We start from the raw sequence: 57,671 nt of genomic DNA, 5'->3' as shown, positions 1-57,671 counted from the left end.
CGTGCGCCGGTCCCGATGTCCGTCGCGTTGATCCGTACGGTGAAGGTGCCGTCCGCCTCCGCCGTCACCGCGGCCGTGGAGGGTGCCGCCCCCGCGGGGAAGGAGGCGGCCGCCGTGCCGGTGCCGAGCAGCCATCGTCCCTCCCGGCGAAGGCCCGGACGCGGGTCCCGGTCCGCCCAGCCGAACCTGTCGGCCCCTTCCCGGAAGCAGGCGAGCAGGTTGCGTCCGCTGAACGGCAGCCCTGAGATGGGGCCCCGCTCGGGCTCGTTGCGGGCGCGCAGCTCGATCGGGTCGATGCCGCACTTCTCGGCGAGTTCGTCGAGGGCGGCCTCCAGGGCGAAGGAGCCCGGCGCCTCGCCCGGCGCGCGCATCCAGGTCGGCGTCGGTACGTCCAGCCGTACGACCTGGTTGCTGGTGTGGTGGGCGTCGGCGTCGTACATCGTCCGTGCCACACCGGCGCTCGGCTCGATGAACTCGTGCACGGTCGAGGTGAGGCTCAGGGAGCGGTGTTCCAGCGCACGCAGCCTGCCGTCCGCGTCGGCGCCGAGCCGGACGCGTTGGGCCGTGGGGCTGCGGTAGCCGGCCAGCGAGAACATCTGACGGCGCGTCATGACGACGCGTACGGGGCGCTGCAGAACGGTCGCGGCCATCACGGCCGCCACCTGGTGGGCGCGCACGCCCTTGCTGCCGAAGCCGCCGCCGACGTGTTCGGAGCGCACCCGGACCGAGGCCGGGTCGAGCGAGAAGAGACTGGCGAGTTCGGCGGCGACCCACAGGGTGCCCTGGTTGGAGTCGACGACTTCGAGCCGTCCGCCCTCCCACCGGGCCGTCGCCGCGTGCGGCTCCATCGGGTTGTGGTGTTCTTCCGGGGTGGTGTACTCCACGTCCACGACGACGGCGGACGCGGTGAGTTGGGCCTCCAGGTCACCCTTCTCCACCACCGCCGGCATATGGGCGTCCACGGGATACGCGTCCGGGTGCTCGCTCCGGAACGTGACGTCGTGCGGCTCCTCCTCGTACCTCACCACGAGCGCCTCGGCCGCCTCCCTGGCCTGCTCGGAGGTCTCGGCGACGACCAGCGCCACCGGCCAGCCCAGATAGGGCACTTGGTCGCGCTGGAAGACGGCCGTGGTCGGGTCCGGCGGGGTGCCCAGGAGGCCGATGTAGTCGGCGTCGACACGCGGGGCGTTGCCGTGGTGCAGGACGGTGATGACGCCGGGCATGGCGAGGACCGGGTCGGTCTCCACCGCGCGGATACGGCCGCGGGCGACGGTGGACAACGCCAGCCAGCCGTGGGCCAGTTCGGCGAAGGGGATCTCGCCCGCGTAGCGGGCTGCTCCGGTGACCTTGTCGCGGCCCTCGACCCGGGTGTGCGCGGTGCCGACGGCGCCCTTCGCGGTCGTACGTCCGGTGGTGGCGGCGGTGGTCATCGGGCGGCCTCCTCGGCGAGTTCGGTCAGGACGGCCACCACGAGGTTGCGCATCAGGGTCACCTTGTATCCGTTGTCGGCCAGCGGCTCGGCGGCGGCCAGTTCGGCGTCCGCGGCGGCGGCGAAGGTCTCGGCGTCGGCCGGCGCCCCGGTCAGGGCGCGTTCGGCGGTTCGGGCCCGCCACGGCCGGGAGGCGACCGCCCCGAAGGCCAGGCGCACCTCGCGTACGACGCCGTCGTGGACGTCGAGGGCGGCGGCGATCGAGCCGATCGCGAAGGCGTAGGAGGCGCGCTCGCGCACCTTGCGGTAGCGGGAGTGGGCGGCGACCGGGGCGGGCGGCAGCGTGACACCGGTGATCAGCGCGCCCGGCGGCAGGACCGTCTCCCGGTGCGGGGTGTCGCCCACGGGCAGATAGAACTCGGCGAGCGGCAACTCGCCGGGCCCGTCGGGCGTTTCGTACGATACGACCGCGTCGAAGGCCGTCAGTGCCACGCCCATGTCCGAGGGGTGCGTGGCCACGCAGTGCGCGGAGGCGCCGAGGATCGCGTGGTTGTGGTGCTCGCCCAGGACCGCGGGGCAACCGCTGCCGGGCGCACGCTTGTTGCACGGCTTGGTGACGTCGGCGAAGTAGCCGCAGCGGGTGCGCTGGAGCAGGTTGCCGCCGACCGTGGCCATGTTGCGCAGCTGCCCGGAGGCACCGGCCAGCACCGCCTGGCTCAACGCCGGGTAGTGGCGGCGGACTTCGGGGTGCGCGGCGAGGTCGCTGTTGGTGACGGTCGCGCCGATGCGCAGGCCGCCGTCCTGCGTCAACCGGATCCGGTCCAGGGGCAGTTCGCGTACGTCGACGAGCCGGGAGGGCCGCTCGACGCCGGTCTTCATCAGGTCGACGAGGTTGGTGCCGCCGCCGAGGAATCGGGCGTCGGGGTCGGCACCGAGCAGGGCGACGGCGCCGGTGACGTCGGACGCCCTTTCATAGCCGAACTCCCTCATGCCGCTGCCTCCTTGGCCTCGTCCGCCTGCCTTTGCCCCAGTCCCTGCGTCTGCGTCTGCGTCGCTTGAGCGGCCTCGGCGACCGCCTGGACGATGGAGACGTAGGCTCCGCAGCGGCACAGGTTGCCGCTCATGCGCTCCCGGATCTCGTCGGGGGTGAGGGGTGGAGGCCCTGTTTCCGGCCGTACGTCGGTGGTGGCCGCGCTCGGCCAGCCCGCCGCGTGTTCCTCGATCACCGCGATGGCCGAACAGATCTGCCCCGGTGTGCAGTAGCCGCACTGGTAGCCGTCGAGGTCGAGGAACGCCTGCTGCACCGGGTGCAGTTGGTCGCCGTCGGCCACGCCTTCGATGGTGGTGACCGAGCGCCCCTCGGCGGCGACCGCGAGCTGCAGACAGGACACGGCGCGTCGCCCGTCGAGCAGCACCGTGCAGGCTCCGCACTGTCCCTGGTCGCAGCCCTTCTTGGTGCCGGTCAGATCGAGGTGCTCGCGCAGTGCGTCGAGCAGTGTGGTGCGGTGGTCGACGGGCAGGGAGTACTGCTCGCCGTTGACGGTCAGGGTGATGGCGCTGTACGTCGAAGGGGCGGAAACTGCGGCCATGATCAGCCTTCTTTCGCGGGTGGGCGCGTCGAAGTCGGACGGGCGAAACCGGCAGGGAGTTCGCACGGAGATGGCGCTGTACGGAGAGGACAGGGGGGTGGGCGGGGAGTGCGTGGGCCCGCGGCTGCGCGGTGCGCGACAATGCGGGTGGGCGATCGGTTCCGGCCATCCCCAGGGGCCGCGGCTGCCGCTACGATGGGCCCAAGCGGACAGCTGTCCGCTTACCCACGAACCTAGCGGACAGCTGTCCGCTTAGCAAGGGCGGCCTGCCGCGATCCCGGAAGGAGGACGAGTGCAGCACAAGCGGGACGACAACGACGCGCCGCGCTCGGACACCCCCCTGCGCTCCGACGCGCAACGGAATCGCGAACGCATCCTGGAGGTCGCCCTGGCCGAGCTGACCCGTTCGGCCGACGCCCCGCTCAGCACCATCGCGAAGAAGGCGGGCGTGGGGCAGGGCACGTTCTACCGCAACTTCCCGAACCGCGAGGCCCTCGTCCTCGAGGTCTACCGCCACGAGATGCAGCAGGTCGCCGACGCCGCCGCTCCGCTCCTCCGGGCCCATGCCCCGGACGTGGCCCTGCGCATGTGGATGGACCGCCTCGCGCGCTACGCCATGACCAAGGCGGGCCTGGCCGAGGCGATGCGCAAGGCCGTCAGCGGACCCAACGGCCCAGCCCGGCCGGCCCACAATCCCGTGACCGAGGCCGCCACACTCCTGCTGAGGACCAACGAGGAGGCCGGCACCATCCGCCCGGGTGTGACAGCGGGCGATTTCATGCTCGCCATCTCCGGCCTGTGGCAACTCGACCCCCACACCGACTGGCAACCACGCGCCACCCGCCTCCTGGACCTCGTCATGGACGGACTGCGCGCCGGGGCAGCGGGGAACTGAGCGGCGCCGAAGCGGACAGAGATCGTGCACGGCGGCCCGGGCAGTGGCGGGCGGGTGGGTCTCGTCCCGGTGTGAAGCGACGTTTGAGTGGCGCTTGAGCAGTCCTGCGGCTGTCCGTGGCACCGTCATCGACATGTCTCAGAGGCGGGTCAGTCAGTCGTTGGTCGACCGCATCACGCATCTCCGTCGCAGTCTCGCGGGGACTCCGCTGGTGCCTCTAGTGGGCGGTGACCTGGACATCGTCGCCAAGCTTGAGTTCTGCAATCCGACCGGCAGCGCCAAGGACCGCTCAGCGCTGTGGATCCTGGAACAGGCGATCACCCGTGGGGAGATCACCCAGGGCACCACGGTGATCGAGTCGTCGTCCGGCAACTTCGCCATTTCGCTGGCGTTCTACTGCCGCATGGTGGGTGTGCCCTTCGTTCCGGTCATCGACCCCAATTGCAACGAGGCCACCGAGGCTCAGCTGCACCGGCTGTGCGCCCGGGTGGAGAAAGTCACCGCTCGGGACGCCACCGGCGGATTCCTCAAGACCCGCCTGGCCAGAGTGCGAGAGCTGACGGCGGAAGTGGACCACGCGTACTGGACCAACCAGTACGCCAACGAGGACGCCCTCAACGCGCACTACCGGTTCACCGGGGGTGAACTGGTCGGTGCCACGGGCGCGATCGACTACCTCTTCGTCGGCGTCGGGACCGGCGGCACCATCGCGGGCCTCTCGCGCCGGGTGAAGGAGGCCTTTCCGCGGTGCGTCGTGGTCGCCGTGGACACCGAGGGCTCGGTGATCTTCGGCGGCCCGCCCGGGAAGCGGAGGATCCCGGGCATCGGCTCCAGCATCGTGCCCCCGCTCGTCGAACAGGCCCTGATCGACGACATCGAGATCGTTCCCGAGACCCGCGCCGTCGAGGGCTGCCACGCGCTCGTCGCCCGGCACGGCCTGTTCGCCGGCGGCTCGACGGGAAGCGTCTACTCCGCCGTCCAGAGCTACTTCGCCAGAAACCCGGTCACCGGCGCCCGCCCTGCCGTCGCCCTGCTGGCCGCGGACCGCGGCAATGCCTACGCCAAGACCATCTACAACCCCGCCTGGGTCCGGCAGTTGCGCGCCGAGGAGCCGCTGACGTCCGCGCAGTCGCGCGGCAGGGCCAGGCAAGCCGAAGGAGGAATACTGGCGTGCGTGCACTAACCCTGCCGTCCCTGACGGTCATCGGCGCGAGCGAGGTCGCCGCCGAGGTGGACAGCAACCGCCCGGAGTGCCTGGAGATCGTCCGGGCCGCCTACCTGGCGCACGACGCCGGTGACAGCTCCAACCCCCACAGCTCCTTTCTCCGGTTCCCGCACCAGAGCCGCTCGCGGATCATCTCGCTGCCCGCCTATCTCGGCGGTGACTTCGACGTCGCCGGAAACAAGTGGATCGCCAGCTTCCCCGACAACACCGGGCACGGCATCCCCCGCGCGTCGGCCACGCTGATCCTCAACGACTGCGACACCGGGTATCCGTTCGCCTGCCTGGAGTCCTCGATCATCTCCGCCACCCGGACCGCCGCCTCCGCGGTGCTGGGCGCCGAGCTCCTGCTCGGCGCACGGCGGGCACGGAAGGTCGGCATCGTCGGCACGGGGCTGATCGCCCAGCACGTGGCGAAGTTCCTGCGGGATCTGGGCTGGGAGATCGACGGATTCCGGCTGTTCGACCTCAACCCGGCGGCGGCCGAGCGGTTCGGCGCCACCCTCAAGGAGCAGTCCGAGGCCGAGGTGGTGACGGCGCAGCGCGTCGAGGAGGCCTTCGCCGACTGCGACCTGGTGGTGCTGACCACGGTGGCCGGCGAACCCCACCTGCACGACCCGGGGCTGCTCGCGCACGGACCGGTCGTCCTGCACCTCTCGCTGCGCGACTTCGCCCCCGAGGTCGTCCTCGCCGCGCAGAACTTCACCGACGACGTCGACCACGCCGTACGCGAGCGCACCTCGCTGCACCTGGCGGAGCAGAAGACGGGCAACCGCGACTTCCTCAACGGCACGATCGGCGATCTGCTGCACGGCCGTGTCGCCCGGGCACCGGGCCGCGCCGCGGTCTTCTCCCCGTTCGGTCTCGGCGTGCTGGACCTCGCCGTCGGCAAGTGGGTGTACGACCGGGTCGCCGCCGCCGGCAAGGGCGTACGGGTCGACGACTTCTTCGCCGGGGTGGAGGGCTGATCATGAGCAGCGCGGAGGAACGCTACGTCGTCGTGGTCAACGACGAGGAGCAGTACTCGATCTGGTTCGCCGAACGGCGACTCCCGGCGGGCTGGGCCACGGCGGGCAGGACCGGGACCAAGCAGGAGTGCCTCGCCCACATCGAGGAGGTCTGGACCGACCTCACCCCCCGTTCGGCACGGGTATCCGCCGAGTCGGCCGTCGCGGAAGGCGCGCTGCGGTGACCGGCACGGTAGCGGCCCCGGAAGGTGCCGCCGCACGGCTGTGGCTGCCCGGCCTCGGCAGCCGCGAACACACCGCGAACCGACGCCTGTTCGTCTTCCCGCACGCCGGGGCGGGCGCCTCCTCCTACCGGCTGGCCCGGCACTTCCCCGACGAGATCGAGGTCTGCGCCGTCCAACTCCCCGGCAGGGAGAACCGGATGGGCGAGTCACCGCTGCTCTCGGCGGACGCGGTGGTGGACGCGCTGGCGCCGCTGATCGCGTCCCGGACCGAGCTGCCGTACGCGTTCCTCGGCCACAGCATGGGAGCGCTCCTCTCGTTCGCGGTCGCGCGGCGGCTGCGGGCGCTCGGCGCGCCGCTCCCCCTCCGGATGTTCCTGTCGGCGCACCGCGCCCCGCATCTGCCGGACCAGGACCCGTTGCACGCGCTGCCCGACGAGGCGCTTCTCGCACGGCTGGAGCAGTCCGAGTTCGCGGGGCTGGACCGCGAACTGCAGGAGTTCCTGCTGCCGTTGGTGCGCGCGGACCTGACCGTGTGCGAGACGTACGCACACCGGGACGAGGAGCCGCTGCGCTGCCCGTTCACCGTGCTGGGCGGCGCCGACGACGAGGGCGTCACGCAGGCCGAGCTCGCCGCCTGGATCGGGCACACGTCGGCCGACTTCGAGCTGCGCCTCTTCCCCGGCGGACATCTCTACCTGCGCGGTGCGGAGCAGCAGTTGGCGGAATCGATCACGCACGCCCTCACCGAATGGCGTTGAGAAAGGATCAGTTCATGGCGCCGACCACCCTGGTCGAACTGTGGGAACAGCGGGTCGCGACCAACCCGGACTCGATCGCGGTCGTCGCGGGCGCGCAGCGTGCCACGTACGCGGACGTCGACCGGCGCGCCTCGGTGCTGGCCGCCGAACTGCGTGCGCGCGGCCTCGGCCCGGAGTCGCTGGTCGGTGTCTGTCTCGGCAGGTCGGTCGACATGGTCGTCGCGCTGCTCGGCATCCTCAAATCCGGCGCCGCCTATCTGCCGCTGGACCCCAGTTATCCGGCCGACAGGCTGCGGCGCATGCGGGCCGACTCCGGCGTAGGGCTGGTGCTCTGCGACGCCGCGCACCGGGAGCGGGCCCGGCAGACCGGGGCGGCCGAAGCGCTGGTGGTGGCGGACCTTCCCGAGGCTCCGCGCCGCACGGCCGGGATGGGGACACCGGGGGCCGCTTCCCCGCGCCCGGAGAATCTCGCGTACGTCATCTACACCTCCGGCTCGACCGGGCAGCCGAAGGGCGTGGCGGTCGAGCACGCGGCGATCAGCTCCTTCCTCGCGAGTGTGGCGGAGCGGCCCGGGCTCGGCCCCGACGACCGGGTCCTCGCGCTCACTCCGCTCTCCTTCGACATCTCGACCCTGGAGCTCTTCCTGCCGCTGACGGTCGGGGCGCGGGTCGTCATGGCTCCGGGGGCCGCCAACACCGATCCCGAGCTGCTCGCCGCCACCGTCGAGGAGGAAGGCGTCACGGTCGTGCAGGCCACGCCGACGACCTGGCGCATGCTCCTCGCGTCCGGCTGGAGCTCCGGCCGCGGACTGACCCTGCTCTCGGGCGGGGAGGCGCTGGATCCGCAGCTCGCCGCGGACCTTCTCGCCACGGGTGGCACGCTGTGGAACCTGTACGGGCCGACGGAGGCCACCGTGTGGGCGACCGCCGCCCGCATCGACCGCGCCGAGGGCCGCATCACGGTCGGCACGCCGCTCGCCAACGCCCGCGCCCATGTCGTGGACGAGCAGGGCCGTGAGGCCGGGCCGGGCGAGAGCGGCGAGCTGTGGATCGGCGGCGCGTGTCTGGCCCGCGGCTACCTGAATCGCCCGGCGCTGACCGCGGAGCGGTTCGTGCCCGACCCCTTCGGCGGCGACGGCGAACGCCTGTACCGGACCGGCGACCTCGCCCGGTGGACGTCGGACGGCCGCCTGGAGGTCCTCGGCCGCAACGACCACCAGGTCAAGGTGCGCGGCTTCCGCATCGAACTCGGCGAGATCGAGGCGTGCCTGCGCGGCCATCCGCTCGTCGCCGACGCCCTGGTCGTCGTGGACCGTGAGGCCGCGGGCGGCGATCAGCTCGTGGCCTATCTGACAGCGAGCGGACCTCTTCCCGAGCGCGCGATGGCCCAGGTGCGCGACCACCTCGGCGAGCGCCTGCCGGCGTACATGGTCCCGCAGGGCTACGCGCTGCTCGACGCGCTGCCCCGGACGCCCGCGGGCAAGGCCGACCGCAATGCCCTGCGCGGCATCGGCTACGAGCGGATCCGTGAGGCCGGCCGTGCGCACGCGAACACGCCGGTGCTGCCGGAGGCCGAGGTCATCGGCCGGGTGTGGGGCGAGGTTCTCGGGGTCGAGGACGTGTCGCCGCACGACGACTTCTTCACCCTCGGCGGTCAGTCGCTGTCGGCGGTCCCGGCGGTGGCCCGGCTGCGGGAACTGCTCGGGGTGCCCGTCGACGTGCAGGCGGTCTTCGCCCATCCGACACCGGCGGGGCTCGCCGAGGCACTGGCCAAGGCGGGGCCCGGCGAGGACGACCCGATCCGGCCGGCCGCCGCGCCGGTGCTGTCCTTCGGGCAGGAGCGCATCTGGATCTTCGAGCAGGTGCACAGCGGCGCACCCGCCTACCACCTGCCCGTCGCCCTGTCCCTCCCCGGCGAGCGCGTCGATGCGCGGGTGCTGGAGGCCTGCCTCTCCGAGATCGTCCGCCGGCACGAGACGCTGCGCACGACGCTGGTCACCGCCGACGGCCGCGCCCGGCCCGTGGTCCGCGAGGCCGCGCCGGTCACCGTGCCCTGCACCGAGCTGCCCGAGGAGGCTCTCGACGAGGCGCTCACGGAGCGCATCCGGGCGCCGTTCGACCTGGCGGAGGCTCCGCTGCTGCGCGCGGACCTGCTGCGCACCCCGGACCGGGACATCGTTCTGCTGACCATCCATCACATCGCGGTGGACGGCCGGTCGGTGGATCTGTTCATCCAGGAACTGGGCACGCTGTACACAGACTTGAGTGCCGGAGAGACGCCGGCATCGCCACCGGTCGCGGTGCGTTACGCGGACTACGCCCAGTGGCAGCGGGACCGGCTGCGGGGAGAGGAACTCGACCGGCTGCTGGGCTACTGGCGCAACCAGCTCGCCGGGGTGCCCGCGCTGGAGCTGCCGACCGCCCGGCCCCGGCCCGTGGTGGCCAGTCACCGCGGGGAACGGGAGCTGCTGCGGATTCCGGCCGAACTGGCGGGCCGCGTACGTGAGTTGTGCCGCGCGGAGGGCGTCACGCTGTTCATGGGACTGCTCGCCCCGCTGCAGGTGCTGCTCGGCCGGTACGCCGACGAGCGCGACGTCGCGGTCGGCACCCTGGTCGGCGGCAGGCCCAGGCCGGAGACCGCCGATGTCATCGGCTACTTCGTGAACACCGTCGTACTGCGCACCGATCTTTCCCGGGACCCGTCCTGGGTGGAACTGCTGGCCCGGGTGCGCGAAGTGGCGCTCGGCAGCTACACGCACCAGGAGCTGCCCTTCGAGAAGCTGGTAGAGGAGCTGTGTCCGGAGCGGGACCTGAGCCGCAACCCGCTCTTCCAGGTGCTGTTCGCCCTGCACGACGCGCCCGAACCCGGTTCGCTCACCGAGGCGTTCGACCGCAGGGAGCTGGAGGGAAGGCTCGGTACCGCCCGGTTCGACCTCGCCTTCGACATCACCGACCACGCGGCCGGGCAGGGCGATCTCTCGGTGTCGATCGAGTACGCCACCGACCTCTTCGACCAGCCCTTCGTCCAGCGCCTCGGCCGTCACCTGCTGCGGGTGCTGGAGCAGATGGCGGCCGGCCCCGCGAAGCGGCTGTCCGAGCTGGAGATCCTGGCCCCGGAGGAACTGCGGGAGCTGTCCGGCGGGGAGTCCGCCGACCCGTTGCCGGAGCCGAGCACGCTGGTGCGGATGTGGGAGCGCCGGGTGCGGACCTCACCCGAGGCCGTCTGCGTGGTGGCCGACGGCCGCTCGCTGACCTTCGCCGAGGTGGACCGCCGGGCCGCCGGGCTGGCGGGAGTGCTGCGCGCCAGGGGCGTGGGCCCCGAGCGCCTGGTCGGCGTGTGCCTGGACCGCTCGGCCGAGCTGGTGACAGCCCTGCTCGGCGTGCTCAAGGCGGGCGGCGCGTATGTGCCGCTCGACCCGGGCTATCCGGCCGACCGGTTGCAGTACCTGGTCGCCGATTCGGGTGTACGGCTGGTGGTGACGGACTCCGCCCACGCCGCCTCGCCGCTGTTCGGCGACGGGGTGGAAGCGGTGCGGGTCGACTCCGCCCCGGCCGCCGCACCCGGCCTGTCCACGCCCGAGGGCGCGCAGCCGCATCACCTGGCCTACGTGATCTACACCTCCGGCTCGACCGGAAAGCCGAAGGGTGTGGCGATCACCCACGCCAACATCACCTCGTTCCTGGAGTGGAACCAGCGGGTCTGCCGCCTGACCGAGCTGGACCGGGCGCTGCTGAACCACTCCGTGGCCTTCGACAACTCGGTCTGGGAGATCTTCCAGTGCCTGGTCTCCGGCGCCCAGCTGCATCTGGCGAGCGCCACCGCCGCGTACGACCCGACCGCGTTCCTGCGGCAGTTGGCGGAGCGCGGCATCACCACCCTGAACGCGACCCCGTCTCAGATGCGGATCCTGCTGGAGGCCGCGGAGGACACCGGGGCCGCCGAGAACCCGGGCGTGGTCGCCGCGGGTCTGGCCTCCGTGCGGCTGATCTTCACCGGCGCGGAAGCTGTACCGCACGACGTGGCGCGCCGTGTGCTGGCCGCCGCCGCGGACGGCTGCCAAGTGTTCAACGAGTACGGGCCGACGGAGGCCACCGTGACCTCCGCGGTCTGCCCGATCACCGAGGAACTGCTCGACCGGCACGCCCACCGGCCCAGCGTCCCGTTCGGCCGGGCCACCGACAACGCCCGGCTCTACGTGCTGGATCCGCAGCTGCGGCCGGTGGTGCCGGGCTGCCGGGGACTGCTGTACGTGGGCGGGACGGCCGTCGGCCGCGGCTACCTGGGCAAACCGGCCCGGACGGCGGAGGCGTATCTGCCCGATCCGTTCGCCGAGGAGGCGGGCGCCCGGATGTACGCGACCGGCGACGTGGTGCAGCTGCTGCCGGACGGCAACCTGATCTTCCTCGGCCGCGACGACCACCAGGTCAAACTGCGGGGCTTCCGCATCGAGTTGGGCGAGATCGAGGCAGCCCTGCGCACCCATCCGGCGGTGTCGGACTGCGTTGTCGCGGTGCACCGGACGGCCACCGGTGTGGAGCAGCTGGCGGCCTACCTGATCCCGGAGCAGGCGGCCGGCGAACCCGAACCGCCTCTTGTACCCGCACAGTTGCGTGAGCATCTGGCCGAGCAGCTGCCGCCGTACATGCTGCCGCAGAACTTCACCGCCATCGACCAGATCCCACTGACCCCCAACGGCAAGGTGAACCGCGAGGCACTGCCGGCGCCGCAGCCGATCGGTGCCCAGGAGGTGAGCGCCGCCCCGGCGACCGAGGGTCAGGCACTGGTGGTCGAGGTGCTGCGCGAATGCCTCGGTATCGAAAGCGAGCTCGGACCGGAGGACAACTTCTTCTCGGTGGGCGGGAACTCGCTGGCCGTCACCGCGGTCGCGACGCGGCTCGGTGAACACCTCGGCAGGCGTATCTCCCCGGTGCTGATCTTCCGGCACCCGACCATCGCGGGCCTTGCCGAGGCCCTGGAGGAATCGGCGTGACCAACAGGGCAGGCACGAACGGAGGAACAGGAAGCATGGGCAACACCGCAGGCAGCGTCGTCCTGGTCGACGCCTACCCCTCAAGCCACGCGCTGGCGAAAGCGTTCATGGAGCACGGCTGCGAGGTCGTCAGGGTGCAGAGCACGGTGGACGTGCCGAAGTGCTATCAAGGCGCTTTCGACACCACGGAGTTCAGCGACAACATCGTGCACCAGGGCGTGCTGGACGACACGGCCGAGGCGGTGGCCAAGCACGAGCCCGTCGCGGTGATCGCCGCCGGTGAGTACGGGGTCGAGCTGGCCGACCGGCTCAGCGAGGCGCTCGCTCTGCCCACCAACGGCACACGGCTCTCCCCGGCTCGCCGGAACAAGTTCATCCAGATCGACACGATCAAGGCCGCCGGGGTACGCGGAGCCCGCCAGAAGCTGATCGAGGACGAGGACTCGCTGATCGCCTGGCACCGCGAGATCGGCGGCCGGGTCGTGGTCAAGCCGCTGCGCAGCGCGGCCAACGACGGCGTGACCGTGTGCGACACCCCCCAGGAGTCGGCGGCCGCCTTCCGGCGCATCCTGGGGGCCACCACCGTCTTCTCGGAGGTCAACTCCTCCGCCGTCGTACAGGAATACCTGGTCGGCGGCGAGTACGTGGTGGACACGGTCAGCCGCGACGGCCACCACCGGGCCACCGACGTCTGGAAGTACAGCAAGATGTCGGTCCCCGGCGTCCGCGACCGCATCACGGCCGGGCACCTGATCGCCCCCGACTCCCCGGTTCGGCAGACGCTCGTCGACTACGCCTTCACCGTGCTCGACGCCCTGGGCATCCGGCACGGCCCGGCACATCTTGAGGTGATCCTCACCGACGAAGGGCCGTGCCTGGTCGAGGTGGGGGCGCGCATCGCCGGGGCGAACACCCCCTACTACGCCGAACTGGCCGCGGGCGAGTCGCAGAACACCTGGACGGTGGAGGCCTATCTCCACCCGGAGCGCTTTCTCGCCACCTACGCGCGCCCCTACCGGCTCGACCGGCATGTGACGGTGTGCTGGCCGACCGCACCGCAGGCGGGCAGGCTGCGCGCCTATCCGCTCCTCGACACCGTCCGGGAGCTGGAGAGCTTCAACAACGTGGAGGTCTTCGTACCGCCCGGCGGGCAGGTCGCCAAAACGGTGGACGACTCCACGAAGACGATCGCCGTCGGCCTGGCGCACCCGGTCGCCGAGACGGTCGAGCGCGACTACAACACGCTGTGCTACCTGGACGGGCCGGCGTTCTACGACGTGGACCCTGCCGCGTGAGACGGGCTCACGCGGCCGTCCCGTTCGTATCAGGAAGCGCATCACGGAGGCTTGGATGAACAGCAACGCACTGATGGAGATCCCCGGTTTCCCGCCCTTCGACCCCACCCATCCGGTGGAGAACGCGGTCATCACGCGCCTGGCGGGGAACTGGCACCGACGCGCGACGGTGAAGCGCAAGGAACCCGAACTGGAGGACCTGTTCGACGCCGAACGCCCGGACTACCCGGTGGGGATCGTGCCGTTCGTCGGCCACCCCGGCTGGGACGGACTGCCGGCCGAGGTCCGTGACTCCATGCTGAGCTGGGCGTGGCTGGCGTACAACCGGCACACCATCCTCGCCGAGCAGCGCATCGCCAATCCGGCCTTCGCCTTCGTCATCGAGGGCGAGTTCCCCTCGCTGGGCGGTCCCGCGCTGGAGACGTCGCTCGCCCAGGCCATGGTGGACGAGCAGTACCACACGCTGATGCATCTCAACGCCAGCACGATCACCCGGCAGCAGCGGAAGATCGAGCTGCCCGACTCGATCCTGCCGGCCCCGCACATCGTTGCCCGGCACCAGGAACTCCGGGACTCCTGCGCCGAGTCGTGGGAGCGCAAGCTCACCACCCTCGCCTTCGCCACCGTGTCCGAGACATCGATCAGCGCCTATCTGAATCTGCTGTCCGACGATCCCGACATCCAGGTCATCAACTCGACGACCGTGCAACTGCACAACCGTGACGAGATCTGCCACTCCTCCATCTCCGGTGAACTCGCCAAGACCGTCTACGACTTCCTGTCCGAGAAACAGAAGAAATTCTTCGTCGACACCATGATCACGGGACTGGAGGCATTTGTCGCCAACGATTACCGGACATGGCAGAGCATTCTTGACCTGCATGGTGTCGCCGATGCCGAACGCATGATTTCCGAGGTGCAGAACGACGCCGGACGGACAAACCTGGTACGCGACTTCAGCGGGCTGCACTCACTGCTTTCGGAGATGGACCTCCTCGACCGGGTCGAGTGGCCCTGGACAAACGGGAGTTGACCTGTTCGGGACCACGACGCCTGGGCGCATTCCGGTAAAGTACGGCCCATTGAACAAGTAATTGCCCGCCCAGTACCAGTCCGGGAGCCGTATCCATGTTCGCTGCCTATCGACAGGTTTTCGCCGAGCCGAAGCTCCGGCCCTTGATGACCATAGGGCTGCTGGCGAAGATGCCCGGCCTCGGCATTTCCGCGGTCATCCTCCTGCATGTCGTGAGCAATCTGGACCGCGGCTTCGGCGCGGCGAGCCTCGTGTCCGCGCTGTGGACTGCGGGGGCCGGGATCGGCGCGCCGTTCCAGGGCCGCGGTCTCGACCGGTACGGCCTGCGCAAGGTGCTCGCGCTGGTGGTGACGGCACAGTCGCTGTTCTGGGGACTGGCCCACCTCCTGCCGTATCCCGCGCTGCTGGCGGCGGCGTTCGTCGGTGGCCTGACGACGCTGCCGGCGTTCACGGTGATCCGGCTGGCGCTGGCGACCATGGTGACCGAGGAGAACCGGCACACGGCGTACGTGGTGGACTCGATGACCACCGACCTCGCCTACATGGTCGGCCCGTCGGTCGGCATCCTGCTCGCCTCGCAGGCCTCCCCCACGGTGGCGTTCCTCGTCATGGGTGCCCTGCTGCTCCTCTCCGGTCTCTCGTATCTGGTGCTCAACCCGCCACTGCAGAAGGCCCGCCCCAAGGACGGCCGCAAGCCCCGCCTCACCGACTGGCTGTCCCCCCGGATGGCGTGCGCGCTCGGGATGACCGTCGCCGCGTCGATCGCCGTGATCGGCTTCGAGGTCGCCGCCATCGGCACGCTGCAGCGATGGGGTCAGCTCCAGTGGAGCTGGCTGCTGCTGGTCGTCGCGGGTGTCGCGTCGGTGGCCGGTGGGCTCGTGTACGGCGGGATGCGCCGCCCGCCCTCCGTGTTCGTGGTCACCGCGGTCCTCGGACTGCTGTGCATGCCGATGGGCCTGGCCACCCAGTGGTACTGGCTGTGCCTGCTGGCCGTTCCCGCGAACTTCTTCGTGGCACCCGCCCTGTCCGCGACCGCGACCTCGGTGAGCCTGCTGGCCCCCGAGGGCAGCAAGGGCGTGGCCATGGGTGCGTACGCCAGCGCCCTCCTGATCGGCAATGTGGCCGGATCCCCGCTGGCCGGTGTGGTCATGGACCACGGCGGACCGGTCGCCTCCTTCGCGGCCTTCGGCGCCACGGCCGCGGTGATCGCCGGTGCGGCGTACCTGTGCGATGTGCGCTTGCGCGACAGCCCGGCCCCGACGGCCGAGCAGAACGAGCAGACGGAGGTGGTGGCGTCCTGATGATCTACGAACGGGAGTTCACTGGTGAAGATCGCTATAGTTGACGGCTACTCGACCGCCGCGTTCCTGGTGGAGAAGCTTCTTGAGCAGGGCGTCGAGTGCATCCACGTGCACAGCCAGGAGGTCCCTCCGGCGAGACTGCGCCACTCCTTCGTGCCGGCCCACTACTCCCTCGACCTCGGCTACTTCCCCCACCTCGACGACGCCGTGCGTGCGCTGAAGGACGCGGGAGTCGACCGGGTGGTGGCGGGCGCCGAGTGCGGGGTCATGGTGGCCGACACCCTCAACTACGAACTCGGGCTGCCCGGCAACGACTTCGACACGGTGCTGGCCAGGCGCGACAAGTACGCGATGGCCGGCCGGCTCGCCGCCGTCGGACTGGCCGCGCCGGTGGGAGTCGGCGCGACGGACGTGGACACCGCCGTCGGCTTCTTCGCCGCGGCCGGCTCTCCGGTCGTCGTCAAACCGGCCGCCAGCGCCGGCACGGACAACGTGCACATCTGCACCACCGCCGAACAGGTCCGGACGGCCTGCTCGGCCGTGCTGGGCAGCGACGACTACTTCGGCAATCCCAATCCCGCCGCGCTGGTGCAGAAGTACCTGGTCGGCACGGAGTACATCGTCAACACGGTGGCCGTGGGCGGCGTACAGAAGGTCTCCGACGTATGGCTGTCGATGAAGGCCTCAGGACCGACCGGCGCGCCGCTGTACGACTACCAGCAGCCGCTGTCGATGACCGCGGCTCATGTCGCCCCGCTGGTGGACTACGTACGGCGCGCGGTCACCGCGCTCGGCATCACCGACGGCGCCGCGCACAGCGAGGTGATGCTCACCGAGGACGGACCGGTGCTGATCGAGACCGGGGCGCGGCTGATGGGCGCCCTGCTGCCCGACGTCATCGAGAAGTACTCCGGCACCTCTCATGTGGAGCTGCTGGCCACGGCGCTGACCGACCCGCGCGGGTTCGCCGACTTCGACGACCGGGCCGTGCGGTGGAGCCGGACGGTCCGCAACGTGTGGTTGATCAACCGGCGCTCCGGGGTGTCCACGTCCTGGCAGGACCGCTTCCGCGAACTGCCCTCCTACGACCGGCTCGTCACCGGCGTGCGGGCGGGCGCTCCCCTCAGGCAGACCGTGGACATGGCCACGTCGCCCGGCTTCGTGTCCCTCGTCGCGGACACCGTCGAGGAGTTGGACCGGGACCTGGCGGCCATCCGGGACCTGGAGCGGGACGAGGGGTTCTACGTAGAGGCCGCCTGAGCGGTCTGCGGGAAGACGGGAGCGGCATCCCCGGTGCCCTGAGCACCGGGGACGCCGCCGTGTCCGCCCGCTTACGCGCCCAGCCGGGCGCGCAGCGCCTCCACGCCGAGGTCCGGCTCGTGCGCGGTGGCGGCGACCACCTCCGCCACGGCGTCCATCAGCTTCTGCGGCTCGGGCATGACCTCGGTGTCGTAGGTGAGACTGACCTCGACCGTGCCGGGCTGGTCCATGTAGTAATTGATCCACATCGCCGCCGTCGACGGGACCACCGGCCGGTCCCCCTCCCACAGCGGGGCGAGGAAGTCCCGCGACGCCGAAGTCGCCCTGGTCTCACCGTCGAAGGCCAGTGGGCGGGCGGGGGGAATGATGTTGAGGGCCACATTGCGGGGGGCCAGCGGCGCGACGTCGCGGATCGAGCGGCCGTACGTCGGCGGGAGCGCCTCGTTTGTCCGGGCGTGCGCGATCAGCCAGTCCGCCACCGCGGCGGGCTCCGGGCTCGGCGGCAGCATGACGTACGGCTCCACGAGCGGTCCGACGACCAGGACGTCCTCCGGCCGCGCGTGCCCGTGCCGCAGACTGAGCACCGGCTGCGGTCCCTCGGCGAACAGACCCGTCGCGAGGGCGGTGGCGGCGGAGAGCAGCTGCGCCCGGGTGAGACCGGTGTGCGCGACCGCGGCGGTCAGGTCGGCGGGCACCCGCGGCGGCAGCGACCGGTCGAAGTAGCCGTTGATCTCGAAGGGTTCGGGCCACTTGGACCGGCCTCCGGGCAGATGCAGCGGGGGGCCGGGGAGGGGGTGCTTTTCGAGCAGTCCGCTCCACTCGGACAGGCTCCGCTCCCTCTCCGCCTGAGCGGGCAGTGCGCGCACGAAGTCGGCGAAGCCGCGCCCTCGGGGCGTGTAGTCGCCCGTCCGGTAGGCACCGGCGAGGGCGCGGGTGAGCAGGCCGAGCGACCAGCCGTCGAGCAGGGAATGGTCGAAGGACAGTGCCAGCAGCTGTTCTCCGCCGTGCGCGCCGCGTACGAGGCAGACGCGGCCGGCGGGCTCGTGGCGCAGATCGATCTTGTCGAACAGCAGGGGCGCGAGGTCAAGCGCCACCTCCTTGGCCAGTCTGCCGTCGACGACCGGCGACTCGACGTCGCGGATCTCCAACTTGAGGGGTACGGGCTCCCGTTGGACCAGGCGGGGGCCGCGGTCGGTGGAGCGCAGCCGCAGGTGGAGCACGTCGGTGGCGAGGGAGACCCGCTCGACGGCCGCGGCGAGCCGAGCGGCGTCCAGCGGACCCTGCACCCGCAGCAGGTTCCACACCGGCTCCGCCGGATTCCTGCGCAGGTAGCCGTCGCTGTCCACCTCGCCGCCGGCGAGACTGCGCACGGGCATTCCGTAGGCCGGCAGGTCTTCGTACTCAGTGGGCACGACGGGACTCCCCAGCGCGTAGGACGAGAACGGCGTTGTGACCGCCGAATCCGAAGGAATTGCTCATGACCACGTCGACCCGGTGCTCCTGCGCGTGGTGCGGCACGAAGTTCAGCTTCTCGTCCATCGGCCGGTGGCAGTTGATCGTCGGGGGCACGACGCCGTGGTTGATGGCCAGCCCGGCGACGATCGCCTCCACCGCTCCGGCGGCGCCGATCATGTGGCCGGTCATGGACTTGGTCGAGCTGATGGGGATCCGCTCCGCGTGCGCGCCGAAGACCGCGCGCACGGCGTCCACCTCGGCCCGGTCGTTGGCCTTGGTGGAGGTGCCGTGCGCGTTGATGTAGTCGACGTCCGTCGGGTGCAGTCCCGCGTCGGCGAGCGCGCCGCTCATCGCGGCCCGGACGCTGCGGCCCTCGGGGTGCGGGGCCGTCCAGTGGTGGGCGTCCGAGGTGGACGCGTAACCCGCGACCTCGGCCAGGATCCGTGCGCCGCGGGCGCGGGCGTGTTCCTCGGACTCCAGGACCAGGACGCCGGCGCCCGCGCTCATCACGAAGCCGTCCCGGTCCGTGTCGAACGGCCGGGAGGCCTCCTCGGGCGCGTCGTTTCGGGTGGACAGGGCCTGGGCGTTGCCGCTGGTGGCGTAGTCGAGGCGGGTCAGGATGTGCTCGGCGCCGCCCGCGACGGCCATGTCGAGCACGCCGTGCCGGATCCAGCGCGCCGCCTCGCCGATCGCGTCCGCCCCGGACGCGCAGGCGGTGCTGAGCGCCCGGGTGGGGCCGGTCACCCCGAAGTGGAAGCTGATCTCGCAGGCCGCGCTGTCCATCGCCCCGGTGATCTGGGCGAAGGGGCTCACGCGCTGCGGGCCCTTCTCGGTCAGGACGGAGACGTGCCGGGCGACCGACTCGGTGGGGCCGTAGCCCGTGCCGATCAGTACGCCGGTGCGCTGCCCTTCCGCCTCGTCCAGGGTGAGTTCGGCCTGGGCCATCGCCTCGGCGGCGGCCGCAAACGCGTACTGCGCGTAGGCGTCCATACGGCGGGCCTGCTGGGGCTTCAGGTACTGCGCGACGTCGAAGTCCTCGACCTCGCCGCCGAAGTCGGTGGCCAGGCCGGTGGTGTCGAGGCCGGTGAGCGTGGCGATGCCGCTCCTTCCGGCGGTCAGTGCGGTCCAGGTGCGGTCGACGGAGGGGCCGAGCGGGGTGACGGCCCCCCAGCCGGTGACCACCACCTTCCGCCGCGTCCCCGTGGCAACTGTGGACAACCCGCTCTCCCTCACTCCCCGCCCGGTTCCCCGAGCACGGGGAAATCTCCGCCCGCGACGTCCGCGCCGAACAGGGCGTCCGACAGCCGTACGGGCACGTTGAGCACGACCACGTTCCCGGCCGCGCACTTCTCCCAGGCCCGTGCCACATCGGCCGCGAGTGACGCCTTGTCGGCCACGGTCACCTGGTGCAGGCCCACGAGCTGCGGCGCCTGCACCCCTACGGCTTCGGGGTCGACGAAGGCGTGGTCCGGCAACGGGCTTTCGCGCTGGTCGAGTTGGACCTGCAGCCAGCCGTAGCCGCCGTTGCGCAGCACGACGTAGAGCAGTCCGCCGCCGTAGCGGACCGCGGTCGGCAGGTCGGCGGCGGCCATGGCGAAGGCGCCGTCACCGACGAAGGCCACCACCGGCCGCTGGGGCGCGGCCAGTTTGACGCCGAGCGCGGCAGCGGCACCGAAGCCCAGGCTGGTCTGCTCGGAGGGCACGATCGAACCGGCCCCCGAGGCACAGGAGTAGAGCGGGAACCGATACGACCACATGTCCTGCAGGCCGTTCTCCTGCACCAGCACGCGGTCGGCGGGCAACTCCGCGTCCAGTGCCCGCAGCACCTCCGCGATGTGCAGGTCCGGGGAGTGCGCCAGCTCCTTGAGCCACTCCTGGTTCGCGGTGTGGATCCCGGCGTTCACCTCGCGGACGGTCGCGGCCCATGCCGGGTCCGCCGTGTCCTCCTGCCGCAGGTGGGCCAGCCAGGAGTCGACGGTCGCGCCCGCGTCGGCGAGCACCTTCGGTCCCTGCCGGTCGGTGGCGAAGTCGGCGGCCGCCAGGTTCACCTGGACGACCGGGACGTCCCGGCCGATGCCCTCGGGCCACTGGAACGTGGCCGTCTCCTCCAGCCTGCTGCCCAGCGCCACCACACAGTCGGTGTCCGCCCAGAGCCGCACCGCTTCCTTGGGGGTGTAGAGGCCGGACAGCCCGCAGAACAGCGGCGACGACTCGTCGACCGCGCCGCGACCGGACGCCGTACAGGCCACCGCGGCACCGATGCGCTCGGCGAACCGCTCGACCGAGCCACCTCCGTTGCGGTGCCGCATGCCGCCGCCGACCAGCACGATCGGCCGCCGCGCGGCGCGCAGCGTGCGCAGGGCGGCGGAATCGGCCGGGACGGTGATCTCGTACGGCGTCTCGGCCACGGTCGGCGCCGCCACGGCACCCTGCGTCGCCTTGCCGCCCTCGGCGAGCAGCTGCTCGGGCAACTCCACGTAGACCGGGCCGTGTTCGTGCCGGGCGATCAGCAGGGCCCGCTGCAGCGTGGGCACCAGCCGGTCGGGGTGTTCGACGCGCGCGGCGTACTTCACCAGGGGGGCGACCACGGCGAGTTGGTCGAGTTCCTGGAACGCCCCGCTGCCGCGGTGCTGCGCGGGCGTGCCGCCGCTGAGCAGCACCACCGGCGCCGCCGACGCGGACGCCTCCAGCAGCCCGGTGACCGTGTTGGTCACCGCGGGGCCCTTGCCCACCACGGCGACGGCGACCTCGCCGGACTGCATCGCCCAACCGGTGGCCATGAACACCGCGTTGCGCTGGTCGCGGCAGAGGACGAAGCGGATGCCGGCCTCGTGGAGCGCCGCCAGGGCGTTCATGTCGTCGCCGGGCAGACCGAACACGGTGTGCACGCCGGATGCGGACAGGACCGCGGCCGCGGTGGCCCAGGCTGCCGCCGCCGACGTGTCCGCGCTCCCGCTCATGACGCCTTCGGCAGGTAGTCGGCGATGGCCTTGGACAGCAGCATCGGCTCGGCGTGCCGTTCCTTGCCGAGGGCCACGTAGTTCGCGCGGATGCCGCGACCGCCGAACGGCTTGTTGCCGTCCTCGATCTCGACCAGGGTCTCGTCGGTGCTCACCATGTGCCGGTCACGCAGCACCGCGACGGTCTCGGGCATCCTTCCGAACACCGAGGCGGCCATGGAGCGTTCGGCGTAGTAGGGGTGCTTCAGCACGGTGTGCAACCACTCCGCCGAGGAGAACGGCACCACGTTGAAGACGGGTGCGAACAGCTCGGGGGGCAGGAACGTGGTGTCGGTCGGGTGGATCAGCACGGTCGGTCGCAGATGGCGGTCCATGAAGTCGATCCGGCCGCCGGCCGCGAGGAACTCCCGCTTGGTGCGCAGGTATTCGAGTGTCGACTCGAACGCCTCCTCGTAGAACATCGAGCTGTAGTCGGCCGACGCGTCGTCGGGTGTGCCGTGGCGCAGCGCGTCGACGCGCCGGCACAGCAGATTGCAGAACTGGGCACTGACCGACGTGTGCACGAACACCACGTCCGGACCGAAGCAGTCCTGGCCGGAGTTGAGCATGCGCACCTTCATCAGACCGTCGACCGCACTGCTCAACTGCGCGTCCGGGCCCACGACGACGGGGTTGATGCCCTGTCCGAAGAAGCAGAACAGCGTGTTGCGCGGCAGCTCGGCCCGGATCGACTCGGCGTTGTCGTACGAGCCGGTGAAGACCAGTACGTCGGAGGTGGCACCGGACTCGGCCATGAACTCGCGCTGCCCGCTGGCGTCCAACGTGATCGGCAGACCGTGCACGGCACTGAGCAGTTCGTGCAGTTTGCGGGTCTGTGCCTCGATCATCCGGGAGGGCCGGAAGACCAGCTTCTGGCTGTAGAGGCTCGGGATGAGGAGGTACAGGATGTAGCCGTACAGCGGGATGTTGGACGGCATCAGCACGCTGATCTGCCTGACCGGCGGCGGGCTGTAGCGGGCGACTTCGGCGACCGCGCCGTCGAGGGCCTCCAGGGAGGCGTCGATCTCGTCCACAGCAGTCCGGTGGTTGCTGACCTCGGTGAGGATGGCGAGGACTTCGGACCTGCGCTCGCTGAGCAGCCGGGCCACGTCCTGGAGCACGGTGATCCGGTCGCCGAAGGGGATCGCCGAACCGCCGGTGCCCGGAGCCGCGCCCGCCTTCGGCTCGCTCTCGGACTTGTCCGCTGCGCCCGCCCTGCCCTTCTGGGCGGCCTGTGCCATGTGGCGCAGTGCGGTGAGGTTGGTCTTGCCGTTGGTGTGGGCAGGGAACTCCGGTACGACGAGCACCTTGTTGGGCTGCTCGAACTCGGCGACCAGTTCGGCGAACGTCTTGCGCCACTGGGCGGCCGGGCGCTCCTCGGGATCGGCGACCACGTACACCAGCTCGGTGCCGAACCGCCCGTTCTCCACCGGGATGACGCGCACCGGCCTGCCGCAGGCGCTCGCCTTCGCCGTGATCGCGTCGGGGTAGAGGGTGTTGCCGAAGCGGTGCACGGCGGCCTTGCGGCCGAGGACGCGTACGTTGCCGTCCGCGTCGAGGAAGCCCAGGTCCTGGGTGCGGTAGGCGGCGCGGTGGGTCTCGCGGACACGGCCACCGGGTTCCAGTGTGCCCACCATGAGGTCGGGCGTGTGGATCACGACCTCGCCGACGTCGCCGGCCGGGACGGGCCGGTCCTCGTCGTCCACGACGCTCACCGTCACGCCGTCCAGGGGGAGGCCGCAGTACACCGGGTTGTCGGGGGCGGCCAGCGCGATGTTGCCCGCCTCGGAGCTGCCGTAGCCGTCGAGCAGCGGCCGGCCGAGCCGGTCGGCGAAGCGCTGCCGCAGATCGTCCTGCAGGGGTTCGCCGCCGACGCACCACATGCGCACCGACTCCAGCCGGGCGGCGTCGATCCGGCCGCGGTCGAGCATGCGCAGCAGGCCCTCGTACACGGCGGGCACCGCGTCCACCACGGTGACGCCCAGGTCGGCGATGGCCTCCAGGGCGACATCGGTGCGGCGGCTCGGCCGCAGGACCAGACCGGCCTTCGCCTGCCACCACAGCAGCAGTATGGACAGGCCGTACTGGTGGGTGAACGGGAGCAGCGGAAGCAGCACGTCCTTCTCGGTGTACCGCATCCGCTGCTGGGTGCGGGCCACGTTGGCGAGCACCGAACTGCCGGTCCGCACCACGCCCTTGGGCCGGCCGAGGCTGCCGGACGTCCACACGATCAGCGCGTCCTGGCGCTGTGCCCACCGGTCGAGCGACAGCTCGGCCGGCTCGCCCGCGGGCGCCTGCTCCGTCTCGGCCTCGATCTCGCTCAGCGGAATCCAGTCGGCGTCGAGCCGCTCGAACGCGGGCACCGACTTCTCGTGGTCGGAGACGAAGAAACTGGCCCCGGCCTCCTGTACGAGGCGCGCGAACTGGCCCGGTGTGACACCGCGGTCCACCAGGCCCACGGAGACGCCGATCTCCATCAGCGCGAACGTTGCCAGCACCGAGGCCGTGGAATTGGTCGCCGAGATCAGGACCCGGTCGGAATCACGTATGCCACGTTGACGCAGCGCACGCGCCATGCTTCCGCAATCGCTTCGGATCCGGTCCCACGAGCGACTTTCATCGTTGTGGCTGACGAGCACGTAGAAAACACCTCCGCTTTGATACGAATTCAGGCGCCCGGATCAGGCGGACAGGCTCTTTTCCACGTACGCGATCACGTCCGAAACCGTCTCCGCGCTCTCGGACAGGTCCTTTTTCGGGAGCGAGATGTCGAAGTGGTCGTCCAGCGCGAGAAACAGCTCGAACTTCAGCAGGGAATCGGCCTTCAGATCGGCGATCAAGGACATTTCTTCCGCCACCTGCTCCGGCGTCACGCACACCATTTCACCGAGAATGTTCTTCACGTCCTCGACGATCTGCTCTTTCGTCATGGCTCCTCCTGAAGTGAATGCCACCCGGACGGCACCCCGGAGCGGCCCAGCGCCCTTCGGACGCTAGAGGGAGCACCTCAAGCGCGAGTCAATCGTTCATGGACCGTTCTTGTGCCCATACGATCGCGACGGGAGAAGCCGGGCAAAAGCCTCAGAAATCGCCCTGGATCAGGGCGTGCAGATGCTGGTCGTGCCAGCCGTCGGCGTGCAGCAGTGCGGCGCGCATGGTGCCTTCAAGGGTGTAACCGGCCTTGGCCGCGACCCGGCAGGACGCCGGGTTCGCCACCGAGTGGCACAGCCGGAGCCGGTGCAGGCCGAGGTCGTCCAGGGCCCACCGGCTCAGACGCCGGGTGGCCTCGACGACGACACCGCCACCGCGCGCCGCGGGCAGTACCCAGTAGACGATCTCGGCGCTGCCACTCCTGAGGTCGAGGTCACCCCACCCGATCAGTCCCAGGGCTTCGCCTCCGCCGGGGCGGGCGATGGCCCAGATCGCCCCCGCCTCGGCCTGCCATCGCTCGTGCATGCGCGCGATCCTTCGGCGGGCGTCCTGCGGAGAGTCCACATGCAGAAGGTTCCAGAGCCGAATCGCGGGATCCTGACCGGCCGCCACCAGGACATCGGCGTCGCTCGCACGCCACGGCCGCAGTTCCAGTCCTCCGGCCAGACCGAGCGCCGGCTGTTCCGTACCGGCCATCCGGCCTGCGGGAACGACGGGGGGTACGGGCGAGCCGGAGGTCATTCCGGGATCGTGCCACATCCTTCCCGGCGCCCGTCGCCCGGCACCCGTGGCCCTGTGTCCCGGACCCGCCACGACCGCTCGCGAACCAGGGCGATCAACGCGCGGGCAGCGGCGCCGGGCGCCCGGTCGGCCGAAGTGGCCAGCTGGAGCGGCCAGTCCAGGTCGGCGCCCGTCACCGGCAGCACGGTGATGCCGCCCGCCCCACCGAGGACGAACCGGGGCAACAGCGCGATGCCCAGTCCGTGCCGGACGTACTCGGCACCGGTGCCTATGTCGTCGATCTGGAGGGTGACATGGCGCGGCACCCCGGCCGCGGCGAACGCGCGGTCGACGACGGCCCGGTTGCCGTAGCCGACCGGGAAGTCGATGAAGTCCAGGCCGGCGAGCTCACCGATGGGGACGGAGTCGCGTCCGGCGAAGGGGTGGCCGTCCGGGACGACGAGGTCGATCACCGAGCCGGTCAGACGGGTGAGCTCGATGCCGGGAGGGCGCGGCCCGGGCAGCGAGACGAACGCCAGGTCCAGCCGCCGTTCGGCAAGGGCGTCGAGGTGCCCTTGTGATCCGGAGGGCGTGGGGCCCGCCCGCAGCAGCACGCCGGGGTGGCGGCGGTGGTACTCGCCGAGCAGCGCGGGCAGGTCGAGGAGCCCGACCGAGGTCATGGTGCCCAGGCGCAGCGTGCCACGCAGACCACCGCGCACCTCGGCGACGGCGTCGGCGGCATCACGGGCCGCGTCGAGCGCGATCCGTGCCCTGGGCAGCAGTGCCGCACCGGCGTCGGTGAGCAGCACCCGCCTGGAATTGCGGTCCAGCAGTTGCGCGCCCAGTTCGCGTTCCAGGGCCTTGACCGCCGCGGAGACCGCGGACTGGACGATGTGCAGACGGGTCGCCGCGCGCGTGAAGTTCTGTTCTTCGGCGACGGCCACGAAGTACTCGAGATGACGGAGCTCCACGCCACAACTATCGCAGATCGCGATCGAAGTGAGCATAAATGTTCGTTGGACGCGATGGTCGGTGAGGCGCAGAGTGACACGAGCAAGACCGCCGGCGCCCACTACCGGACCACCTCCCGTCCGCCGACTTTCCGCCCATCCACCCGTCCTCACCGTTCCATCGGATCGGAGCAGTGCCATGACCGCGTCGACGCCCTCGCGTCTTCTCCTCACCACCGGCGGCGACTCGCGGACCGAGCCAGGGTCCGCCTCTACGACCTCTACGAACGATTCCGCGCCCGCCTCCCGGACCGATTCCGGCTCGCGCCGTCACGGCGTCGGCTTCTGGCTGGTCGCCCTGGCGTTCCTGGTCGCGATGGCGTTCTCCACCGTGCCCACTCCGCTGTATCCGCTGTACATGGCGCGGGACGGGTTCTCCACGTTCATGGTCACCGTCGTGTTCGCCGTCTACGCCGTCGGCGTGGTGATCAGCCTGCTGCTGGCCGGGCATGTCTCCGACTGGGTCGGCCGCAAGCGGGTCCTCGTGCCCGCACTGGCGCTGGAGCTGGTCGCCGCCGCGCTGTTCCTGACCAGCTCGGCGCTGCCGGTGCTGCTGGCCGCGCGGCTGATCACCGGGCTCGGTGTCGGGATGGTCACCGCGACCGCCACCGCGCACCTGCACGAACTGCACGCCGCGCACCGGCCCGGCGCCTCGGGACAGCGCTTCGAGATGGTCTCCACCGCGGCCAACATCGGTGGCCTCGGGGTGGGCCCGCTGGTTGCCGGGTTCCTGGCGCAGTTCGTGCACGCACCGCTGCGTACGCCGTACCTCGTGTTCGCCGTCCTGCTGCTGGTGAGCACGGTCGCCCTCGCCTTCGTTCCCGAGACGGTCGAGGAGCGGCTGGTCCGGCCCGCCTACCGGCCGCAGCGCATCAGCACCGACCACGGCGACCGCGCCGGTTACCTCGCCGCGTCGGCGGCCGGCTTCGCCTCGTTCGCGGTGTTCGGGCTCTTCACCTCGATCGCCCCGGGCTTCGTCGCCGGCGCGCTGCACCACCCCTCCCGCGCGCTGGCCGGTGGCATCGTGTTCGCGGTCTTCGGCGGCGCGGCCCTCGCCCAGACACTGACCAACCGGTTGCCCGCCCCGGCGAAGCGGGCCCTGGGCCTGCTCGCCCAGGCCGCCGGTGTCGTCACTGTCGTGATCGGCATGCACACCGCCGACCTCGCGACGTTCCTGGTCGGCGGCGTCGTCGCCGGCATCGGAGCCGGGGTGCTGTTCAAGGCGGCCGTGGGGACCGTCGTCGCGATGGCCGCACCGGCCAAGCGCGGCGAGGCGCTCGCCGGGCTCTTCTTCCTCTCCTACCTCGGGCTGATCATTCCGGCCCTCGGCCTCGGCCTCGCCACTCTCACCGTGACCGCCACCACCGCCATGACCTGGTTCACCGGGATGCTCCTCACCCTGCTCGCGGGCGTGGCCGTCCTCGCCCGCCGCCGCTGAGCACGGGCGACACCGAAACCGCCTCCGGCGAGATCGCCGCCGGGCGTCAGCGGCCCGCCCGGACCAGTCCGGTCAGGTAGCGCCACAGCGAGGAACGCCGGCGGGAGACCGGGTCCGGCAAGTCCGTGCCGGGGGCGGCCGGTCGGGGGCCGGTCGCCGTCAACGGGGCGGGTGTCGAGGCGAGTTCGTACCGTACGGGCAGGGAGCGCAGCCCGCGCATGAACGGGGAGGAGCGCCACGGCAGTTGGTCGACGGGGAGGGCGAGGTCCAGATGGGAGAACCGCTCGAACAGCCGCCCCACGCCCACCGCGGCGACCGTCGACGCGAGTTCGCGTGCCGGGGCCGGGCACTGGCGGCGGCCCGCGCCCCAGGACAGGTGAGCCCGGGTGCTGATCGTGGTGCTCGGCGCCACATGGTCGGCGAAGAGCGGGTCGGCGTGCGCGGCGGCGGAGGAGACCCAGACGGGGTCGCCCGCCCGGATCAGGTAGTTGCCGAGCGGGGTGTCCTCGGCGGCGAAGCGCGGCACGAAGTTCACCAGCGGCGGCTTGCGCATGACGGCGCGGTTCATGGTCTCCCGGAGCATCCCCGCGGACAGGCTGGCCCGCACACCGCCGTCACCCGAGATCACCTCGACCACGGTGTTGGAGATGAGGATGCCGACGTGGTCGGAGGTCATACCCAGCAGCATGAACAGTTCACGGGCCAACTCTTCCAGCGAGAGACCGGGATGCGCGGCCAGCAGGTAGGAGGGGAAGTCGTCCCCCGGCTTCCGCTGCTTCGCCGCCCCGAGTTCCGCCAGCGTCGCGAGCAGCCGCTCCAGCGCGGTCTCCGCGTCCGGCCCGGCGTCGAGCACCCGCCACATGTCCATCAGAGCGTCGTCGCCCTGGGATCCGGGGAAGCCGAGCAGGTGGCTGGCCGCCATGAGCGGCAGTGGCCGGGAGAACTGCGCCGACAGGTCCGCCACACCTGTGCCGCCCCCCTGTCCCACCAGGGTGATCAGCTCGTCGGCGTAGGCGGTCACGGCCGTCTTCAGCCGCTTCGCCTGGGGGTGGCGCGGGTCCTGGAACGGCTTGAGTGCCACATCCCAGGCCGCCCGCAGCCGCCCGTAACCCGAACCGCCCTGGATCAGCACGTGGTTGACCTCCAGGGACGGACCCAGTGGCCAGTCGGCCGGCACCCGGCCCTCCGAACGGGCCCGCCAGTTCTCCAGCCCCTTCGGCCAGCCCTCGTCGTCCTGGAGCACCTGGAGTGCCTCGCGGTAGCCCAGCACCAACCAGGCGGGGGTGCCCAGCAGATCGACCGGCGCGACCGCGCCGTGCCGCTGCCGCAGCCGCTCGTAGACGAGCGCGGGGCGCGTCTCGTAGTCGCGGGTCAGCAACGGTTCCGGGTTCAACGCCTCCAACGGGGTGTCGTCCCGTATGTCGCCCAGCTCCGCCGAACCGCCGCCACCCAGCTGGGATTCCATCGCCTTGCCGCCCTCCGATACTCCCCGTACCGACACTCCCCGTACCGGCGCACTGTCGGTCGGTGACTACGAATTGGGGGGACCTTACCTCAGGACGAACCCGCGAGTAGCCACGGGGGCGCGGAGTACGACGGTCCGCTACGAGTGCCGTCGCGGGGATGGCGTCGTGCCCGCCGGGCGGCGAGGATGCTGCTTCGCGGGAAAGGCTCGGAGAAGGCCGCGGAGCAGACCCGGAGCAGACCCGGAGAAGGCCGCGGAGACCGGTACGCCGAGATCGGAGGAGCCGTCCGATGGGTTCACACGCAGCGCCCGGCCACCGCGGACGCGCCCTGCTCATACCTCTCGGCCTGCTGCTCCTGGCCGCCCTCCTCGGTATCCCCCGTGCCGACGGGGCACCGCGGTCGGCGGACGCCTGCCACACCACCGACGCCGAACTGCCCCACGGCGACTGCGGACCCTTCTGGCAGGTCCTCGCGGAGGACTTCAACGGGGATCGGGTGCCCGTGGGCGCGTTCAGCGACTGCGAGCACCGTGTCGACACCTCCGCCGCGTACTGCGCGGGCCTGAGCGGCTCGTACCGCGACAACTGGTGGGCGTACCCGACCGGTTGGCGCGACACGGCGAACGACCGGGGCCGGGACGTCGTGGGCGTCTACCACCCGGAGGACACCGTGAGTGTGGGGCCCGCGGAGAACGGCGACGGGCGGATGCACATCCGGATGTGGCGGCCCGACGACGGCGGCCCCGTGCACGCCGCGGCGCTCGTGCCGCGCGCCGTCATGCAGATGAAGTACGGCAAGTACAGCGCCCGCATCAAGGTGACGAAGGTCGCTCCGGGCTACAAGTCCGCCTGGCTGCACTACGGCGAGGGCTGCGAGATGGACCACCCCGAGGGCGAGTGGACCGGCTCCCTCACCGCCTTCCACCATCCGTGCGGCGGAGGCAAGCAGGGTTACTTCCCGGGAAGCGACGACTGGACGCAGTGGCACACCGTCTCGACCGAGTGGACGCCGGGCGAAGTGCGGTTCTTCGTGGACGGCCGGGAGACCGGACACGACACCCGCGGCGTGCCGGACCACCCCCTGTCCTGGGTGCTGCAGAACGAGAGCGCGCTGGAGGGGCCCGGCGCGGCCCCGGGCAGCAGCGCCCAGCTCGACGTCACCTGGGTCGCGGCGTACGCGTACGACTGGAAGTGACCGCCAGGGGGCGGCGCGGAGGGCGCCGGGCCCCGCTTCCGTAGCGCCCTCAGCCCCGCTCCGGCACCGCCATCTCCCCGAGAAGCGACCAGTCCTCCTGCGGCACCTCCATGTTGACGATGCGCGGCGTCTCGGCGAGGTGCGGCGGCAGGGTCTGCTGCGCTTCCTCGAAGTGAGCGGACCGGACGTGCGCACCGCCCGCCTCGCCGTCGCGGAAGGCCTCCACCAGGACGTACTCGTTCGGGTCGTCGAGGCTGCGGGACCACTCGAACCACAGGCAGCCCGGCTCGGCGCGCGTCGCGCGAGTGAACGCTTCGGTGATCTCCGGCCAACGGTCGGCGTGCTCGGGCAGGACCCGGAATTTCGCGGTGATGAAGATCATCGGTCTCCCTGTCGGCTCATCGCACTCGCACTGCTCTCCACGACCTTGTCGTGAGCGTCAGGCCGTGTCCACACGGCGTTCGGACGGGCGGGTGCACACGAGGTCGGGAAGGCGGGAATGCGAGGGCCGGGGCCGCTGTTACACCGCATGTGATTGACATGCCTTGGTCAATATTCCGAGGTGTGTCGGGTGGAAGGAGAACCTCATGGCACGCAGCACCGCACGCCCCGTCGTCACACTCCGGTCGACGGCCGGAACCGGCGTCACCTATGTGACGCGCAAGAACCGTCGCAACGACCCCGACCGGCTCGTCCTGCGCAAGTACGACGCGGTGGCCGGACAGCACGTCCCGTTCCGGGAGACACGCTGACCCGGGTACGCCGTCACCAGCCGAGCCGTCACCAGGAAGGACACCCCATGAAGTCCCGTATCCACCCCGCATCCCGTCCGGTCGTCTTCCGTGACCGCGCCGCCGACGCCACGTTCCTCACGCAGTCGACCGCCGACTCGGCCAGGACGATCGAGTGGGAGGACGGCAACACCTACCCGCTGATCGACGTCGAGATCTCGTCGGCGAGCCACCCGTTCCACACGGGGACCTCGCGGGTCCTGGACACGGCCGGCCGAGTCGAGCGCTTCGAGCGCCGCTACGGCCGCGCGGCCACCGCCCGCCACTGACAGCGGGCTCGCGCCCGGGCAGAAGGAGAACAGCACCATGAAGGTACGCAATTCCCTGCGCGCGTTGAAGTCCAAGCCGGGGGCCCAGGTGGTCCGACGGCGAGGCGTGACCTTCGTCATCAACAAGAAGGACCCGCGTTTCAAGGCCCGTCAGGGCTGACGACGCGCACGTCCCAGGCGTACGACGGCTTCGGGCCCCCGTGGATCACGGGGGCCCGAGGCGTGGGTGGGGCAACCGGCTGCCGTCCCGACCTGTCCCCTGCCCGAGGCCATGGACGGCCGACTCCGGGGAAACCGACGGGGCATGGACACAAGGAGTGTGACGCGCGCCTGGGCCCTGGCCGCCGCGCTGGCAGCCCTCCCCCTGGCGGGAGCGTGCGGCGGAGCGGACCACGGCGGCAACGGCAGCAACGGCAGCAACGGTGACGGCTTACGGGCGGCCGGCGCGGAGCCCGCGCCTTCGCGGGGGACGCGGCTGGTCATCACCACCGACAACGGGGTGCGACTGCGTCCCGCCGACGGCGACCGGGTCGTCGCCGACCGGCACATCCGTACCCACTGGTCCCACCAGGACCGCACCTGGGTCCTGGACCTGTCGTGCCGGACGGACGACAAAGGCAAAAGCGACGGCGACGGCGACGGCCGACCGTGCCCCCGTATGCCCGAAGTCGACATCCCCGCCGGGACCTCAGTCTCCGTCTCCGCCCGCAACGCCGGCATCGACGTCGCCGGAGTCTCCGCCGCCCTGGAATTGGCGACTGTGAACGGCGACGTGACGGTGACCCGCTCGGGCGACGGCGCACGCGCGGCCCGGCTGACGACCCGCAACGGCTCGATCCGCGCGGACACCCTGCGCAGCGCGGGACTGCACGCCGAGACGGTGAACGGCGATGTCGTGCTCGGCTGCGCGACCTCCCCTGACCGGGTCACCGCGGCCACCACCAATGGGTCGGTCCGGGTCACCGTGCCGCACGACTCCCCCGCCTACCGGGTGAGGGCAACCACCGACAACGGTCGCGCCTCGACCGACGTCCGCACCTCCGAAGCGGTACACCGCACCATGACCCTCAGCACCGTCAACGGCGACGTCACCGCGATCCGCGAGTAGCCTCGCGCAGCAGCTCCCGCTGTGCGGCGGCGCTGTCCAGCAGCATCTCCAGCGCGGTGGGATAGGCGCTGTCGACCATGCGGGCGGCCAGCAGGGGCGCCGCCTCGGCGATCCGGGGGTGGGTGACGCGGGGAAGGCGGGCGTATGTCGAGCGCCACATGTCCTCGTCGGCGCTGAGGCTTTCGCGCGGCAGGGCGAGCGAGGCGGCGTCGAGCGCGGCGAAGGCCAGGGTCTGGTCGATGAAGGCCTGGTAGATCCGCACCGTGTCCGGCAGCGGGAAGCCCGCGGTGCGCAGCACGTCGAGGATGGCCTCGTCGGCCGCGAGCTCGTGCGCCCGGCCGGTGACCCGGTTGGCGGTGAGCAGCGCCGCCTGCGGATGCGCGACGTACACGGCGTGGATGCGCAGCCCGAGGGCGCGCAGGTCCGCCCGCCACTTCCCTGTGGGCCGCCAGCCGTGCAGCGCCTGGCCGATCAGGGCGTCGCCGATGGCGAGCGTCAGGTCGTCCATGCCGCGGAAGTACCGGTAGAGGGTGCTGGGGTCGGCGTCCAGGGCCAGGCCCAGGCGGCGGGCGGTGAGTCCGGCGCTGCCGTGCTCGCGCAGCATCCGCAGCGCGGTCTCGACGATCAGCTGCTCGGACAGCACGGTGCCGCTCTTGGTGGGACGTCGTCGGCGCCGCTTCTCCTCGGGAACCACCGCTTTCGGCACCGCGTCTCCTCGCCCCCACCCTTATGCCAACGCCATTGACCTTATCCCGGCGCGCGGCGTTGTATCTGCCGGCAGGGGCGCCGGTCCACGCGGGCCCGCCCTGACCCCGAGGAGAGGAAGTGCGTGTCATGCGTGTGCTGCTTGTGGGCGCCGGCGGTGTGGGCACCGCGATCACCCGGATCGCGGCCCGCCGCCCGTTCTTCGACGAGATGGTCGTCGCCGACTACGACCTGAGCCGGGCCGAGGCCGCGGTCGCCGCGCTCGCGGACGACGGCGGCCGGTTCCGTGCCGCGCGCGTCGACGCCTCCGACCAGGCGGCGGTGACGGAGCTGCTGACGCGGCACCGGTGCGACGTGCTGCTCAACGCCACCGACCCGCGCTTCGTGATGCCCCTCTTCCAGGCGGCGTTCGCCGCCGGTACCACCTACCTCGACATGGCGATGTCGCTGTCGCGCCCGCACCCCGAGCGGCCGTACGAGGAGTGCGGGGTGATGCTCGGTGACGCGCAGTTCGCGCAGGCCGCCGACTGGGAGAAGGAGGGGGCGCTCGCGCTGGTCGGCATGGGGGTGGAGCCGGGGCTCTCCGACGTCTTCGCACGGTACGCGGCCGACGAACTCTTCGACGAGATCGACGAGATCGGCATCCGCGACGGCGCGAACCTGACCGTCGACGGTTACGACTTCGCGCCGTCCTTCAGCATCTGGACCACCATCGAGGAGTGCCTCAACCCGCCGGTGGTCTACGAGGCGGACCGCGGCTGGTTCACCACCGCGCCCTTCAGCGAGCCGGAGGTGTTCGACTTCCCCGAGGGCATCGGCCCGGTCGAGTGCGTGAACGTGGAGCACGAGGAGGTGCTGCTCGTGCCGCGCTGGGTCGACGCACGCCGCGTGACCTTCAAGTACGGCCTGGGCGAGGAGTTCATCCGGACCCTCAGGACGCTGCATCTGCTGGGCCTGGACCGCACCGACCCGGTGACCGTGCCGGGCGCGGCGGGCCCGGTCGCGGTGTCGCCCCGCGACGTCGTGGCCGCCTGTCTGCCCGACCCGGCGACCCTGGGTGAGCGCATGCACGGCAAGACCTGCGCGGGCACCTGGGTGCGCGGCACCAAGGACGGCGCACCGCGCGAGGTCTACCTCTACCACGTGGTCGACAACCAGTGGTCGATGGCGGAGTACGGCTCCCAGGCGGTCGTGTGGCAGACCGCCATCAACCCCGTAGTCGCCCTGGAACTCCTGGCCACAGGCGCCTGGACGGGGGCGGGCGTCCTCGGCCCGGAGGCCTTCCCCGCCCGCCCCTTCCTGGACCTGCTCACCGCCTACGGCTCCCCGTGGGGCATCCGCGAGCAGTGACCGTCAGGAGGTCTGGGTGATCACCATCAGGAGATCGCCCGCCTCGACCTGCTGAACGGCGTTGATGGCCAGCCGGTCCACCGCTCCGGCGACCGGTGCGGTGATCGCCGCCTCCATCTTCATCGCCTCGATCGTCGCGATGGTCGCGCCCGCCTCGACGCGGTCGCCCGGTGCCACCGACAGCGTCACCACCCCGGCGAACGGCGCGGCGACCTGCTTCGGATCGGACTTGTCGGCCTTCTCCGCGGCCGGCAGGTCCGAGGCGACCGAGCGGTCCCGTACCTGGATCGGCCGGAGCTGGCCGTTGAGCGTGGCCATCACGGTGCGCATGCCGCGCTCGTCGGCCTCGCCGATCGCCTCCAGTGCGATGAGCAGCCGCACGCCGGGTTCGAGGTCCACCTCGTGCTCCTCCCCCGGCCGCAGACCGTAGAAGAAGTCCTTGCTCGGCAGGACGCCGGTGTCACCGTAGGCATCGCGGTGCGTCTCGAACTCCTTGGCCGGGCCGGGGAACAGCAGCCGGTTCAGGGTGGCGCGCCGGTCCTTGTCGAGCCCGTCGCGTTCCTCTGGGGACAGTTCGACGACCGGCTTGGGCGCGGCCCGGCCCCGGAGGGCCTTGCTGCGGAACGGCTCCGGCCAGCCGCCGGGCGGATCGCCCAGCTCGCCGCGCAGGAAGCCGATCACGGAGTCCGGGATGTCGTACGAACCGGGTTCGGCCGCGAACTGTTCGGGCGAGACGCCCGCGCCGACGAGGTGCAGGGCGAGGTCGCCGACCACCTTCGACGAGGGGGTGACCTTGACCAGGCGGCCGAGGATCCGGTCGGCTGCCGCGTACATCGCCTCGATGTCCTCGAACCGGTCGCCGAGGCCCAGCGAGCGGGCCTGGACCCGCAGGTTGGAGAGCTGGCCGCCCGGGATCTCGTGGTCGTACACGCGCCCGGTGGGCGAGGCGAGTCCGGCCTCGAAGGGGGCGTAGATCCTGCGGACGATCTCCCAGTACGGTTCGAGGTCGCCGACCGCCCGCAGGCTCAGTCCGGTGGGCCGCGGGGAGTGGTCGGTGGCGGCGACGATCGCCGACAGCGAGGGCTGCGAGGTGGTGCCGGCCATCGAGGCGACGGCTCCGTCCACCGCGTCCGCGCCCGCGTTGATCGCGGCGAGGTAGGTGGCCAGCTGACCGCCGGCCGTGTCGTGGGTGTGCAGGTGCACCGGGAGGTCGAACTCCCTGCGCAGCGCGGTCACCAGCTTCTCGGCGGCGGGTGCGCGCAGCAGCCCGGCCATGTCCTTGATCGCCAGGATGTGTGCCCCGGCGTCGACGATCTGCTCGGCGAGCCGGAGGTAGTAGTCGAGGGTGTAGAGCTTCTCGGCCGGGTCGGACAGGTCGGAGGTGTAGCACAGGGCCACCTCGGCGACGGCCGTCCCGGTCTCGCGTACGGCGTCGATCGCGGGCCGCATCTGGCCGACGTCGTTGAGCGCGTCGAAGATGCGGAAGATGTCGATGCCGGTCCGGGTGGCCTCCTCGACGAAGGCCGTGGTGACCTCGGTCGGGTAGGGGGTGTATCCGACCGTGTTGCGGCCGCGCAGCAGCATCTGGAGGCAGATGTTGGGCACCGCCTCGCGCAGCCGGGCGAGCCGGTCCCAGGGGTCCTCGGCGAGGAAGCGCAGTGCCACGTCGTAGGTGGCGCCGCCCCAGCACTCCAGCGACAGCAGCTGTGGAAGTGTGCGGGCCACGGTCGGGGCGACGGCCAGCAGGTCCTTCGTCCTCACCCGGGTGGCCAGCAGGGACTGGTGGGCGTCACGGAAGGTGGTGTCGGTGACGGCCACCTGGGACGACTCCCGAAGCCGGCGCGCGAAGCCCTCCGGGCCCAGCTCGGTCAGCTGTTGCTTCGACCCGGCGGGCGGTACGCCGTCCGGGACGGCCGGGAGTTTCGTCGTGGGGTCGAGCAGGTGCGGGCGCTCGCCGTTCGGCTTGTTGACCGTGACGTCGGCGAGGTAGGTGAGCAGCCTGGTGCCGCGGTCAGCGGAGTGGCGCGCGGTCAACAGGTGCGGGCGTTCCTCGATGAACGAGGTGGTGACCCGGCCCTCCTGAAAGTCCGGGTCGTCGAGGACCGCCTGCAGGAAGGGGATGTTCGTGGCCACACCGCGGATACGGAACTCGGCCACCGCACGCCGGGCCCGCCGCACCGCGGTGGGGAAGTCCCGGCCCCGGCAGGTCAGCTTCACCAGCATCGAGTCGAAGTGGGCGCTGATCTCAGAGCCGACGAACGCGGTGCCGCCGTCCAGCCGGATGCCGGAGCCGCCCGGCGAGCGGTACGCGCTGATGGTGCCGGTGTCCGGGCGGAAGCCGTTGGCCGGGTCCTCGCTGGTGATCCGGCACTGGAGCGCCGCCCCGCGCAGATAGATCCGGTCCTGCGAGAGCCCGAGGTCGGCGAGGCTCTCGCCTGCGGCGATGCGCAGCTGCGCCTGGACCAGGTCGACGTCGGTGACCTCCTCGGTCACCGTGTGCTCGACCTGGATGCGCGGGTTCATCTCGATGAAGACGTGGTTGCCCTGGCGGTCGAGCAGGAACTCGACGGTGCCGGCGTTGCGGTAGCCGATGGTGCGGGCGAAGTTGACCGCGTCGGCGCAGATGCGGTCCCGGAGCGCCGGGTCGAGGTTGGGCGCCGGGGCCAGCTCGACGACCTTCTGGTGGCGCCGCTGCACCGAGCAGTCCCGCTCGTAGAGGTGGATGACGTTGCCCTGGCCGTCGGCGAGGATCTGCACCTCGATGTGGCGGGGGTCGATGACCGCCTTCTCCAGGAACACCGTGGCGTCACCGAAGGCCGACTCGGCCTCCCGGGACGCCGCCTCGATGGACTCGCGCAGCTGCGCGGGGTCGTCCACCCGGCGCATCCCGCGACCGCCGCCGCCCGCGACCGCCTTCACGAACACCGGGAAGCCGATCTCGTCCGCGGCCGCGACCAGTTCGTCCAGATCGGTGGACGGCTGCGAGGACCCGAGGACGGGTACGCCGGCCGCGCGGGCCGCGGCGACCGCGCGGGCCTTGTTGCCGGTCAGCTCCAGCACCTCGGTGGTGGGGCCGATGAAGGTGATCCCGGCTTCCGCGCAGGCCCGCGCCAGTTCCGGGTTCTCCGACAGGAAGCCGTACCCGGGGTAGACGGCGTCCGCCCCGGCCCGGCGGGCCGCACCCACGATCTCCTCGACCGACAGGTAGGCGCGCACCGGGTGCCCCCGGAGGCCGATCTCGTAGGCCTCGTCGGCCTTGAGACGATGCAGCGAGCCGCGATCCTCATGGGGGAACACCGCCGCCGTTCCCGCGCCCAGTTCATAGGCGGCGCGGAACGCGCGGACGGCGATCTCCCCACGGTTGGCGACAAGTACCTTCCGGAACATGCACAGTCCCTTCCTGCCGTTCGCGACGTACGCGCCCCACGCGCGCCCTCGTGACTGATGCCCTGTCTACACCAGGGAGCCCGTCTTCTTGCGTCAGCCCCGGTGGGCGCGGAGCGCGGTGAGGGCTCGGTCGGCGTGTGCGCTCATCCGTAGTTCGCTGCGGACGACCTCCAGGACCGTGCGGTCCTCGGCTATGACGAACGTGACGCGTTTCGTGGGTGCCACCGAGAATCCTCGCTTGACCCCGAAGCGCTCGCGGACCGTACCGTCGGTGTCCGACAGCAGCGGGAATCCGAGGGTGTGGCGTCCGGCGAACTCCTGCTGACGGTCGACCGGATCACCGCTGATCCCCACGGGCCGCCCACCGGCCGCGGCGAACTCCGCGGCCAGATCGCGGAAGTGGCATGCCTCGGCGGTGCAGCCGGCTGTCATGGCGGCCGGGTAGAAGAACAGCACCACGGGTCCGTCACCGAGCAGTTCGGACAGCTGCCGCGTCGTGCCGCTCTCGTCCGGCAGCGCGAAGTCCTCGACCTTGTCGCCCACGTCCACACGGTTCGTCATGACCGGCCCTCCCCGCTCTTGGCGACGCCGCGCGCCCACAGGACGAGCGGGACCTGCAACGGCAGCCTCCCCAGGGCCGCGGCCCGCTGCGCAGCGGACCGGTGACGCCAGTCCACGGCCATCTGCACGTTGGCGGGGAACACCCCGACGAAGAAGCCCGCCGCGGCCAGCGCGGCGACACGGCGCGTGCGCGGCAGCGCCACCCCCGCCGCCAGCGCCAGCTCGACCGCCCCGCTGGCGTACGTCCATGTTCGTGGCTTCCCCGGCAGGGCGCGCGGGATGGTCGCGTCGAACTGGCGGGGTGACACGAGATGACCGACGCCTGCCGCTGCCAGCAAGCCGGCGAGCAGTAGGGGTGAGCGTTGGGACCCGGACACGGTGCCTCCTCTGGTGGCCTGCCGCGCGATATTACTGGACGGTAGGAGCAGTGGGGGCAGGTGCACCGTGCCGGATCGACGTCCGCGAGCGCCCTATCCGCGCTTATGGGTCATACCGCTCTGCGCCTGATACGGAGCAGGAGCACGGCTCCGGCGATGAGGAGAGTCCCTCCGGCCGCGGCCGGCCACAGATTCGTTCCCGTGTCGGCGAGCCCGCCGGTGACCGCCTGCGGTTCGGTGCTTCCGTCGGCGGACGGGGCGTTCCCGTCGGCGGCCACCGCGGTGCTCTGCGAGGACGGGGAGACGGGCGCGGACGAGGCCGAGGACGAGGACGTCGTATAGACCTTGGGCTGTTCGTCACGGCCGGTGGGCGTGCCGACCTCCGCCGGTTCGGTGCTCGGCGCGTCCTCGGACGGCGTATCGCCGCTCGGTTCCTCGGTGTTCGGTTCCTCGGTGTTCGGCGCGTCCGTGCCGGGCGCGTCCGTGTTCGGCGCGTCCGTGTTCGGCGCGTCGGTGCTCGGGGCGTCGGTGCTCGGGGCGTCGGTGCTCGGGGCGTCGGTGGAGGGCTCCGGCGTGTCCTTGCCACCGGAGTCGCCCTGGTCGCCGTTCCCGCTGCCCTCGGACGGGGCGGCAGGAGTCGGTGTGGGCGTCTCCTGCGGCTCGTCACCACCGGAACCCGAACCGGAACCCGCCCCGTCCTTCGAGTCGCACTGCTTGCCGCTGTTGATGCAGTCCACCATCGACTGCATCAGGTCCTCGTCGAAGACGTTGATGAAGTCGCCGTGGTCCGTGACCGGCTTGTGCAACTGCTCGGGGAAGGCGTCCACCGCGAACAGCGGGGACGTCCCGCCGCCGTCCTGCAGGCTCGGCGCGTCGACGTCGTAGACGATGCGCTGCACGAGCTGCGGGATCGCCCGGAAACCGCCCGCGCAGTTGCCCTCGGCGTCGGCGAACGCCACGTGCGTACGGTGGTTGGCGCTGTCGATGTTCTGGCCGTCCCAGCAGCTCTGGAACTTGAAGGAGCGGACCACGTCACTGCCGTCGGGGCAGATCGGGTACTTGTCCTTCAGCTGCCGGTCCTCGAACCCGGTGCAGCTCCAGGAGGCGTTCGCGTTGGCCGTGCCGTTGACGAACGCCTTGGCGTCACCGGTGATGATCCGCAGCAGCCGGGGCATGGCGGTGACCTTGTCGCGCGGGTTGCCCACGAAGGTCAGCGTGACCTGCTTCGGCGTGACGATCTCACCGGCGTTGCCCTCGGTGCCGCCGCCGGGAGCGCCCGCGTCCTGCTCCTGGGTGCCGTTCTGCAGGCGCAGGACGGGCCAGTAGTACGTCGACTTGTCGCCCTGGTTCTCGCAGGTGGTGTCGGCGTTCGCCAGGTCGTCGTCACTGGCGAAGGCGTTGTTGGACTGGTTTCCGACGTAGTCGTGGAAGTGGTGGGCGCCGTTGGTGACTCCGGGGGCCACGATCACGTTGTCGGAGTTGAACAGGCCGTTGGCGTTCACCCCGCAACTGGTGGTGAACGAACCACGGGAGGCGTCCGCCCCGGGGCGCGGGTTCTGCACGTTGGGCTGGACCGTGGTGATGTCCGCGAAGTCCGCGGCGACGGGCCCGTTGCCACCTTGGGCTCCGTTGCCGTTCTGACCGTTGCCGTTCTGACCGTCGTCGCCGCCCTGGCCCTGGTCGTTGCCGTCCTGACCGTTCGCGTCCTGGCCGTCGCCGTTCCCGTCCTGACCACCGCCGTCCTGGCCGTCACCGCCGTCCTGGCCGTCACCGCTCCGGTTGCCGGAATCGCGCAGCTCACAGCCCGCCAGCGAGTCGAGCCCCTCGGGCCGGTCCCCCACGCGGTCGATGGCGGTCGCGATCCGGTCGATCGTCGCGGCCCGCTTCTCCTTCAGCGGGTTCATGATCGCGCTGTCGGCGAAGCCGGAGTCCTGCTGGATGGCCTGCGCCGAGTTCTGCAGCCGCTGGTAGGCGTCGGCGATCTGCCCGTCCAGCTGGGCGAGTTCCTTGTCGACGTCCGCCCTCGCCGCGTCCGGCACATCCGTCAGCTCGGTTCCGATGTCCGGGCAGTAGATGGTGGCCGCTCCGGCAGCGAGGACACGGCCGTCCGACGTCCGGGCCGACTCGCCGCCCGAGCCGTTCTCGGAGGCCGAGGCGTAGACGTTCACCGCCACCAGCCCACCTCCGCCCAGCATCATCGCGACTGCCAGAGAAGTCGCACGTCGTGCGCCCGTCGGGCGTCTGCGTGTGTTGCGTCTCACGGAAGTACTCCTGCGCCTTGTCGTCGGCTCGGGCATGGAAATCCCCCAGCCCTATACGGACGGGACCTCCGAAGCGTTCAAGCACCCCGAGAATTCACAGAAACCTCGTAGGCAACCCGCGCCGCCTCGCCGTCCGGCGGTCCCTTGTCACCCGGGGATGAAACCCCGTCCTTGAGGACTCAACTCCCCCACACAGAACACCGATCCGCCCGGTCGCCACCGCCTCGCTGCCATATTCGAAAGCCACTTCGGAGGTGGTTGTGAGCAACGAGGCGACAACACCCGGTCCGGGGCACACCGCGGCACGCATCTCCGGCCTGGCACACCGCCGGGAGGAGGCGCTGGCCCCGGGCCGGCCGCGTGGGCGCGGCACGTTCGGCGCCCGTGAACGGATCGAACGGCTGCTGGACAAGGGCTCGTTCACCGAGACCGGCCTGTTCGTGCGGGCGCGGCCCACCGGGGACGGCGCCCGCCGTCCCTACGGCGACGGAGTGGTCAGCGGGTACGGCACCGTCGACGGGCGCCCGGTCTGCGTGTTCGCACAGGACTCCACGGTCTTCGGCGGCAGCATGGGCGAGGCCTTCGGCGAGAAGACCGTCGCCCTGATGGACCTCGCCCTCAAGACCGGCTGCCCGGTCGTCGGGCTCAACGACTCCGGCGGCGCCCGCATCCAGGAAGGCGTCGCCTCCCTCGCCCTCTACGCCGAGCTGGTGCGCCGCAACGTACAGGCGTCCGGGGTCATTCCGCAGATCTCGGTCATTCTGGGCCCGTGCGCGGGCGGGGCCGCCTACTCACCGGCGATCACCGACTTCACGGTGATGGTGGACCGCGCCTCGCACATGTTCGTCACCGGCCCCGACGTCATCGAGTCGGTGACCGGCGAGCGCACCACCGCCGAGGAGCTGGGCGGCGCCCGCACCAGCACCGCCGTCAACGGCAACGCCCACTTCCTGGCAGCCGACGAGGAGGACGCGCTCGACACCGTACGCGAACTGCTGTCCTACCTCCCGGCCAACAACCTGGAGCGGCCCCCGGAGTACGCGCCCTCGCCCGCACCGGCCGGGGAGCTGCTCGACGAGCTCGTCCCGGACCGGCCGGGCCAGGCCTACGACATGCGGGACATCCTGCGCGCGGTGGTCGACGACGGTGAACTGCTGGACGTGCAGGAGCTGTTCGCGCCGAACATCATCTGCGCCCTGGCCCGCGTCGAGGGCCGCTCGGTCGGCGTGGTCGCCAACCAGCCGCTGCACGCGGCCGGCGTGCTGGACATCGACGCCTCCGAGAAGGCCGCGCGCTTCGTACGGTTCTGCGACGCGTTCGGCATTCCGCTGCTGACCTTCGCCGACGTGCCGGGTTACCTCTCCGGGGTCAGCCAGGAACGGGCCGGCATCATCCGGCGCGGCGCCAAACTGCTGTACGCGTACGCCGAGGCGACCGTCCCCAAGGTCACGGTGGTGGTGCGCAAGGCGTACGGCGGCGGGTACGCGGTGATGGGCTCCAAGCATCTCGGCGCGGACGTCAACCTGGCCTGGCCCACCGCCCGGATCGCCGTCATGGGCGCCGAGGGTGCCGTGAGCGTCCTGCACCGGCGCGAACTCGCCGCGACCGACGACCCCGAGGCACTGCGTGTCCGTCTCGTCGCCGCCTACGAGGACACCCACGGCACGCCCTACCTCGCCGCCGAACGCGGCTATGTCGACGCCGTCATCGCACCCCACGACACCCGCGCCCACATCTGCCGTGCCCTGCGTGCGCTGCGCGGCAAACGCGCGCCCATGCCGCAGCGCCGGCACGGCAACATCCCGCTCTGATCCACCAGTCGATCCGCGACGTGAGGAGCCCCGCCCGATGGACAGCCGCCCCCCGCTCACGCCCGCGTGCCGGACCCTGCCCCAGTACGTACGGCACTGGGCCGAAACCGCCCCCGACCGCCGGGCGTTCACCTTCGTCGAGCACCCCGCACCGCACTCGCGCGGCGTCCACCGCACCCTCACCTGGCGACGCCTGGACCTGCGGGTGCGAGCGCTCGCGGCCCGCCTCGCCGAGGAGACCGAGCCCGGGGCGCGGGTCGCGCTGCTGTGTCCGCAAGGCACGGAGTACATCACCGGGTTCCTCGCGGTGCTGGCCGCCGGGCGGATCGCCGTACCGCTGTATCCGCCCACCCTGCCCGGGCACGCGGACCGGCTCGCGGGCGTCCTGGCCGACGCGCGGCCCGCGGCCGTCATCACCACCAGCCGTGCCCTGCCCGAGGTACGGGAGTTCTGCGAACGGGCCGGCAGTGGGGGCGCGCCGATGCGCGTCCTCGCCGCGGACCAGGTGCCGGACTCCGCCGCCGGGGAATGGCCCCCGGTCGCACCGGACGCTGGGGCGACCGCCTACCTGCAGTACACCTCGGGTTCGACCCGCGCCCCGGCGGGCGTGGAGATCACCCACGCCAACGTCGTCGCCAACGCCCGCCAGGCGCTGACCGCCTACTGCGCCGCCGCACATCCCGTGACATGCGTGGGCTGGCTGCCGCTGTACCACGACATGGGGCTCGTTCTCAGCGTCGCCGCCCCCGTCGTCGGCGGTCTCCTGTCGGCGCTCATGGACCCGGCCGCCTTCCTGCACGAGCCGGTGCGCTGGCTGCGGCTGCTCGCCGCGCATCCGCGCGCCGTGAGCGCGGCCCCCAACTTCGCCTACGACTACTGCGCCTCCGCCGTCACCGCAGGCCAGAAGAGCGACCTCAGGCTCGACGGTGTCACCGCGCTGATCAACGGCAGCGAGCCGGTCCGTCCCGGCACGGCCGACCGCTTCCACGCCGCCTTCGCCGCACAGGGGCTGGCGCCCGACACCCACTGCCCGTCGTACGGGCTCGCCGAGGCCACCGTCTTCGTCAGCGCCGCCCGGCCCGGCCGGCCGCTCCGCCGGTTCGCCCTCGACCGCGGCGCCCTCGCCGCAGGCAAGGCCCTGCCCGCGCGGCCCGAGGACCCGGGGGCCGTGCTGCTGGCCGGCTGCGGATCCCCGGTCGGCCAGCGGGTCCGTGTCGCCGATCCCGTGCACCGCACCCTTTTGTCCGAGGGAGAGGTCGGCGAGATCTGGGTGCAGGGGCCCAATGTCGGCCGTGGTTACTGGCAGCGGGAGGGGCGCGAACAGCAGGTGTTCGGCGCCCTGTTCGCCGACGGCTCGGCCGCACCGGGCGGCTGGCTGCGCACCGGCGACCTGGGCACGGTGCTGGACGGACAGCTCATCGTCACCGGGCGCCTGAAGGACCTCATCATCGTCGACGGCCGCAACCACTACCCCCAGGACGTCGAGGCCACGGCCCAGGACGCGCACCCGGCCGTGCGCCGCGACCGGCTCGCCGCCTTCGCCGTGCCCGGCCGCGCGGACGAACGGGTCGTGGTCGTGGCGGAGCACGCGCGGACGGTGCGCCTTCGCGACCTCGACGCGCCGGCCGTGGCCCGTGCGGTGCGCGGCGCCGTCTCCGCCCGGCACGGGCTGCGGCTCGCCGACGTCGTCCTCGTCGCGCCGGGGACCGTTCCGCGTACCTCCAGCGGCAAGGTGTCGCGGGCGCTGACCCGTACGCGGTACCTGGAGGGTGCCTTCGCGCCGCCCGCCGAGCCGCGCGGCCGTGCGGCGACGGCGGGCAGCACGCCGGGTGCCACGGGATGAGGGCCGACGAAGAGGCCGCGGTGCGCCGCCTGATCGCCGAGCGGGTGGCCTCGTGGAGCGGCACGGCCGCCGAGGACGTCCCGATGGACCTGTCGTTAGCGGACCTCGGCATGTCCTCGCGGGACGCGGTCGCCCTGGCCGGGGAGTTGTCCCGGGTCGCGGGCCGTGAGCTGCCGTCGACGCTGCTGTGGGAGTCACCCACCGGGGAGGCGCTGGTGGCTCGCCTGTGCGGCGCGGCGGACGAGCCGACGGCGACCGGTCCGGGCGGCGCGCCGCCCGCCCGGGGACCCGCTCCGCCCGGCGAGCCCGTCGCCGTCATCGGCGTCGGGTGCCGGCTGCCCGGCGCGGTGCACGGCCCGACCGACTACTGGCGGCTGCTGAGTGAGGGGGACGACGCGATCCGGCGCGTGCCGGAGGACCGGTGGCGGGACTTCACCGCCTTCCCGCCCACCGACGCGCCCCCGTACGGCGGCTACCTGGACGACATCGCCGGGTTCGACGCCGAGTTCTTCCGCATCACACCGCGCGAGGCCGCGGTGATGGATCCCCAGCAGCGGATCCTGCTGGAGGTCGTCCACGAGACGCTCGACCACGCCGCCGTCCGCGCCGGGTCGCTCGCGGGCACCTCCACCGGTGTCTTCGTCGGCGTCTCCGCCCCGGAGTACGGCCGGCTCACCGGTGCCGACCCGGCCGCCGTGGACCCCTGGGCCCCGGCCGGCGCGGCGTTGAGCGTCACCGCGGGACGGCTGGCGTACGTCCTGGACACCCGCGGGCCGAGCATGGCTGTCGACACCGCCTGCTCCTCCTCGCTGGTCGCCGTGCACCACGCCTGTGTGAGCCTGCGCACGGGCGAGAGCGACACCGCCGTCGCGGCCGGGGTGAACCTGCTGCTGTCGCCCACCATCGGTGTCGCGTTCGGGCGGGCGGGTGCCCTCGCGCCGGACGGGCGGTGCAAGCCGTTCTCGGCGGCGGCCGACGGCATCGGGCGCGGTGAAGGGTGCGCGGCCGTCCTGCTGAAACGGCTGTCCGACGCGGAGCGGGACGGCGACCGCGTCCTCGCCGTGATCCGCTCCACCGCCGTCAACTCCGACGGCCGCTCCGCCGGTCTCATGGCACCCAACCCGGCTGCCCAGCAAGCCCTGTTGGAGATGGCCTACGCGCGGGCCGGGCTCGCTCCGGGGCACGTCGACTTCGTCGAGGCGCACGGCACCGGCACCCCTCTCGGGGACCCGATCGAGGCAGGCGCGCTCGGCGCGGTGCTGGGCCGGGGCCGCGACCCGGACCAGCCGTTGCTGCTGGGCTCCGTCAAGGGCAACCTCGGCCACCTGGAGTCCGCCGCGGGCATCGCGGGCCTGGTGAAGACGGTGCTCGCCCTGCACCACGACCGCATCCCGCCGTCCCTGCACTGCACCGACGGCGGCGGCACGCTCGGCGACGCCCGGCTGCGCGTGGTGACCGAGCCCGAGCCATGGCCCCGCTACGGCGGCACGGCCACCGCGGGGGTCTCCGCGTTCGGCTTCGGCGGCACCAACGCCCATGCCGTCCTTGAGGAATGGCAGCCCCCCGCGCTCGCCCCCGCCCCCGCCGACGAGCCGCCCGCCCGCCTCCACCTCCTGTCCGACGTCGACGCCGAGCGGGTCCGTGACACCGCGGCCCGACTCGCCGCATGGCTGCGGACGCCCGAGGGCGGCGCCGCACACCCCGCCGACGTGGCGCGCACACTGGCCGGGCGCGTCCGCCGCGGACCCGTGCGGGCCGCCGTCATCAGTCCCGGCGGGGGCCAACTGGCCGACGTACTGGGCGCGTTGGCGGCGGGACGCCGGGACGCCCGGGTCGCGACCGGCGACCGCGACCTCGTCGGGCGTGGCACGGTGTGGGTCTTCTCCGGGTACGGCAGCCAGTGGGCCGGCATGGGGCGCCGGCTGCTGGCCGAGGAACCCGCGTTCGCCGCCGCCGTGGAGAAGCTCGACCCCCAGCTCGCCGCTGAGTGCGGCCTCTCGCTGTACGACCATCTGTCGTCCGGGTCCGGCCTGGACCGCCTTGAGGTCGCCCAACCTGTGCTGTTCGGATTGCAGTTGGCGCTCGCGGAACTGTGGCGTTCGTACGGCGTCGAACCCGCCGCCGTGATCGGTCACTCCATGGGGGAGGTGGCCGCCGCCGTCTGCGCAGGCGCCGTGGATGTAGCGGACGGGGCCCGCGTCATCGCCGTACGGGCCAGGCTGCTGAGCGGGCTGCGCGGGGGCGCGATGGCCGCCGTCGACCTGGACGACACCGAACTGGGCTCCCTGGAACGGGACTTCCCGGGCGTCCATGTCGCCGTGCACTCCTCGCCCCGGCAGAAGGTCGTCACCGGGGACGAGGAGGCGGTGGCCCGGATCGTCGGCGCACTGACCGGACAGGGCCGGGTCGCCCGGGCCATGCGGGTCGTCGGCGCCGGGCACTCTCCTCAGGTCGACACACTGCTGCCGGCGCTCACCGAGGCCCTGGGCGACATCCGGGGCAGTCGACCGCGCGTCCCCGTCTACTCCACCGTCCTCGACGACCCGCGCGGCGACTGCGCGTTCGACGCCGCCCACTGGGCCGCCAATCTACGACGGCCGGTGCGGCTGGACCGGGCCGTCGCGGCCGCCGCGGCCGACGGCCACACCGCGTTCGTCGAGATCTCACCGCATCCGGTGCTGACGGGCGCCGTCACGGACACCGCGCCCGGCGCCCTCGCTGTCGCCACGCTGCGCCGCGACGAGGACGGCAGCGCCGCGTTCGCCGCACGGTTGGGCGCCCTGTTCGCCGCGGGGCAGCGCCTGCCGCTCCCGGCCGGCCGCGTCATCGACCTGCCCGCGCCGCGCTGGCGGCACGTGCGGCACTGGTGGACGGACGGCCGGACGGACACCGGCGACAGGAGCCGACCGGCGGCCGCGCCACCCGCGCCCCTCCCGGCGGGCGCCGACGTACCGACGGCGGAGGGGACATCCTCGGTGATCGCCCGGCTGAGCCACCACATCGCCGCCGTCTCCGGCCACCCACCGGCCCGCATCACCCCCAGCGCCTCACCTGCCGACCTCGGCCTGGACTCGCTGATGGCCGTCCGCATCCGTACGGCCGTGGAGCGGGAGTTCGGCATCGACCTGCCCCTGCGCGACCTGCTCGGCGCCGCCACCGTCGAGGAGGCGGCCACCCGCATCCGGCAGGCTCTGCCACCGCATCGGGCACTCGACACCTCGCTCCTGCGGGCCCTGCGCACCACCGGCTCCCGGCCCCCGCTGTTCCTCTTCCACCCAGCCGGCGGACCGACCACCGTCTACCGTCCGCTGGCCGAACGGCTCACGGAGGGCCGGCCGGTGTACGGGCTGGAGCGCGTCGAGGAGGCCCGCACCGTCACCGACAAGGCGCGGCGCTACGCCGAGGCGATCACCGCCGAGCACCCCAACGGACCCTGTCTGCTGGGTGGTTGGTCCTTCGGCGGGTTCGTGGCCCAGGAGACCGCGCGACAACTGACGGCCGCCGGGCGCACGGTGGAACTGGTGGTGCTCATCGACTCCGTACGCCCGCTCCCGCAGCCGGACCTGACGCGGGCCGACCGGATTCGCGCCCACTTCACGGGCTTCGCCCGCCACGTCGCCGAAACCTACGGTGTCCGGCTGGAGTTGCCGTACGACGACCTCGTGGCCACGGACGACGACCGCGACCGCATCGACACCGTGCTGCGGGCCCTGCGCGAGGCCGCCGATGTGCCGCCCGCCGCGCTGGAGCACCAGCGGGCCTCCTATCTGGACCTGAGGACCGGCGAGGAGCACCGCCCGGCGCGCCACGACGGCCGCGTGATCCTCTACCGGGCCACCGAACCGGCTCCGCACACCGTGCGCGACGCGGCGTACGAGCGGGACGACGAAGCGCTGGGCTGGGACGAGGTGTGCCCGCGCCTGGAGGTCGTGCCGGTCGCCGGGCACCATCTGTCGCTGCTCGACCCGCCGCACGTCGACACGATCGCCGCCCATCTGAACCGGGTGCTCGCCGAGCGGACACCCTGAACCGGACCCCCGAGGAGCCGCCATGCCCGACCGCCCCGCCCCCGTGTCCCGGCGCACCGTCGTCAAAGCGGCGGCCACCGCCGGTGCGGCCGTCCTGTTCGGCACGACGGTCGCCGCCGGCCGTGCCCGGGCGGCGACCCGCCTCGGACCGCGCACCCTGGACGTGTCCGTCTCCTCCGCCGCTCTGGGCCGCAGCGCACCCGTCCGACTCATCCTGCCCTCGGGCTTCGGCACCCAGGCGGGGCGGACCTATCCGGTTCTGTACCTGCTGCACGGCGCCCACGACGACTACACCTCGTGGACGCGGGAGACGGACATCGAGGCGTTCACCGAGGGCCGCGACCTGATCGTGGCGATGCCCGACGCGGGCCCCACCGGCATTCCCAGCGCCTGGCGCGGCGGCCCCGACTACGAGACCTTCCAGGTCCAGGAGGTCCCGGCGGTGCTCGCCCGGGACTACCGGGCCTCCGCGGTCCGGGCGGTCGCCGGGGTCTCCACCGGTGGCTACGGTGCCATGGCGCACGCGGCCCGCCACCCGGGCGGGTTCGCCGCCGCGGCCTCCTACAGCGGGGTCCTCGACACCACCGCGCCCGCAGTCCCGGCCATCGTGGACGCCATCGTGGCCCGCGAGAGTCTGTCGCCCCGCTCCCTGTGGGGCCATCCGCTCCTGGACTTCGCCACCTGGCGGGACTTCAACCCGCGGGCCCGCGCCGCCGGACTGCGGGGCACCGCCCTGTACGTCTCCAACGGCAGCGGACTGGCCGGCGGCAGCGGAGATCCGCTGCCCGAGGCGCTGGAGAGCGCCCTGTGGCCGTCCGCCCACAGCTTCACCGGCACGCTCGCACGTCTGGACATCCCGGCCACCACCCACTACTACGCAGGAGGAGGACACAGCTGGGCCTACTGGAAGCCGGAGTTCACCGCGTCGTGGCCGATGCTCGCCCATGCGCTGGGCCTGCCGGAGTGATGTCGGTGCCGTCGGGGCACGGAACGGAGCAGAGGGGCCGTTCGTCCAACCCGGGACATCCCGCTCGTCCCACGGGCAACAGCGCGCGGGCGAGCCGCTTCCGGGTGAAAGGAGTGTCCGCGATGGCGGTCCCCGTCCCGCACGGCGTACCGGACGGCCCCGAGGCCACGCCGGTGCCGCCCGAGTTGGCCGAACTGTTGCGCGCCCGGCTCGACGCCGTCTCCGACGAGGTGGAGGCGGAGGTCCGCCGCCAGGTTCCCGAGTACGCGCGCCCTTCCGACGGGGTCTTCGGCAGGAACCTGCGGGCCGGAGTGGTGCAGGCCCTGACCCTGTTCGTCGATCACATCGCGGACCCGCGCGAGCACGGGGACGCCATCGCCGCGACGTACCACGAACTCGGCCGCGGGGAAGCCCTGGAGGGCCGCAGCCTGGACGCGCTGCAGTCCGCGCTCCGGGTCGGCGGGATGCACGCGTGGCGGCTGATGGGGCGTACTGCGGAGGAACTCGGGCTGGACTCGACGGCCGTGACCGCGCTGGGCGAGCTCGCCTTCCGGACCGTGCACGAGGTCGCGGAGGCCGCCGCGGCCGGCTACGCGGAGGCCCAGCTGCGCAGCGCGGACGAGCTGGAACGGCGCCGCAGACGCCTGCTGGACCTGCTCCTCGACGAGGGGCCGGTGTCCCCGGAGGCCGTTCACGGCCTGGCGCACAGCGCGCGGTGGCCGGTGCCACGACAGGTCGCCGTCGTGGCGCTCGCCGCACCCCCGGACCGGCAGGAGGAGGACAGACCGCTGGCGGCCGCGGGCGCTCTGGTGGACATGAAGTCACGGCCACCGCGCATGCTGGTGCCCGACCCCGAAGGCTCCGGCCGCTTCGGCGGCCGGGCGTTCACACTCGCGCTGCGCGGCCGCCCCGCCGCGATCGGTCCGACGGTCCCGCTCACCGACGCCGGGCAGTCGCTGCGCTGGGCCGTCCGCGCCCTCGGGCTGATGGGCCGCGGAATCCTGCCCCGCCAGGACGTGGTGCGCTGCGCCGACCATCTGTCGACGCTGCTGCTGTACGGCGACGAGCCCTTGCTCGCCCAGTTGGAGGCACGCGTCCTCGCCCCGCTCGACACGGCCTCGGCGGGGCAGCGCGTCCGGCTCGCCGAGACACTGCTGGCCTGGCTGCTCAGTGGCAGCAACGTGCCGGACGTCGCCGCCCGCCTGCACATCCACCCGCAGACTGTCCGCTATCGCCTGCGCCAGCTGGAGAAACTCTTCGGCGACACCCTGCACGATCCCGGCGCCCGCCTCGACCTCATCCTCGCGCTGCGCGTCGGGGAACTTCGGAATTGCGGGAACTAGGGCGACTCACTCGGGAACAAAAATACGAGGCGTTTCCATAATCCCCGACATAACACTCCGTCAGAGAATGCCCATACGTTTGGGACCGTCCTTTTTCGCAGGCGCTTCATGCGCCCCGAACGCGGAGGATCCCCATGCGTATCCGCTTATTCCTCGCCGCGCTCTCCCTGGTCGGCGGCGCCGGACTCGCCACCCTCTCGGCGCCCATGGCGTCGGCCGCCACCTGCACGGACATCGATGTGGTCGCGGCCCGCGGCACCTTCGAGCCGGGCACGCTCGGCGCCATCGTCGGCGACCCGGTCTTTTCCGCACTGCAGAAGAAACTGACGGGCAAAACCCTGTCCAGCTATGCGGTGAACTACCCCGCGGACCTTTCCCTGACCTCGGCCGCGCAGGGAAACGCGGATCTGGTGAACCACGTCGGCCGCCAGGCGGCGGCTTGCCCGAATCAGCGTTTCGTTCTCGTGGGCTATTCGCAGGGCGCGAACGTGGTCGACAACTCGGTGGGCATCAGCAGCGCGGGCGCCGTGGTCGGCAGCCCCATCGTGGCGACCATTCCCGGCGGGGTCGAGCCGAGAGTCGCCGCGGTGCTGCTCTTCGGCAACCCGATCCGGGCCCTCGGCAAGAGCGTCACGGGCGTCTACCAGAGCCGCACGATCGACTTCTGCGCCAAGGGCGACCCCATCTGCGAGAGCGGCGGGGGTGATGTGCTCGCGCACCTCGGCTACACCGCCGACGCCGACGCGGCGGCCGTCTTCGCCGCGGGCCGGGTCTGATCCGTACCGGCACGGACGGGACCGCGCGGCACGGCAGGAGCCCGGGAGGAGATCCTCCCGGGCTCCTCTCGCCTGTGACTCAACACGTGCGGGCGAGGATGTACGGCTAGGGGGTGTTTTGAAGGCCCTGTGCGGTGCCCGCGGTGTTCGGTGCGTGCCCTCGGCGTGCCGGACGAAGGCCCTCGTACTGGACGTACTTGGGGCTTCGGCCGGTGCGGCGAGGGTGCGTGCCGGGCGCCGTGGGTGCTGTGCGGGACTTTCACAACACCCCCTAGGACCGAGCGGGCGCCCGGGCGAAGCCCGCAAGGGTGGTGGAGACCGGCTCGGGGCGGCCGTTGTTCTGCGCGGGCGCCGCGGTCAGCACGTCGAGGTGCTGGTAGCCGTCGGCGACCACAGGGTGCAGGTCGGACGGAATCCGGCCGGCCAGCAGTCCGTCACCCGCGAGTACCGTGACCGTCGGACGGGCGGTGAGCCCGTCGGGATGGACGACGAGCTTCTTCACGTGGGGTGAGCCGGCCAGTTCAAGGTCGGTGACCAGCTTGGTCGGGAAGTACTGCTCGGTGAAGTCCAGCGGCTGCTCGGCCAGACTGCGGGCCAGCTCCTGGAGGTCGGTGACCTCCTTGCCGGCGGCGGTGAACGGGGTGCCGTCGGCCGACCGGTAAACGGGGTCGTCGGGGGCGCCGACGCGGTCGTAGTCGCGCCAGGTGTAGAGCGGCCCGTGCGGCCGGTCGGGGATGGCCTTGTACGCGGTGCCGAACAGCCCAGGCTGCTGTGAACTCCCGTTGGTGGCAGGGAAGTTCTTGTCCGCGAGCGGCCCGCCGTCGAAGAAGCCGACGCTGCTCTGCAGGAACGCCAGGGGTACGGAGTTGTCGTCCATCAGCGCCCCGAGCACGGCCGCGTTGGTGAGCCGGAAGTCCTTCACCGTGGGTGAGCCGGCGAGGAAGGTGGCGGTGTCCTTGGAGAACAGGAAGCGGTTGGTGCCGTCGATGTTGGCGTCGGAGGGCAGGTAGCGGGGCAGGTCGGCTTCGGCGCCGGGGTCCTGGAGGGCTCCGAGGCCGGCGATGGCGAGCAGGGTCATCGTCTCCGGGTTCAGAAGCACGGGCGCGGACAGCGCGCGCGGGAGCGCCCCGCTGTCGAGCCCGGCCTGCACGGCCGCGTAGCCGAGGCCGACGTCGGGCAGGCCGATGCCGTCGGGCATGCTGCCGCTCAGGTCGGCCAGTGATGTGGAGACGGTGGTGTCGAGGGCGAAGTAGCCGGCGCACTGGTTGTATCCGGCGTCCGCCGTGGTGGCGCGGTCGCCGTCGAAGTCCGCGGCGGCGAAGTACCCGGTGATCACCCCGCCCAGCGAGTGCCCGCCGCAGAGCACCTTCCGTTCGCGCAGACCCTGGTCGGGCAACTCGGCGGCGAGCAGGTCGTACTGGTCCCGCACGGTCTGCTCGATGCCGAGCCTCGCCATCCACCCCAGTCGCCCGTCGGCGGCGTATCCGTCGAAGGTGCGGCCCTCGACCTCTTTGCCCCGGTAGTAGTAGTCGACGGCCGTGTGCTGGTCGCCGGAGGCGATGCCGGTGCGGTCCTCCAGACAGTTGGAGCGCCGGTCGAGGGCCCAGAATTCGATGTGCTGCCCCTGCTCGGCGGCGCGGGCCACGGTGTTGCGGGCGACGCTGTCGAACGCCCCTGCACCCTCCAGGATGCCCGGCTGGGCGACGAGGATCCGGTCGGCGTCGGCCGAGGCGTCCGGCCCGTCGGCGGCGCGGTAGCGCAGGTACGACAGCCAGTCGCACGCGGCCGGACGCGCCCCGGCCGATCGCGGCAACGGCACCTTCACCCGCACCACCGACTCACGTACGCCGACGCCCGCGGACACCGATGCCACCGGCGTCTCGGTCCGCGCACCGGCCGCCCCGGCGCCGGGGACCGCTGCTGTGAGCGTCCCCGTGGTCAGCAGCACCGCCAGCGCGGCGCTGCGCCACGTTCTTCCTCTGCTGCGTCTCATGTCCATGCCCCGGACGGTAGGACCGCCCCCGTCCTACGCTCAGGCAGTGCTGACAGGAACGCAGATTCCGGTGTGCCGTTTGTCACCGGTGACGCACTCGGCCGACGGTATGTCGTGCGCCGTCGAATCGGTGATCGACAAACTGTCTCCTATGCTCGATGCGAACCTTCGAACCACAAGGAGCAGAGCAATGAGTGAGAACGTCTTCTTCGACGTGTCCGCGGACGGCGAGCCGCTCGGCCGCATCGAGTTCAAGCTGTTCGACGACGTCGTCCCGAAGACTGCCCGGAACTTCCGTGAGCTCGCGACCGGCGCGCACGGTTTCGGCTTCAAGGGGTCGCCGTTCCACCGGGTCATCCCCGACTTCATGCTGCAGGGTGGCGACTTCACCAGGCAGAACGGCACGGGCGGCAAGAGCATCTACGGTGAGAAGTTCGCGGATGAGAACTTCCAGCTCAAGCACACCAAGCCGGGTCAGCTGAGCATGGCCAACGCGGGCCCGAACACCAACGGCTCGCAGTTCTTCATCACGACGATCGTCACCGACTGGCTGGACAACAAGCACGTGGTCTTCGGTGAGGTCGTCGAGGGCATGGACGTCGTCAAGGCGATCGAGGGATTCGGCAGCCGCTCCGGCGCCACCTCCAAGAAGATCGTCATCGAGGACAGCGGCACCGTCTGATCGTCCGGCGGCGGGACGAGAGTCCCGCCGCCGGGTGGTCCCCCGCGGTCCCGTGCGGTCCTGGGTCACGCGTTGCCCAGCGACAGCCCGTCCAGCGGCAGCGAGCGCAGGAAGTCCTCGGCATCGAAGATCTGCCCGGCGGTGACGACGCCGGTGGCCCGGCCGCGGCCGTCCAGGATCCGTTCGGCGGCCTCCACCACGATCGGCGCCGTGAAGGCGTAGATGTCACGGCCGTGCACCGCCACCCGCCGCTCCTCGTCCCCCCGCCGGACGACGACCTCGACCAGGAACACCTGGGCCGACCGGCCGTCGGCATCCACCGCCTGCGGAGCCCTGGTCTCCGGGCCGCTGAGGTCCTTCAGCGGGGTGGTGTTCAGGAAGGTGCTGATCCGCTCGGGGTCCAGGTGCCGGGAGATGGTGATCACATCGGTGGTCGAGAACTCCCCCACCACGTCCTGGGTTCCGAACGGGGCGGGGAAGGTCCAGGTCCCCCGCGGCTGGGGCACGTCGCCCGCGACGACCCGCAGCTGGTGGTCCGAGTGGACCACCCGGCGCCCGGCCCTGCGTTCGCCGGCCAGCAGCGTTCCCCGGGTGGGGTGCCAGCTGTCCAGGGCCACCGCGACCGAGATCTCGTCGGCCGCCGGCCAGTCACCGATCGCGACGGTGGCGAGCAGGTCGCCGAGCGCGCCGTAGAACGCCATCACCGGCGCCACCACGATGCCCGCCTCCTTCACCCGGGCGTCGTCCTGGTAGGTGTCGAAGGTGCTGGACGCGACCAGGGTCTCGCCGGTGACGTCCAGGTAGTGGATTCCCGCCCGCAGCGCGGCCTCGACCAGCGCCGGCGCGGTCTCGCCGAACGGCCCGGCGCAGTTGATCACCAGCGCCGCGCCGGCGAGCGCGCGGTCGAGCGAGGCCGGGTCGTCGACCGAGGCGACCCTCGACTCCACACCGGGGTGGTCGGCGGCCGCGGCCGCCAGCTTCCCCGCGTCCCGCCCGGACAGCACCGGTGTCCAACCGCGCTTCACCAGCTCCGCCGTCACAAAGCGGGCGGTGTGCCCGTAGGCGCCGAACACGGCGACAACCGGCTTCACGGAGCCGCGGTCGGGTCGGTCGTCGGTCTTCGTCATCAGATCTCCTCAAGCCGTTTCAACTGCTTACGATCATGCTCTGCGGAGCCACCGATGACCACGGTCGACAACGTCAACCTGCGCTAGATTCGCGTCATGCGCGCCCATCACGTCGTCATGGCCGTCACCGACGACATGCCGATATTCGAAGCAGCCGTCCCCTGCCAGATCTTCGGCGTCGACCGGCCGCACCTCGCCGATCCCTGGTACCGGTTCTCGGTGGTGCCGGTCGGCAGCGCGCAGGTACGGCTGAGCCCCGGCTTCTCCCTCGCCCCGGTCGGCCAGGGCTGGGATCCGGAATCTACGGACACCCTCGTCATCCCGGCCTGCGAGAACGTGCACGAGGACCCGCCGACGGAACTGGTGGACCTCGTTCGCGAGGCGTACGAACGCGGGATCCGGATCCTGTCCATCTGTTCCGGCGCCTTCGTCCTGGCCGCCGCCGGAGTGCTCGACGGGCGCCGGGCCACCACTCACTGGCTGCACGCCGAGGAGCTGAGCCGCCGCTATCCCGCCGTCCGCGTCGACCCGTCCGTGCTCTACGTGGAGGACGCCGACGTGATCACCTCCGCGGGGACGGTCGCCGGGATCGACGCCTGCCTGCACGTGGTGCGGATCGACCACGGGTCCGCGGTGGCCGCCGAGCTGGCCCGCCGCCTGGTCACCCCGCCGCACCGGGACGGCTGGCAGGCCCAGTACCACCGCCCGGCCTCGCCCGTGGTCCGCGACGACTGGCTGGCCCCCTTGCTGGAGTGGGCGGGTGAGCAGCTGCACATGCCGCTGACCACCGCCGACCTGGCCGCCCAGGCCAATGTCAGCGTGCGGACCGTCGAGCGCCGGTTCGCCGAGGCCCTCGGGATGTCGCCGCTGCGCTGGCTGCTGCAGCAACGGGTGCGCCGGGCCCAGCAGTTCCTGGAGACCAGCGACCGGCCCGTCGAATGGATCGCCGACACCTGCGGGTTCGGCGGCTCGGCCGGTCTGCGGGCCCACTTCGCCCGCATCGTCGGTGTGTCACCCACCATCTACCGGCGGAAGTTCCACGAGCGCTCCGACGCGGTGCGGGTGGCCATCTGACCGAGGGCCGGCAGGCCGTCCGGTCGGGCGCGCTCAGTGGCCTCGGAACGCCTCCTCCAGCCACCAGGCACCACGGTCGCCGGCCACCTTGGCGTCGACGAGCAGAGGCGCGGACCGCGGACCGGTCAGCCAGTCCTCCACGGCCTTCAGATCGGCGATCGTTCGCACGGTCACGCCCTCGAAGCCGTACCCTCGCGCGACGGCGGCGATGTCCGTCGGCGGGAACCTGACCGTGTCGAGCGCGTGTCCCTCGGGCCCGAAGTGGTGCACCTCCGCTCCGTAGGCGTCGTCGTTGTACACGACGACCACCATCGGCAGCCCGAGCCGCCGTACCGTGTCCAGTTCGGCCGCGCTCATCAGCGCACCGCCGTCACCGAGCGCGGCCACGGGTAGCCGGTCCGGCCGTGCCAGCGCCGCGCCGATCGCGGTCGCCAGCCCGAGACCGATCGACTGGAACGCCTGGGTGAAACAGAAGCCGTGGTGGTCCGGCACCGACAGGTACATGCTCGGATAGCCCATGAAGTTGCCGGAGTCCACACCGATCACCCGCTCGGCGGGAAGGATGTCGTCGAGCGCGATGCTCAGCGTCCGCGGGTCGATGCGCTCACGGCTGCTCATGTCCTCGTACGGCACGTCGCGCAGGCGCACACGTGCGGCGATGGCCGCGGCGCGCTCGGCCGTCCGATAGCCCTCCTGTCGCCCGGCGCCCCTTTCCAGCACGCGCCGTGCGGTGAGTCGTACGTCACCGGGGACGCCGAGGTGCACGTCCCGGTGCGTCCCGAGTGCCGACGCGTCGTCGTCGACCTGGACGACCGTCGTCCGCGGGCCGATGAGCCGGCCGTGCCGCGTCGTCCACATGTTCAGCGCGCAGCCCCAGCCCACGATCACATCCGCCGCCGAGATCAGCTCGGCCGCGAGCGGGGAGGCGAAGCCTCCCGACACGTCGAGCGACCAGGGGTCGCCCTGGAAGAGCCCGCGCGCGACGGCCGACGTCGCGAGCAGCGCGCCGTAGCGCTCGGCGAGGGCCGTGAGGGCCGCG

The 57,671-nt window shown here is 71.8% G+C and carries 45 protein-coding genes (1 of these 45 running past the window's edge); 25 read left to right on the top strand and 20 right to left on the bottom strand.

The window, feature by feature from the left end:
- The 3 genes in view from ABZS97_RS11620 to ABZS97_RS11610 are tightly spaced (each overlapping or abutting the next) and all read right to left on the bottom strand, a layout consistent with a single transcriptional unit that may run on beyond the window.
- A protein-coding gene (locus ABZS97_RS11620) for a xanthine dehydrogenase family protein molybdopterin-binding subunit (RefSeq protein ID WP_356136310.1) crosses the window boundary here: on the bottom strand, positions 1 to 1,430 show its 5' portion. Its footprint begins 703 nt before the window's first position; only the first 1,430 of its 2,133 coding nucleotides appear in the window; the start codon lies at positions 1,428 to 1,430; the stop codon falls past the left edge of the window.
- Positions 1,427 to 2,419 carry a xanthine dehydrogenase family protein subunit M gene (locus tag ABZS97_RS11615; protein ID WP_356136308.1) on the bottom strand — a complete coding sequence of 331 codons (993 nt, stop codon included), beginning with the start codon at positions 2,417 to 2,419 and terminating at the stop codon, positions 1,427 to 1,429. The genes ABZS97_RS11620 and ABZS97_RS11615 overlap by 4 nt, the downstream gene beginning before the upstream one ends.
- Positions 2,416 to 3,018: a 2Fe-2S iron-sulfur cluster-binding protein gene (locus tag ABZS97_RS11610; RefSeq protein ID WP_356136306.1), complete on the bottom strand. Its 603-nt coding sequence runs from the start codon at positions 3,016 to 3,018 to the stop codon at positions 2,416 to 2,418. Before ABZS97_RS11610 ends, ABZS97_RS11615 begins: the two co-directional genes overlap by 4 nt.
- A 292-nt stretch (positions 3,019 to 3,310) precedes the next feature.
- Here ABZS97_RS11610 and ABZS97_RS11605 point away from each other — a divergent pair, with 292 nt between their 5' ends.
- From ABZS97_RS11605 to ABZS97_RS11560, 10 genes are all read left to right on the top strand, one after another.
- Positions 3,311 to 3,913 (top strand): TetR/AcrR family transcriptional regulator, encoded by a 603-nt coding sequence (locus ABZS97_RS11605; RefSeq protein ID WP_356136304.1) that lies wholly within the window; start codon positions 3,311 to 3,313, stop codon positions 3,911 to 3,913.
- 133 nt (positions 3,914 to 4,046) lie between these two features.
- On the top strand, positions 4,047 to 5,096 hold the full coding sequence (gene sbnA / locus ABZS97_RS11600; RefSeq protein WP_356136302.1) for a 2,3-diaminopropionate biosynthesis protein SbnA: 1,050 nt from the start codon (positions 4,047 to 4,049) through the stop codon (positions 5,094 to 5,096).
- The gene (gene sbnB, locus ABZS97_RS11595; protein ID WP_356136300.1) at positions 5,084 to 6,103 is read left to right on the top strand and encodes a 2,3-diaminopropionate biosynthesis protein SbnB; all 1,020 of its coding nucleotides are present in this window, start codon (positions 5,084 to 5,086) and stop codon (positions 6,101 to 6,103) included. Before sbnA ends, sbnB begins: the two co-directional genes overlap by 13 nt.
- A gap of 2 nt (positions 6,104 to 6,105) precedes the next feature.
- Entirely contained in the window at positions 6,106 to 6,327 is a 222-nt protein-coding gene (locus ABZS97_RS11590; protein ID WP_356136298.1) for an MbtH family protein, read from the top strand.
- Positions 6,324 to 7,085: an alpha/beta fold hydrolase gene (locus tag ABZS97_RS11585; protein WP_356136296.1), complete on the top strand. Its 762-nt coding sequence runs from the start codon at positions 6,324 to 6,326 to the stop codon at positions 7,083 to 7,085. Before ABZS97_RS11590 ends, ABZS97_RS11585 begins: the two co-directional genes overlap by 4 nt.
- A gap of 14 nt (positions 7,086 to 7,099) precedes the next feature.
- Complete coding sequence (locus tag ABZS97_RS11580) at positions 7,100 to 12,076, top strand: amino acid adenylation domain-containing protein (RefSeq protein WP_356136294.1); 4,977 nt, start codon at positions 7,100 to 7,102, stop codon at positions 12,074 to 12,076.
- A 35-nt stretch (positions 12,077 to 12,111) separates the two neighbouring features.
- The gene (locus ABZS97_RS11575) at positions 12,112 to 13,371 is read left to right on the top strand and encodes an ATP-grasp domain-containing protein (RefSeq protein WP_356136292.1); all 1,260 of its coding nucleotides are present in this window, start codon (positions 12,112 to 12,114) and stop codon (positions 13,369 to 13,371) included.
- 55 nt (positions 13,372 to 13,426) lie between these two features.
- Positions 13,427 to 14,404, top strand: coding sequence for a diiron oxygenase (locus tag ABZS97_RS11570; RefSeq protein ID WP_356136290.1), 978 nt, complete (start codon positions 13,427 to 13,429; stop codon positions 14,402 to 14,404).
- A 95-nt stretch (positions 14,405 to 14,499) separates the two neighbouring features.
- Entirely contained in the window at positions 14,500 to 15,705 is a 1,206-nt protein-coding gene (locus ABZS97_RS11565) for an MFS transporter (protein WP_356136288.1), read from the top strand.
- Between the two features lie 24 nt (positions 15,706 to 15,729).
- Positions 15,730 to 16,965, top strand: a complete 1,236-nt coding sequence (locus ABZS97_RS11560; RefSeq protein WP_356136286.1) for an ATP-grasp domain-containing protein — start codon at positions 15,730 to 15,732, stop codon at positions 16,963 to 16,965.
- A 71-nt stretch (positions 16,966 to 17,036) separates the two neighbouring features.
- Here ABZS97_RS11560 and ABZS97_RS11555 read toward each other — a convergent pair whose 3' ends face one another.
- The 7 genes from ABZS97_RS11555 to ABZS97_RS11525 form a co-directional block, all read right to left on the bottom strand.
- On the bottom strand, positions 17,037 to 18,377 hold the full coding sequence (locus tag ABZS97_RS11555) for a condensation domain-containing protein (RefSeq protein ID WP_356136284.1): 1,341 nt from the start codon (positions 18,375 to 18,377) through the stop codon (positions 17,037 to 17,039).
- Complete coding sequence (gene fabF, locus ABZS97_RS11550; protein WP_356136282.1) at positions 18,367 to 19,638, bottom strand: beta-ketoacyl-ACP synthase II; 1,272 nt, start codon at positions 19,636 to 19,638, stop codon at positions 18,367 to 18,369. Before fabF ends, ABZS97_RS11555 begins: the two co-directional genes overlap by 11 nt.
- A gap of 11 nt (positions 19,639 to 19,649) precedes the next feature.
- Entirely contained in the window at positions 19,650 to 21,380 is a 1,731-nt protein-coding gene (locus ABZS97_RS11545) for a thiamine pyrophosphate-binding protein (RefSeq protein WP_356136280.1), read from the bottom strand.
- Positions 21,377 to 24,058, bottom strand: coding sequence for an aldehyde dehydrogenase family protein (locus ABZS97_RS11540; RefSeq protein ID WP_356136278.1), 2,682 nt, complete (start codon positions 24,056 to 24,058; stop codon positions 21,377 to 21,379). Before ABZS97_RS11540 ends, ABZS97_RS11545 begins: the two co-directional genes overlap by 4 nt.
- 42 nt (positions 24,059 to 24,100) lie before the next feature.
- Positions 24,101 to 24,349, bottom strand: a complete 249-nt coding sequence (locus ABZS97_RS11535) for an acyl carrier protein (RefSeq protein ID WP_356136276.1) — start codon at positions 24,347 to 24,349, stop codon at positions 24,101 to 24,103.
- A gap of 151 nt (positions 24,350 to 24,500) precedes the next feature.
- Positions 24,501 to 25,091 (bottom strand): GNAT family N-acetyltransferase, encoded by a 591-nt coding sequence (locus ABZS97_RS11530; RefSeq protein WP_356136274.1) that lies wholly within the window; start codon positions 25,089 to 25,091, stop codon positions 24,501 to 24,503.
- The gene (locus tag ABZS97_RS11525; protein WP_356136272.1) at positions 25,088 to 26,041 is read right to left on the bottom strand and encodes a LysR family transcriptional regulator; all 954 of its coding nucleotides are present in this window, start codon (positions 26,039 to 26,041) and stop codon (positions 25,088 to 25,090) included. The genes ABZS97_RS11530 and ABZS97_RS11525 overlap by 4 nt, the downstream gene beginning before the upstream one ends.
- A 178-nt stretch (positions 26,042 to 26,219) precedes the next feature.
- Between ABZS97_RS11525 and ABZS97_RS11520 the strand changes: the two genes are divergently transcribed.
- The gene (locus tag ABZS97_RS11520) at positions 26,220 to 27,518 is read left to right on the top strand and encodes an MFS transporter (RefSeq protein WP_356136270.1); all 1,299 of its coding nucleotides are present in this window, start codon (positions 26,220 to 26,222) and stop codon (positions 27,516 to 27,518) included.
- Between the two features lie 46 nt (positions 27,519 to 27,564).
- On the opposite strand, the gene ABZS97_RS11515 is transcribed toward ABZS97_RS11520, so the two are convergent.
- Positions 27,565 to 28,983 carry a cytochrome gene (locus ABZS97_RS11515; RefSeq protein WP_356136268.1) on the bottom strand — a complete coding sequence of 473 codons (1,419 nt, stop codon included), beginning with the start codon at positions 28,981 to 28,983 and terminating at the stop codon, positions 27,565 to 27,567.
- Between the two features lie 290 nt (positions 28,984 to 29,273).
- On the opposite strand from ABZS97_RS11515, the gene ABZS97_RS11510 reads away from it, so the two are divergent.
- Positions 29,274 to 30,179, top strand: a complete 906-nt coding sequence (locus tag ABZS97_RS11510) for a glycoside hydrolase family 16 protein (protein ID WP_356136266.1) — start codon at positions 29,274 to 29,276, stop codon at positions 30,177 to 30,179.
- A 49-nt stretch (positions 30,180 to 30,228) separates the two neighbouring features.
- On the opposite strand, the gene ABZS97_RS11505 is transcribed toward ABZS97_RS11510, so the two are convergent.
- Positions 30,229 to 30,561 carry a putative quinol monooxygenase gene (locus tag ABZS97_RS11505; protein ID WP_356136264.1) on the bottom strand — a complete coding sequence of 111 codons (333 nt, stop codon included), beginning with the start codon at positions 30,559 to 30,561 and terminating at the stop codon, positions 30,229 to 30,231.
- 205 nt (positions 30,562 to 30,766) lie between these two features.
- On the opposite strand from ABZS97_RS11505, the gene rpmG reads away from it, so the two are divergent.
- The 4 genes from rpmG to ABZS97_RS11485 all read left to right on the top strand — a co-directional run bounded on the left by rpmG (position 30,767) and on the right by ABZS97_RS11485 (position 32,347).
- Positions 30,767 to 30,931 (top strand): 50S ribosomal protein L33, encoded by a 165-nt coding sequence (gene rpmG, locus ABZS97_RS11500; protein WP_356136262.1) that lies wholly within the window; start codon positions 30,767 to 30,769, stop codon positions 30,929 to 30,931.
- A gap of 47 nt (positions 30,932 to 30,978) precedes the next feature.
- Positions 30,979 to 31,239 carry a type B 50S ribosomal protein L31 gene (locus ABZS97_RS11495; protein WP_356136260.1) on the top strand — a complete coding sequence of 87 codons (261 nt, stop codon included), beginning with the start codon at positions 30,979 to 30,981 and terminating at the stop codon, positions 31,237 to 31,239.
- Between the two features lie 37 nt (positions 31,240 to 31,276).
- Positions 31,277 to 31,399, top strand: a complete 123-nt coding sequence (gene ykgO, locus ABZS97_RS11490; RefSeq protein WP_356136258.1) for a type B 50S ribosomal protein L36 — start codon at positions 31,277 to 31,279, stop codon at positions 31,397 to 31,399.
- Positions 31,400 to 31,543: 144 nt separating this feature from the next.
- Positions 31,544 to 32,347 (top strand): DUF4097 family beta strand repeat-containing protein, encoded by an 804-nt coding sequence (locus ABZS97_RS11485; protein WP_356136256.1) that lies wholly within the window; start codon positions 31,544 to 31,546, stop codon positions 32,345 to 32,347.
- Here the strand turns inward: ABZS97_RS11485 and ABZS97_RS11480 are convergent.
- Positions 32,328 to 33,053, bottom strand: coding sequence for a TetR/AcrR family transcriptional regulator (locus ABZS97_RS11480; RefSeq protein WP_356136254.1), 726 nt, complete (start codon positions 33,051 to 33,053; stop codon positions 32,328 to 32,330). The genes ABZS97_RS11485 and ABZS97_RS11480 overlap by 20 nt on opposite strands.
- Positions 33,054 to 33,181: 128 nt before the next feature.
- Between ABZS97_RS11480 and ABZS97_RS11475 the strand changes: the two genes are divergently transcribed.
- The gene (locus ABZS97_RS11475; RefSeq protein ID WP_356136252.1) at positions 33,182 to 34,402 is read left to right on the top strand and encodes a saccharopine dehydrogenase C-terminal domain-containing protein; all 1,221 of its coding nucleotides are present in this window, start codon (positions 33,182 to 33,184) and stop codon (positions 34,400 to 34,402) included.
- A 3-nt stretch (positions 34,403 to 34,405) separates the two neighbouring features.
- Here ABZS97_RS11475 and ABZS97_RS11470 read toward each other — a convergent pair whose 3' ends face one another.
- The 4 genes from ABZS97_RS11470 to ABZS97_RS11455 all read right to left on the bottom strand — a co-directional run bounded on the left by ABZS97_RS11470 (position 34,406) and on the right by ABZS97_RS11455 (position 40,901).
- A complete protein-coding gene (locus ABZS97_RS11470) occupies positions 34,406 to 37,789 on the bottom strand; it encodes a pyruvate carboxylase (protein WP_356136250.1) in 3,384 nt (1,127 codons plus the stop codon).
- A gap of 93 nt (positions 37,790 to 37,882) precedes the next feature.
- Entirely contained in the window at positions 37,883 to 38,350 is a 468-nt protein-coding gene (locus ABZS97_RS11465) for a peroxiredoxin (RefSeq protein ID WP_356136248.1), read from the bottom strand.
- Entirely contained in the window at positions 38,347 to 38,727 is a 381-nt protein-coding gene (locus ABZS97_RS11460; RefSeq protein WP_356136245.1) for a MauE/DoxX family redox-associated membrane protein, read from the bottom strand. The genes ABZS97_RS11465 and ABZS97_RS11460 overlap by 4 nt, the downstream gene beginning before the upstream one ends.
- A 110-nt stretch (positions 38,728 to 38,837) precedes the next feature.
- A complete protein-coding gene (locus ABZS97_RS11455) occupies positions 38,838 to 40,901 on the bottom strand; it encodes a DUF1996 domain-containing protein (RefSeq protein ID WP_356136243.1) in 2,064 nt (687 codons plus the stop codon).
- A 341-nt stretch (positions 40,902 to 41,242) separates the two neighbouring features.
- On the opposite strand from ABZS97_RS11455, the gene ABZS97_RS11450 reads away from it, so the two are divergent.
- From ABZS97_RS11450 to ABZS97_RS11425, 6 genes are all read left to right on the top strand, one after another.
- Positions 41,243 to 42,799, top strand: a complete 1,557-nt coding sequence (locus ABZS97_RS11450) for an acyl-CoA carboxylase subunit beta (RefSeq protein ID WP_356136241.1) — start codon at positions 41,243 to 41,245, stop codon at positions 42,797 to 42,799.
- A 37-nt stretch (positions 42,800 to 42,836) separates the two neighbouring features.
- Positions 42,837 to 44,642: a fatty acyl-AMP ligase gene (locus tag ABZS97_RS11445; protein WP_356136239.1), complete on the top strand. Its 1,806-nt coding sequence runs from the start codon at positions 42,837 to 42,839 to the stop codon at positions 44,640 to 44,642.
- Positions 44,639 to 48,670, top strand: a complete 4,032-nt coding sequence (locus tag ABZS97_RS11440; protein WP_356136237.1) for an acyltransferase domain-containing protein — start codon at positions 44,639 to 44,641, stop codon at positions 48,668 to 48,670. Before ABZS97_RS11445 ends, ABZS97_RS11440 begins: the two co-directional genes overlap by 4 nt.
- A gap of 22 nt (positions 48,671 to 48,692) precedes the next feature.
- On the top strand, positions 48,693 to 49,637 hold the full coding sequence (locus ABZS97_RS11435) for an alpha/beta hydrolase family protein (RefSeq protein WP_356136235.1): 945 nt from the start codon (positions 48,693 to 48,695) through the stop codon (positions 49,635 to 49,637).
- Positions 49,638 to 49,759: 122 nt separating this feature from the next.
- The gene (locus ABZS97_RS11430) at positions 49,760 to 50,980 is read left to right on the top strand and encodes a helix-turn-helix domain-containing protein (RefSeq protein WP_356136233.1); all 1,221 of its coding nucleotides are present in this window, start codon (positions 49,760 to 49,762) and stop codon (positions 50,978 to 50,980) included.
- 134 nt (positions 50,981 to 51,114) lie between these two features.
- Positions 51,115 to 51,756, top strand: a complete 642-nt coding sequence (locus tag ABZS97_RS11425) for a cutinase family protein (RefSeq protein WP_356136231.1) — start codon at positions 51,115 to 51,117, stop codon at positions 51,754 to 51,756.
- Between the two features lie 271 nt (positions 51,757 to 52,027).
- On the opposite strand, the gene ABZS97_RS11420 is transcribed toward ABZS97_RS11425, so the two are convergent.
- Positions 52,028 to 53,755 carry a hypothetical protein gene (locus ABZS97_RS11420; protein ID WP_356136229.1) on the bottom strand — a complete coding sequence of 576 codons (1,728 nt, stop codon included), beginning with the start codon at positions 53,753 to 53,755 and terminating at the stop codon, positions 52,028 to 52,030.
- Positions 53,756 to 53,939: 184 nt separating this feature from the next.
- Between ABZS97_RS11420 and ABZS97_RS11415 the strand changes: the two genes are divergently transcribed.
- Positions 53,940 to 54,431, top strand: a complete 492-nt coding sequence (locus ABZS97_RS11415; RefSeq protein ID WP_356136227.1) for a peptidylprolyl isomerase — start codon at positions 53,940 to 53,942, stop codon at positions 54,429 to 54,431.
- Between the two features lie 65 nt (positions 54,432 to 54,496).
- Here the strand turns inward: ABZS97_RS11415 and ABZS97_RS11410 are convergent, their stop codons facing one another.
- Positions 54,497 to 55,558, bottom strand: coding sequence for a saccharopine dehydrogenase NADP-binding domain-containing protein (locus ABZS97_RS11410; RefSeq protein ID WP_356136225.1), 1,062 nt, complete (start codon positions 55,556 to 55,558; stop codon positions 54,497 to 54,499).
- A 96-nt stretch (positions 55,559 to 55,654) separates the two neighbouring features.
- On the opposite strand from ABZS97_RS11410, the gene ABZS97_RS11405 reads away from it, so the two are divergent.
- Positions 55,655 to 56,632, top strand: coding sequence for a helix-turn-helix domain-containing protein (locus ABZS97_RS11405; RefSeq protein WP_356136223.1), 978 nt, complete (start codon positions 55,655 to 55,657; stop codon positions 56,630 to 56,632).
- A gap of 33 nt (positions 56,633 to 56,665) precedes the next feature.
- Here ABZS97_RS11405 and ABZS97_RS11400 read toward each other — a convergent pair.
- Positions 56,666 to 57,671 (bottom strand): thiamine pyrophosphate-dependent enzyme (locus tag ABZS97_RS11400; protein WP_356136221.1); only part of this gene is annotated, 1,006 nt, incomplete at its 5' end.

This window comes from Streptomyces sp. NPDC005485 (assembly GCF_040606085.1).
GTDB lineage: Bacteria > Actinomycetota > Actinomycetes > Streptomycetales > Streptomycetaceae > Streptomyces.
The sequence above is the reverse complement of the archived record's forward strand: the minus strand, read 5'-3'. Positions and strand labels throughout refer to the sequence as shown.

What these genes read in the sequence shown, in the direction of transcription:
- ABZS97_RS11505 (WP_356136264.1), bottom strand. Translation starts at nt 30,561, where the DNA reads ATGATCTTCATCACCGCGAAATTCCGGGTCCTGCCCGAGCACGCCGAC.
- ABZS97_RS11520 (WP_356136270.1), top strand. Translation starts at nt 26,220, where the DNA reads ATGACCGCGTCGACGCCCTCGCGTCTTCTCCTCACCACCGGCGGCGAC.
- ABZS97_RS11545 (WP_356136280.1), bottom strand. Translation starts at nt 21,380, where the DNA reads ATGAGCGGGAGCGCGGACACGTCGGCGGCGGCAGCCTGGGCCACCGCG.
- ABZS97_RS11610 (WP_356136306.1), bottom strand. Translation starts at nt 3,018, where the DNA reads ATGGCCGCAGTTTCCGCCCCTTCGACGTACAGCGCCATCACCCTGACC.
- ABZS97_RS11570 (WP_356136290.1), top strand. Translation starts at nt 13,427, where the DNA reads ATGAACAGCAACGCACTGATGGAGATCCCCGGTTTCCCGCCCTTCGAC.
- ABZS97_RS11590 (WP_356136298.1), top strand. Translation starts at nt 6,106, where the DNA reads ATGAGCAGCGCGGAGGAACGCTACGTCGTCGTGGTCAACGACGAGGAG.
- ABZS97_RS11470 (WP_356136250.1), bottom strand. Translation starts at nt 37,789, where the DNA reads ATGTTCCGGAAGGTACTTGTCGCCAACCGTGGGGAGATCGCCGTCCGC.
- ABZS97_RS11510 (WP_356136266.1), top strand. Translation starts at nt 29,274, where the DNA reads ATGGGTTCACACGCAGCGCCCGGCCACCGCGGACGCGCCCTGCTCATA.
- ABZS97_RS11465 (WP_356136248.1), bottom strand. Translation starts at nt 38,350, where the DNA reads ATGACGAACCGTGTGGACGTGGGCGACAAGGTCGAGGACTTCGCGCTG.
- ABZS97_RS11565 (WP_356136288.1), top strand. Translation starts at nt 14,500, where the DNA reads ATGTTCGCTGCCTATCGACAGGTTTTCGCCGAGCCGAAGCTCCGGCCC.
- ABZS97_RS11485 (WP_356136256.1), top strand. Translation starts at nt 31,544, where the DNA reads ATGGACACAAGGAGTGTGACGCGCGCCTGGGCCCTGGCCGCCGCGCTG.
- ABZS97_RS11445 (WP_356136239.1), top strand. Translation starts at nt 42,837, where the DNA reads ATGGACAGCCGCCCCCCGCTCACGCCCGCGTGCCGGACCCTGCCCCAG.
- ABZS97_RS11615 (WP_356136308.1), bottom strand. Translation starts at nt 2,419, where the DNA reads ATGAGGGAGTTCGGCTATGAAAGGGCGTCCGACGTCACCGGCGCCGTC.
- ABZS97_RS11420 (WP_356136229.1), bottom strand. Translation starts at nt 53,755, where the DNA reads ATGGACATGAGACGCAGCAGAGGAAGAACGTGGCGCAGCGCCGCGCTG.
- ABZS97_RS11440 (WP_356136237.1), top strand. Translation starts at nt 44,639, where the DNA reads ATGAGGGCCGACGAAGAGGCCGCGGTGCGCCGCCTGATCGCCGAGCGG.
- ABZS97_RS11410 (WP_356136225.1), bottom strand. Translation starts at nt 55,558, where the DNA reads ATGACGAAGACCGACGACCGACCCGACCGCGGCTCCGTGAAGCCGGTT.
- rpmG (WP_356136262.1), top strand. Translation starts at nt 30,767, where the DNA reads ATGGCACGCAGCACCGCACGCCCCGTCGTCACACTCCGGTCGACGGCC.
- ABZS97_RS11495 (WP_356136260.1), top strand. Translation starts at nt 30,979, where the DNA reads ATGAAGTCCCGTATCCACCCCGCATCCCGTCCGGTCGTCTTCCGTGAC.
- ABZS97_RS11535 (WP_356136276.1), bottom strand. Translation starts at nt 24,349, where the DNA reads ATGACGAAAGAGCAGATCGTCGAGGACGTGAAGAACATTCTCGGTGAA.
- ABZS97_RS11575 (WP_356136292.1), top strand. Translation starts at nt 12,112, where the DNA reads ATGGGCAACACCGCAGGCAGCGTCGTCCTGGTCGACGCCTACCCCTCA.
- sbnA (WP_356136302.1), top strand. Translation starts at nt 4,047, where the DNA reads ATGTCTCAGAGGCGGGTCAGTCAGTCGTTGGTCGACCGCATCACGCAT.
- ABZS97_RS11435 (WP_356136235.1), top strand. Translation starts at nt 48,693, where the DNA reads ATGCCCGACCGCCCCGCCCCCGTGTCCCGGCGCACCGTCGTCAAAGCG.
- ABZS97_RS11530 (WP_356136274.1), bottom strand. Translation starts at nt 25,091, where the DNA reads ATGACCTCCGGCTCGCCCGTACCCCCCGTCGTTCCCGCAGGCCGGATG.
- ABZS97_RS11425 (WP_356136231.1), top strand. Translation starts at nt 51,115, where the DNA reads ATGCGTATCCGCTTATTCCTCGCCGCGCTCTCCCTGGTCGGCGGCGCC.
- ykgO (WP_356136258.1), top strand. Translation starts at nt 31,277, where the DNA reads ATGAAGGTACGCAATTCCCTGCGCGCGTTGAAGTCCAAGCCGGGGGCC.
- ABZS97_RS11515 (WP_356136268.1), bottom strand. Translation starts at nt 28,983, where the DNA reads ATGGAATCCCAGCTGGGTGGCGGCGGTTCGGCGGAGCTGGGCGACATA.
- ABZS97_RS11415 (WP_356136227.1), top strand. Translation starts at nt 53,940, where the DNA reads ATGAGTGAGAACGTCTTCTTCGACGTGTCCGCGGACGGCGAGCCGCTC.
- ABZS97_RS11405 (WP_356136223.1), top strand. Translation starts at nt 55,655, where the DNA reads ATGCGCGCCCATCACGTCGTCATGGCCGTCACCGACGACATGCCGATA.
- ABZS97_RS11475 (WP_356136252.1), top strand. Translation starts at nt 33,182, where the DNA reads ATGCGTGTGCTGCTTGTGGGCGCCGGCGGTGTGGGCACCGCGATCACC.
- ABZS97_RS11580 (WP_356136294.1), top strand. Translation starts at nt 7,100, where the DNA reads ATGGCGCCGACCACCCTGGTCGAACTGTGGGAACAGCGGGTCGCGACC.
- ABZS97_RS11430 (WP_356136233.1), top strand. Translation starts at nt 49,760, where the DNA reads ATGGCGGTCCCCGTCCCGCACGGCGTACCGGACGGCCCCGAGGCCACG.